General features: G+C 72.1%; 49 protein-coding genes and 1 pseudogene (2 of these 50 cut by a window edge). 19 read left to right on the top strand and 31 right to left on the bottom strand.

What is annotated here, in order from left to right; all coding sequences use genetic code 11:
• From ACTOQ3_RS18165 to ACTOQ3_RS18145, 5 genes are all read left to right on the top strand, one after another.
• A protein-coding gene (locus ACTOQ3_RS18165; RefSeq protein WP_440084563.1) for an alpha/beta hydrolase crosses the window boundary here: on the top strand, positions 1–290 show its 3' portion. The gene continues 436 nt to the left of window position 1, outside the view; only the last 290 of its 726 coding nucleotides appear in the window; the start codon falls outside the window, past its left edge; the stop codon is at positions 288–290.
• 111 nt (positions 291–401) lie between these two features.
• Positions 402–1,046: a TetR/AcrR family transcriptional regulator gene (locus ACTOQ3_RS18160; RefSeq protein ID WP_440084643.1), complete on the top strand. Its 645-nt coding sequence runs from the start codon at positions 402–404 to the stop codon at positions 1,044–1,046.
• A 255-nt stretch (positions 1,047–1,301) separates the two neighbouring features.
• Positions 1,302–1,556: a hypothetical protein gene (locus ACTOQ3_RS18155; protein WP_440084562.1), complete on the top strand. Its 255-nt coding sequence runs from the start codon at positions 1,302–1,304 to the stop codon at positions 1,554–1,556.
• Positions 1,553–3,691: a peptidase domain-containing ABC transporter gene (locus tag ACTOQ3_RS18150; RefSeq protein ID WP_440084561.1), complete on the top strand. Its 2,139-nt coding sequence runs from the start codon at positions 1,553–1,555 to the stop codon at positions 3,689–3,691. The genes ACTOQ3_RS18155 and ACTOQ3_RS18150 overlap by 4 nt, the downstream gene beginning before the upstream one ends.
• A gap of 200 nt (positions 3,692–3,891) precedes the next feature.
• Positions 3,892–5,112, top strand: a complete 1,221-nt coding sequence (locus tag ACTOQ3_RS18145; RefSeq protein ID WP_440084560.1) for a pentapeptide repeat-containing protein — start codon at positions 3,892–3,894, stop codon at positions 5,110–5,112.
• Positions 5,113–5,250: 138 nt separating this feature from the next.
• Here ACTOQ3_RS18145 and gatB read toward each other — a convergent pair whose 3' ends face one another.
• From gatB to gatC, 5 genes are all read right to left on the bottom strand, one after another.
• Positions 5,251–6,756, bottom strand: coding sequence for an Asp-tRNA(Asn)/Glu-tRNA(Gln) amidotransferase subunit GatB (gatB, locus tag ACTOQ3_RS18140; protein WP_440084559.1), 1,506 nt, complete (start codon positions 6,754–6,756; stop codon positions 5,251–5,253).
• Positions 6,757–6,789: 33 nt separating this feature from the next.
• Entirely contained in the window at positions 6,790–7,359 is a 570-nt protein-coding gene (locus ACTOQ3_RS18135) for a hypothetical protein (RefSeq protein ID WP_440084558.1), read from the bottom strand.
• On the bottom strand, positions 7,356–8,444 hold the full coding sequence (locus ACTOQ3_RS18130; protein ID WP_440069142.1) for an AAA family ATPase: 1,089 nt from the start codon (positions 8,442–8,444) through the stop codon (positions 7,356–7,358). The genes ACTOQ3_RS18135 and ACTOQ3_RS18130 overlap by 4 nt, the downstream gene beginning before the upstream one ends.
• Positions 8,445–8,505: 61 nt before the next feature.
• Positions 8,506–9,996 carry an Asp-tRNA(Asn)/Glu-tRNA(Gln) amidotransferase subunit GatA gene (gatA, locus tag ACTOQ3_RS18125; RefSeq protein WP_440084557.1) on the bottom strand — a complete coding sequence of 497 codons (1,491 nt, stop codon included), beginning with the start codon at positions 9,994–9,996 and terminating at the stop codon, positions 8,506–8,508.
• Positions 9,993–10,292 (bottom strand): Asp-tRNA(Asn)/Glu-tRNA(Gln) amidotransferase subunit GatC, encoded by a 300-nt coding sequence (gene gatC / locus ACTOQ3_RS18120; RefSeq protein WP_329085297.1) that lies wholly within the window; start codon positions 10,290–10,292, stop codon positions 9,993–9,995. Before gatC ends, gatA begins: the two co-directional genes overlap by 4 nt.
• 325 nt (positions 10,293–10,617) lie before the next feature.
• Between gatC and ACTOQ3_RS18115 the strand changes: the two genes are divergently transcribed.
• Positions 10,618–12,033: an ATP-binding protein gene (locus ACTOQ3_RS18115; RefSeq protein ID WP_440084556.1), complete on the top strand. Its 1,416-nt coding sequence runs from the start codon at positions 10,618–10,620 to the stop codon at positions 12,031–12,033.
• Between the two features lie 131 nt (positions 12,034–12,164).
• Here ACTOQ3_RS18115 and ACTOQ3_RS18110 read toward each other — a convergent pair whose 3' ends face one another.
• From ACTOQ3_RS18110 to ACTOQ3_RS18100, 3 genes are all read right to left on the bottom strand, one after another.
• Positions 12,165–14,246: a putative bifunctional diguanylate cyclase/phosphodiesterase gene (locus tag ACTOQ3_RS18110; RefSeq protein ID WP_440084555.1), complete on the bottom strand. Its 2,082-nt coding sequence runs from the start codon at positions 14,244–14,246 to the stop codon at positions 12,165–12,167.
• A 139-nt stretch (positions 14,247–14,385) separates the two neighbouring features.
• Positions 14,386–16,566: an NAD-dependent DNA ligase LigA gene (gene ligA, locus ACTOQ3_RS18105; protein WP_440084554.1), complete on the bottom strand. Its 2,181-nt coding sequence runs from the start codon at positions 16,564–16,566 to the stop codon at positions 14,386–14,388.
• 165 nt (positions 16,567–16,731) lie between these two features.
• Positions 16,732–17,736, bottom strand: a complete 1,005-nt coding sequence (locus tag ACTOQ3_RS18100) for a methionine synthase (protein WP_440084553.1) — start codon at positions 17,734–17,736, stop codon at positions 16,732–16,734.
• A gap of 292 nt (positions 17,737–18,028) precedes the next feature.
• Here ACTOQ3_RS18100 and ACTOQ3_RS18095 point away from each other — a divergent pair, with 292 nt between their 5' ends.
• The 3 genes from ACTOQ3_RS18095 (at position 18,029) to ACTOQ3_RS18085 (ending at position 22,122) form a co-directional block, all read left to right on the top strand.
• Positions 18,029–19,282, top strand: a complete 1,254-nt coding sequence (locus ACTOQ3_RS18095) for a S8 family serine peptidase (RefSeq protein ID WP_440084552.1) — start codon at positions 18,029–18,031, stop codon at positions 19,280–19,282.
• Positions 19,283–19,429: 147 nt separating this feature from the next.
• Positions 19,430–21,763, top strand: a complete 2,334-nt coding sequence (locus tag ACTOQ3_RS18090) for a protein kinase domain-containing protein (RefSeq protein WP_440084551.1) — start codon at positions 19,430–19,432, stop codon at positions 21,761–21,763.
• Entirely contained in the window at positions 21,763–22,122 is a 360-nt protein-coding gene (locus ACTOQ3_RS18085; RefSeq protein ID WP_440084550.1) for a YbaB/EbfC family nucleoid-associated protein, read from the top strand. Before ACTOQ3_RS18090 ends, ACTOQ3_RS18085 begins: the two co-directional genes overlap by 1 nt.
• 100 nt (positions 22,123–22,222) lie before the next feature.
• On the opposite strand, the gene ACTOQ3_RS18080 is transcribed toward ACTOQ3_RS18085, so the two are convergent.
• The 3 genes from ACTOQ3_RS18080 to eccCa all read right to left on the bottom strand — a co-directional run bounded on the left by ACTOQ3_RS18080 (position 22,223) and on the right by eccCa (position 27,618).
• On the bottom strand, positions 22,223–23,185 hold the full coding sequence (locus ACTOQ3_RS18080) for a hypothetical protein (protein ID WP_440084549.1): 963 nt from the start codon (positions 23,183–23,185) through the stop codon (positions 22,223–22,225).
• Positions 23,182–23,565: a hypothetical protein gene (locus ACTOQ3_RS18075; protein ID WP_440084548.1), complete on the bottom strand. Its 384-nt coding sequence runs from the start codon at positions 23,563–23,565 to the stop codon at positions 23,182–23,184. Before ACTOQ3_RS18075 ends, ACTOQ3_RS18080 begins: the two co-directional genes overlap by 4 nt.
• A gap of 87 nt (positions 23,566–23,652) precedes the next feature.
• Positions 23,653–27,618 (bottom strand): type VII secretion protein EccCa, encoded by a 3,966-nt coding sequence (eccCa, locus tag ACTOQ3_RS18070; protein WP_440084547.1) that lies wholly within the window; start codon positions 27,616–27,618, stop codon positions 23,653–23,655.
• Between the two features lie 281 nt (positions 27,619–27,899).
• Between eccCa and eccD the strand changes: the two genes are divergently transcribed.
• Positions 27,900–29,285: a type VII secretion integral membrane protein EccD gene (eccD, locus tag ACTOQ3_RS18065; protein WP_440084546.1), complete on the top strand. Its 1,386-nt coding sequence runs from the start codon at positions 27,900–27,902 to the stop codon at positions 29,283–29,285.
• Between the two features lie 55 nt (positions 29,286–29,340).
• Here the strand turns inward: eccD and ACTOQ3_RS18060 are convergent, their stop codons facing one another.
• From ACTOQ3_RS18060 to ACTOQ3_RS18050, 3 genes are read right to left on the bottom strand one after another with little or no spacing between them, the layout of a single operon-like run.
• Entirely contained in the window at positions 29,341–29,751 is a 411-nt protein-coding gene (locus ACTOQ3_RS18060) for a YbaB/EbfC family nucleoid-associated protein (RefSeq protein ID WP_440084545.1), read from the bottom strand.
• The gene (locus ACTOQ3_RS18055; RefSeq protein ID WP_440084544.1) at positions 29,748–30,557 is read right to left on the bottom strand and encodes a hypothetical protein; all 810 of its coding nucleotides are present in this window, start codon (positions 30,555–30,557) and stop codon (positions 29,748–29,750) included. Before ACTOQ3_RS18055 ends, ACTOQ3_RS18060 begins: the two co-directional genes overlap by 4 nt.
• A 46-nt stretch (positions 30,558–30,603) precedes the next feature.
• Complete coding sequence (locus ACTOQ3_RS18050; protein ID WP_440069160.1) at positions 30,604–30,906, bottom strand: hypothetical protein; 303 nt, start codon at positions 30,904–30,906, stop codon at positions 30,604–30,606.
• A gap of 203 nt (positions 30,907–31,109) precedes the next feature.
• Here ACTOQ3_RS18050 and eccB point away from each other — a divergent pair, with 203 nt between their 5' ends.
• From eccB to ACTOQ3_RS18020, 6 genes are all read left to right on the top strand, one after another.
• A complete protein-coding gene (eccB, locus tag ACTOQ3_RS18045) occupies positions 31,110–32,537 on the top strand; it encodes a type VII secretion protein EccB (protein ID WP_440084543.1) in 1,428 nt (475 codons plus the stop codon).
• Positions 32,538–32,645: 108 nt separating this feature from the next.
• Positions 32,646–32,960, top strand: a complete 315-nt coding sequence (locus tag ACTOQ3_RS18040) for a WXG100 family type VII secretion target (protein ID WP_440084542.1) — start codon at positions 32,646–32,648, stop codon at positions 32,958–32,960.
• Positions 32,961–32,982: 22 nt separating this feature from the next.
• The gene (locus ACTOQ3_RS18035; RefSeq protein ID WP_344917995.1) at positions 32,983–33,288 is read left to right on the top strand and encodes a WXG100 family type VII secretion target; all 306 of its coding nucleotides are present in this window, start codon (positions 32,983–32,985) and stop codon (positions 33,286–33,288) included.
• 107 nt (positions 33,289–33,395) lie between these two features.
• Entirely contained in the window at positions 33,396–33,767 is a 372-nt protein-coding gene (locus tag ACTOQ3_RS18030; RefSeq protein WP_440084541.1) for a hypothetical protein, read from the top strand.
• A gap of 6 nt (positions 33,768–33,773) precedes the next feature.
• Positions 33,774–35,189, top strand: coding sequence for a hypothetical protein (locus ACTOQ3_RS18025; RefSeq protein ID WP_440084540.1), 1,416 nt, complete (start codon positions 33,774–33,776; stop codon positions 35,187–35,189).
• Between the two features lie 94 nt (positions 35,190–35,283).
• Complete coding sequence (locus ACTOQ3_RS18020; RefSeq protein ID WP_440084539.1) at positions 35,284–35,928, top strand: MBL fold metallo-hydrolase; 645 nt, start codon at positions 35,284–35,286, stop codon at positions 35,926–35,928.
• Positions 35,929–36,026: 98 nt separating this feature from the next.
• Here the strand turns inward: ACTOQ3_RS18020 and ACTOQ3_RS18015 are convergent, their stop codons facing one another.
• Both ACTOQ3_RS18015 and ACTOQ3_RS18010 read right to left on the bottom strand, forming a co-directional pair.
• Complete coding sequence (locus ACTOQ3_RS18015) at positions 36,027–36,671, bottom strand: response regulator (protein WP_440084538.1); 645 nt, start codon at positions 36,669–36,671, stop codon at positions 36,027–36,029.
• Positions 36,671–37,585, bottom strand: a complete 915-nt coding sequence (locus ACTOQ3_RS18010) for a sensor histidine kinase (RefSeq protein WP_440084537.1) — start codon at positions 37,583–37,585, stop codon at positions 36,671–36,673. Before ACTOQ3_RS18010 ends, ACTOQ3_RS18015 begins: the two co-directional genes overlap by 1 nt.
• 111 nt (positions 37,586–37,696) lie before the next feature.
• On the opposite strand from ACTOQ3_RS18010, the gene ACTOQ3_RS18005 reads away from it, so the two are divergent.
• Entirely contained in the window at positions 37,697–38,116 is a 420-nt protein-coding gene (locus ACTOQ3_RS18005) for a DUF6326 family protein (protein WP_440084536.1), read from the top strand.
• 4 nt (positions 38,117–38,120) lie between these two features.
• Here ACTOQ3_RS18005 and ACTOQ3_RS18000 read toward each other — a convergent pair.
• From ACTOQ3_RS18000 to ACTOQ3_RS17990, 3 genes and pseudogenes are all read right to left on the bottom strand, one after another.
• A pseudogene (locus ACTOQ3_RS18000) lies at positions 38,121–38,168 on the bottom strand (hypothetical protein); the annotation flags it as partial.
• Between the two features lie 79 nt (positions 38,169–38,247).
• A complete protein-coding gene (gene mnmA / locus ACTOQ3_RS17995) occupies positions 38,248–39,318 on the bottom strand; it encodes a tRNA 2-thiouridine(34) synthase MnmA (protein WP_440084535.1) in 1,071 nt (356 codons plus the stop codon).
• A gap of 86 nt (positions 39,319–39,404) precedes the next feature.
• Positions 39,405–40,568: a cysteine desulfurase family protein gene (locus ACTOQ3_RS17990; protein WP_440084534.1), complete on the bottom strand. Its 1,164-nt coding sequence runs from the start codon at positions 40,566–40,568 to the stop codon at positions 39,405–39,407.
• A gap of 112 nt (positions 40,569–40,680) precedes the next feature.
• Between ACTOQ3_RS17990 and ACTOQ3_RS17985 the strand changes: the two genes are divergently transcribed.
• Positions 40,681–41,187 (top strand): TetR/AcrR family transcriptional regulator, encoded by a 507-nt coding sequence (locus ACTOQ3_RS17985; protein ID WP_440069171.1) that lies wholly within the window; start codon positions 40,681–40,683, stop codon positions 41,185–41,187.
• Between the two features lie 184 nt (positions 41,188–41,371).
• Positions 41,372–42,574 carry an MFS transporter gene (locus ACTOQ3_RS17980; RefSeq protein WP_440084533.1) on the top strand — a complete coding sequence of 401 codons (1,203 nt, stop codon included), beginning with the start codon at positions 41,372–41,374 and terminating at the stop codon, positions 42,572–42,574.
• A 60-nt stretch (positions 42,575–42,634) separates the two neighbouring features.
• On the opposite strand, the gene ACTOQ3_RS17975 is transcribed toward ACTOQ3_RS17980, so the two are convergent.
• The 12 genes from ACTOQ3_RS17975 to ACTOQ3_RS17920 form a co-directional block, all read right to left on the bottom strand.
• Positions 42,635–43,588, bottom strand: coding sequence for an electron transfer flavoprotein subunit alpha/FixB family protein (locus tag ACTOQ3_RS17975; RefSeq protein WP_440084532.1), 954 nt, complete (start codon positions 43,586–43,588; stop codon positions 42,635–42,637).
• 18 nt (positions 43,589–43,606) lie between these two features.
• Positions 43,607–44,386: an electron transfer flavoprotein subunit beta/FixA family protein gene (locus ACTOQ3_RS17970; RefSeq protein ID WP_440084531.1), complete on the bottom strand. Its 780-nt coding sequence runs from the start codon at positions 44,384–44,386 to the stop codon at positions 43,607–43,609.
• A gap of 329 nt (positions 44,387–44,715) precedes the next feature.
• Entirely contained in the window at positions 44,716–46,233 is a 1,518-nt protein-coding gene (locus tag ACTOQ3_RS17965) for a protein kinase domain-containing protein (RefSeq protein ID WP_440084530.1), read from the bottom strand.
• 91 nt (positions 46,234–46,324) lie between these two features.
• A complete protein-coding gene (locus ACTOQ3_RS17960; protein ID WP_440084529.1) occupies positions 46,325–48,334 on the bottom strand; it encodes a protein kinase domain-containing protein in 2,010 nt (669 codons plus the stop codon).
• Positions 48,334–50,571: a protein kinase domain-containing protein gene (locus tag ACTOQ3_RS17955; protein WP_440084528.1), complete on the bottom strand. Its 2,238-nt coding sequence runs from the start codon at positions 50,569–50,571 to the stop codon at positions 48,334–48,336. The genes ACTOQ3_RS17960 and ACTOQ3_RS17955 overlap by 1 nt, the downstream gene beginning before the upstream one ends.
• Before the next feature lie 131 nt (positions 50,572–50,702).
• A complete protein-coding gene (locus ACTOQ3_RS17950; RefSeq protein WP_440084527.1) occupies positions 50,703–51,242 on the bottom strand; it encodes a YbaK/EbsC family protein in 540 nt (179 codons plus the stop codon).
• A gap of 73 nt (positions 51,243–51,315) precedes the next feature.
• Positions 51,316–53,022 (bottom strand): flavin monoamine oxidase family protein, encoded by a 1,707-nt coding sequence (locus ACTOQ3_RS17945; RefSeq protein ID WP_440084526.1) that lies wholly within the window; start codon positions 53,020–53,022, stop codon positions 51,316–51,318.
• 197 nt (positions 53,023–53,219) lie between these two features.
• Entirely contained in the window at positions 53,220–54,074 is an 855-nt protein-coding gene (locus ACTOQ3_RS17940) for a M55 family metallopeptidase (protein WP_440084525.1), read from the bottom strand.
• Positions 54,059–55,300, bottom strand: a complete 1,242-nt coding sequence (locus ACTOQ3_RS17935; protein WP_440084524.1) for a DUF6395 domain-containing protein — start codon at positions 55,298–55,300, stop codon at positions 54,059–54,061. The genes ACTOQ3_RS17940 and ACTOQ3_RS17935 overlap by 16 nt, the downstream gene beginning before the upstream one ends.
• Positions 55,297–55,689: a hypothetical protein gene (locus ACTOQ3_RS17930; RefSeq protein WP_440084523.1), complete on the bottom strand. Its 393-nt coding sequence runs from the start codon at positions 55,687–55,689 to the stop codon at positions 55,297–55,299. Before ACTOQ3_RS17930 ends, ACTOQ3_RS17935 begins: the two co-directional genes overlap by 4 nt.
• A gap of 87 nt (positions 55,690–55,776) precedes the next feature.
• Complete coding sequence (locus ACTOQ3_RS17925; protein WP_440084522.1) at positions 55,777–56,547, bottom strand: enoyl-CoA hydratase/isomerase family protein; 771 nt, start codon at positions 56,545–56,547, stop codon at positions 55,777–55,779.
• Between the two features lie 102 nt (positions 56,548–56,649).
• Positions 56,650–57,011, bottom strand: partial view of a glycosyltransferase family 4 protein gene (locus ACTOQ3_RS17920; RefSeq protein ID WP_440084521.1) — the 3' end only. Its footprint extends 730 nt past the window's final position; only the last 362 of its 1,092 coding nucleotides appear in the window; its start codon lies off the right edge, out of view; it ends in the stop codon at positions 56,650–56,652.

Genomic DNA, 57,011 nt, shown 5'->3' with positions numbered 1-57,011 from the left:
ACGGCGATGCGACGAACCCGGAGACCGCCGAGGCGATTTCCCGTCTGGTGCCGCAGACCGTGCGCGCCGACTTCGAGGTGGTGACACGGGCCGGCTGGCGCACGACGCCGAACAGCTATGTCATCCCGGAAAAAGATGTCTCCATCACCGGAGGTGTCGCGGAGCAAATGGCGGCGTGCGCCGAAACCGTCTACCGCTGCCCGGGACATCACGCGCCGTTCTATTCGAACCCCAGGGAATTCGCCGACATCCTTGTGGACGTCGCCACGCGGTCGTCCTCGGCCGGGTAGGCCGTCCACCCGCGACCGGCCGGCACGGGCGCCGAGGCGACGTCGCAGGCCATGGCGCCCGCCGGGACGCGACCCATGCCGGCCCCGGTGGCCCGGCCCTAGTATGTGGTCATGACCTCTGTGACTCGTAGGCGCAAGGACGGTGCCGAGCGACCGGCTCCCGCCGAAGCGCAACTACTGGCCGCGGTCGAGCGGCTCCTCAAAAGGGGAGAGGTCTTCACTGAAATCAGCGTGCGACAGATCATCGAGGAGGCGGGCCTGTCACGCGCCACCTTCTACGCGCATTTTCGGGACAAGTCCCAGCTGCTCATCCGGCTTTCGGACACGCTGAGGGGCAGCCTGGTGGGATTGGCCAGGAAATGGGATCCGAGTGCGGGAGAGGACGGCGCGGCCAGATACGCGAAATTCTTCGAGGAGGTCATCGCGATACACCGGGAGAATTTCGCGACACTGTCCGCGTTGAGAGAACTGGCCACCTACGACCCGACCGTACGTGACTTCTACTCCGCCGATCTCGAGGAATTCGACGAGGCCGTTCACAGAACACTCGTCGACGAACAGGAGTCGGGCTCGACGCCTGCCGACCTGGACGCCGTGGCGGCGAGCCGGGTGATCGTCTGGGGGGGCGCGCAGGCGATCGCCCGGCACATCAGCGTGGACGACGGAAGTGGTGACGCGGCCTTCGCACGCGAGCTCGGCAAGATCTGGTGGCACGGCGCCTATCGCCGCCCCGGCGAACAGCCCGCCGCGAACTGACCGTGCGGGAGGCGGGCGCGCTCCGGTCGCCGGCACGCACCATCCCGCACCACGGCACACTCACCACCGCCGCCTGTCCCACCGGCGGCCCGAGCCTCACCGCCCGCTGCCCCCCGGCGGCCCGAGCCTCACCGCCTGCCTGCCCCCCCGGCGGCCACGACGCCCGATCCCGCGCGTCACAAGCAGGGCACAAGTGGTCCACAAGTGATCATTCCTAGATTCCTCCCTATGACCGGGGATCGAAGGCGGGAACCCGTGGCCGGCTCTCGACACCGAGGCCGAGAGGCCGCGGGAGCCGCGACGACGCGGCCCGCTCCTCCCCCGGCGGGCGGCCAGGGCCGGCTCGTCTACCGGGAGGAGGCGATGCGCCGGCATGTCGAGGCCCGCGCCGCCGCCCGGATGCCGCTGGTGATCGGCGGCCCGTCGTTCCTGCTGCTGTGGATCGTGGCGGCCGCCGTCCTGGCGGCCGGTGCCACGCTCGTCACCCTCGCGCTCGGAGCGGGCGGATGAGGAACCGCGTCCCGGTCCTGCTGCAGAACACCACCACCGAATGCGGCGCGGCGTGCCTGGCCATGGTGCTCTGCCACCACGGTCACCGCACCACGCTGCACCAGGTGTCCGAACGGCTCCAGGTCGGCAGGGACGGGCTGAGCGCCAAGGCCGTCGTGGAGGGCGCCCGCGAGCACGGCCTGAAGGCGCGCGCGTTCTCCCTCGCGCCCGAGGACCTGGCGCGCGTCCCGCTCCCCGCGGTCGCGCACTGGGAGTTCAACCACTTCGTGGTGGTCGAGCGCTGGTCACCCGACCGGGTGGACCTCGTCGACCCCGGCCGGGGCCGCCGCCGCCTGACACCGCAGGAGTTCAGTGCCGGGTTCACCGGCGTGCTGCTGGTCTTCGAACCCGGCGAGGGATTCCGCCGCGGCACGTCCTCGATGGCGAGCGCCTGGCGGCGCGAGTTCGTCCGCACCCTGTTCCGGCGCCGCCGCGGCCTGCTCGCGCAGGTCATCGCGGCCTCGCTGCTGCTGCAACTGCTGGGGCTGGCCCTGCCCCTTTTCTCCCAGCTGCTGATCGACGAGGTCGTCCCGTCGCGGGGAGCGGACCTGCTGCCCCTGCTGGGCGGCGCCGTGCTGCTGGCCGGGGTGGCCCAGTTCGTGATCGGCTACCTGCGGGCGGCGCTGCTGGTGGCCGTACGGGCCCGTGCCGACCAGGAACTCACCGAGGGGGTGATCGGCCACCTGGTGGCGCTGCCCTACCGGTACTTCGCGCAGCGCGGCAAGGGCGACCTGCTCACCCGGGCCGCCGGCGTCTCCACGCTGCGCGACATCCTCACCGGCCAGATCGTGGCGGCGCTGCTGGACGGCCCGCTGGCCGTCGGCTACCTCGTTCTCGTGTACGTCTGGGATCCCGTCTTCGGGCTGGCGCTGACCGGGGTGGTCGTCGCCCAGGGGCTCCTGGTCCTGGCCACCACCCGCCGGATCAACCTGCTCACCCAGCAGGAGCTCACCGCCTTCTCCGCGTCGCAGAGCAGCCTCATCCAGACGATCACCGGCATCGAGACGCTCAAGGCCTCCGGGGCCGAGCACCGGGCGGTGGAGCAGTGGTCGGCCCACTTCACCCGGCAGCTCAACGCCGACGTGCGCAGCGGCCTCACCCAGGGGCTGGTGGAGGCCGCGCTGTCCGCGATCCGGGTGGTCGCCCCGCTCGGCCTGCTGTGGCTCGGCACGTGGCGGGTCCTCGACGGGGAGCTGACCGTGGGCGCGTTGATCGCGCTCAACGCCATCGCGCTCGGCGCCCTGATCCCGCTGGGTTCGCTGATGACCGGCCTGCAGAGCCTGCAGCAGGCGGGCGCGCACTTCGACCGCCTGGCCGACATCCTCGCCTCGGAACCCGAGCCCGGCGACGGCATCGAGGTGCTGCGGCTGCGCGGCGCGGTGGAGCTGCGCGGCGTGAGCTTCCGGCACGACCCCCGTGGCCCGTGGGTGGTGCGGGACGTCTCGGTCTCCATCCGGCCGGGACAGAAGGTCGCCCTGGTGGGCCCCTCGGGGTCGGGCAAGAGCACGCTGGCCAGGCTGCTGCTCACCCTGCACACCCCGGTGGAGGGCGAGATCCGGTACGACGGCGTCCCGGCCTCCGAGCTCAACCTGCGCACGCTGCGCCGCCAGTTCGGGGTGGTCGGCCAGGATCCCTCCCTGTTCAGCGGCTCGATCCGGGAGAACATCGCGCTGAACTCCCCCGACGCGCCCCTGGAGCGGGTGGTCGCCGCGGCCCAGGTGGCGGCGCTGCACGAGGACATCATGGCCATGCCGATGGGGTACGAGACGATGCTGACCGACGGCGGCGGTCTCTCCGGCGGCCAGCGGCAGCGGCTCTCCCTGGCCCGCGCCCTCCTGTCGCGCCCGAAGATCCTGCTGCTCGACGAGGCCACCAGCAGCCTGGACAGCGCCACCGAGGCGACCATCGAGTCCAACCTGTTCTGGCTCACCCAGACCCGGATCGTGATCGCCCACCGGCTGAGCACGATCCGGGACGCCGACCTGATCCTGGTGGTCGACTCCGGACACGTCGTCGAACGCGGCACCCACGACGAGCTGATGGCCGCCGGCGGCAGGTACGCGAACCTCGTCGCCGCCCAGGCCGCCCCCGCCTGACGCCGTCTCTCCCCGAGGCGGCATCGGTCTGGAAGACGGCAATCACTCCTCCGCGATCCAGGCGGCCCTCAACGACTCACGGCAGATCGCGAAGACCATGCCACCGGGGACCCAGGCCTCCACACGCTCACCGGCCGTACCGGCTCAGGCACACGCTCATTCCGCTGACCGTGCGATCCTCCGATCCCTACCGTTGAATCATGGCCACCCCCCGCCCAGCCCACCGAGTCACCCGCACGTTCACCCACTTGTCCCGCCGCTCCACTCGCCCCGCCAAGGACGACCCCGTCACCGCACCGACCACCGCAGAGCGCCGGCCGAAGGCCGTGTCGCTGGTCAGCCGCTTCCTTCGCCGCCACCCGCCCGTCGACCGGCCCGACCGGGCCGAACTCGAAACCCTTTCCGCCAAAGAACGTCAGGAACTGTGGGACGCCTACCGGCAACGCCCCTTCCAGGCGATCACCGCCGTGATCACCTCATCCGCCGTCATCCTCGGCATCCTCTTCACCGCCCGCACTCTCGACTACACCGCAGGCACCCTGGACTACACCGCCCGTGCCCTCGGAGCCAACCAGGAAGCACAGATCACCGACCGCTACACCAAAGCCGTCGAACAACTCGCCTCACCCGCCGTAGACGTCCGGCTCGGAGCCATCTACGCCCTCCAGCGCCTCGCCGCCGACTCTCCCCGCGACCGCCCCACCGTCAGAAACGTGCTCGCCGCGTTCGTACGCAACCACGACCTGTGCGTTTCCAAACCTCCACCCAAACCCTGCGACCCCGAGTGGAAGGAAACCGTTGTCGTCGAACCCGTACGACCACCGGCCGACGTCCTTGCCGCCCTCACCATCGCCCCGGCCCTCACCACCCCATCACCCCTGAGCGCCACGTCGGCCGGCCACGACCGCGCCGATTTCTCCAAAGCCCGATTCCCGCACGCAGATCTCATGGACAGGTTCCTCGGCGGCTCCGATCTGAGCGGCGGGAATCTGCGCGGCGCGTTCCTGAGCGGCGCGAACCTCACCGGCACGAACCTGAGCCGCGCGATCCTGAGCGGCGCGAACCTCAGCGGCACGGACCTGCGCAACGCGGATCTGAACCGCACGGACATGTTCCGTGCGATCCTGATCGGCACGAAACTGAACGGTTCAAGCCTGACCAACGCTCATCTGGAGCGTGCGAACTTGAGTGGCGCGGACCTGCGCGGCGCGGACCTGCGCGGCGCGGACCTGATCAACGCGGAACTGCGCGGCGCGAACCTGACCGGCGCGAACCTGAGAGGCACGGAACTGACCGATGCGAACCTGACCGGCGCGAACCTGATGGGTGCGGACCTGAGAGGCGCGTTCGGCAAAACACCGGCCGAGATCCGGGCGGAGGCGCTCACCGACGCACGTACTCGGTTCGGAGAAAGCTCCTGATCACACTGTCTGGTCCCGACAGACCCTTCGCGCGAGCTTCCGGGGGACCCTTCACACGGACGCGCGGGAAGCCCTTCGCGCGAGGCGCGAGCTCCCGGGAGACCCTTCGCTCGGGCTCCCGGGAAACCTCGGGCCGAACTAGCCGGAGACGCCGAGGCGCTCCAGGATGAGTTCGCGGGCGCGGCCCGCGTCGGCCTTGCCCCTGCTGGCCTTCATGACGCCGCCGACCAGGGCGCCGACGGCGGCGACCTTGCCGTTGCGGACCTTGTCGGCCGCGTCGGCGTTGCCCGCCAGGACCTGGTCGATGATCTCCATCAGCTCGCCCTCGTCGTTCACGATCTGGAGGCCGCGGGCGGCCACCACCTCGTCGGGGGAGCCCTCGCCGTTCAGCACGCCCTCCAGCACCTGGCGGGCCAGCTTGTCGTTCAGCGCTCCCCCGGCGACCATCGCGCACACCCTGGCGATCTGGTCGGGGGTGATGCTCAGCGCGCTCAGCGGGAGACCGGCCTCGTTGGCGCGGCGGGCCAGCTCGCCCATCCACCACTTGCGGGCGTCCGCGGGCGGGGCGCCCGCGGCGACCGTCGCCTCGACCAGGGAGATGGCGTCGGCGTTGTGCATGGCCGCCATGTCCAGGTCGGACACGCCCCACTCCTGCTGGAGCCGCTTGCGCCGCGCGCCCGGCAGCTCGGGGAGGGAGGCCTTGAGCTCGGCGACCCACGCCGGGTCGGGGGCGATCGGCACCAGGTCGGGCTCGGGGAAGTAGCGGTAGTCCTGCGCCTCCTCCTTGGACCGTCCCGAGGTGGTGGTGCCGGTGTTCTCGTGGAAGTGGCGGGTCTCCTGGATGATCCGGCCGCCGCCGGCCAGGATCGCGGCCTGGCGCTCGATCTCACCCCGCACCGAGCGCTCGACGCTGCGCAGCGAGTTGACGTTCTTGGTCTCGGTGCGGGTGCCCCACTCCGAGGAGCCGCGCGGCATGAGGGAGACGTTCACGTCGAAGCGCATGGAGCCCTCCTCCATGCGGACGTCCGAGACGCCGAGGCCGCGCACCAGCTCGCGCAGCTCGATGCCGTACGCGCGGGCGACCTCGGGGGCGAGCCTGTCGGTCCCCGGGACAGGCTTGGTGACGATCTCCACCAGCGGGATGCCCGCCCGGTTGTAGTCGACGATCGAGTAGTCGGCGCCGTGGATGCGGCCGGTCGCGCCGCCCACGTGGGTGGACTTGCCGGTGTCCTCCTCCAGGTGGACGCGCTCGATCTCGATCCTGACGGTCTTGCCGTCGACCTCGACGTCGAGGTAGCCGTCGAAGCAGAGCGGCTCGTCGTACTGGCTGATCTGGTAGTTCTTCGGCATGTCCGGATAGAAGTAGTTCTTCCGGGCGAAGCGGCACCACTCGGCGATGGAGCAGTTGAGCGCCAGGCCGATGCGGATGGTCGCCTCGATCGCCGCGGCGTTCGCCGTCGGCAGCGAGCCGGGCAGCGCCAGGCAGACCGGGCAGACGTGCGTGTTCGGCGGGGCGCCGAACGTGGTCGGGCAGCCGCAGAACATCTTCGACGCCGTGCCCAGCTCGACGTGCGTCTCCAGGCCCAGCACCGGCTCGAAGCGCTCCAGCGCCTCGTCGTACGGCATCAACGTCTCAGCGCTCACTGTCGTTCACCACTTCCTGCTCCATAGAAAACCTCATAGATAACCAAGTCCCTTCAACGCGTTCCTCGTCTCGGCCACCCAGTTCGCGTAGGCGGGCACCTGGGCCAGAACGGCGAGATCGATGTTGCGTCCTATGTACTCGAAGTAGTCGCGGGCCGGCTTGCCGCGCCGGGGGACGGTCGTGGCCAGCACCCCGGCGGGGTCGGAGATCCTGTCGACGTCGCGGGGCCGCGCCGGAAGCCTGCTGAGGTCGCTGCCCTCCAGTTTCGCCCACGCGGCGGGGTCGGCGAGCAGCCAGCCCTCCGTCTCCCCCAGCCCGATCACCGGCACCAGGTAGTGCGAGTGGTAGCGGACGCCGTCCCTGCGGCGGCGCTCCCGCTCGTCGTCGTGCGTGAAGAGCAGGTGGCAGTCGGCCGCGAGCTCCTCCAGCGCGGTGACCATGTGCTCCCGGTCGCAGGAGACGACCTCCGTCGCCTCGACGTCGACGGCGTACGGCGACATCCAGGTGAGCTCGCGCAGCTGCCTGGAGATCACGATGCCGAGGAAGCCCTCGTCGGCCTCCCCCTCCGCGATGAGTCCAGGAACCAGCGGGCGGCTGCTCATGCCGCCGCGCCCAGGTACTTGCGGACCTGCCGGGGCGAGACGAACGTGCCCGGCTCGCCGTCCGGCTGGATCGGCTTCGCCACGGTCACCCGCGACACCCGGTCGTTGTCGGGATCGACGCGGACCGCGGTGTCGAGGAACGTCAGCGCGTCCGGCTCGGTCCGGTAGACCTCCGCGACGACGATCGGGGACTGGCTGGTGAGGATCAGCTGCCGCAGCGGCTCGGGACCTCCCGGCGCGGTGATCCGGCGGCGCACCCGCCGGAGCAGCTCGCCGAGACGGGCCGGATGGACGCCGTTCTCGATCTCCTCCACCAGCAGCGTGCCCGGATGGTCGGGGTCGTGCAGGGCGGCGAGCAGGCCGAGGATGCGCAGGGTGCCGTCGGACAGCAGCGCCGCCGGAACCACCCCCTGGCCGTCGACGATCAGTTCGAAGGAGCACTCCCCGCGCTCGACGCGCGGCACCAGCCCGACGACGTCGGGGACCACCCCCGCGAGGTCGGCCGCGAGGTCGGCCAGCGCCTCCGTACCAGCCATCCGCCCGAGCACCGCCGCCAGGTTCGAACCGTCGGCCACGAGCGGCCCCCGGTTCGCCGAGGGACAGCGGCGGCGCATCGCCGCCGGCGACGGCGAGTATCGGCGCCACGACTGGACCGTACGGCGAGGAGTGCCCTCCGGGTCGGGATCCTCGACCATGAGCTCCAGCAGCTCCTCGGGGATCCGCTGGGCGACATGGCTGACGACGGCACCGCTGGATCTGGGGATCTTCAGCACCATCTCCGCGCCCACGTCGAACCTGATCGGCACCACGGAGCCGGGCTCCGGGGTGACGAGCGCCTCCACCGAGACGACGAACCCCGGCACCGCCGAGCCGTGGGCGACCCGGTGGAACTGCTCGCCCGGCAGCCCGCGGGCCGCCCCGAGCAGCCCGCCGGAACCCTCGATCTCGGCCGCCACGAACCCCACGGCGTCGAAGAGGTTCGACTTGCCGCTCGCGTTGGGGCCGACCAGCGCGAGGAAGGGCGGCACATCGAGATCGAAGCTCAAGAAGGACTTGAACCCGTCGATCTCGATCCGAGTGATCATGCCGCCTTACTCCCTGTCACCTGTCGCCCCCTCGCCCTCGTCCCACGATCCCGGAAAAGCCCTACAGCTCCGGGGCTCTGGACAGCAGGCCGCCGCCCCACCGGCTCTCGAGGGCCTTCTCGACCGCGGCGCCGACCCGGTAGCAGCGGTCGTCGCCGAGCACCGGGGCCATGATCTGCAGACCGACCGGCAGGCCGTCCTCGTCGGCCAGCCCGCACGGCACGGAGATGGCCGCGTTGCCCGCCAGGTTGCTCGGGATGGTGCACAGGTCGGCCAGGTACATCGCCATGGGGTCGTCGGCGCGCTCGCCGATCGGGAACGCCGTGGTGGGCGTCGTCGGCGAGATGAGCACGTCCACCTGCTGGAAGGCGGCCTCGAAGTCGCGCGCGATGAGCGTGCGGACCTTCTGCGCCTGCCCGTAGTAGGCGTCGTAGTAACCGCTGGACAGCGCGTACGTGCCCAGGATGATGCGGCGCTTGACCTCGGGGCCGAAGCCCTGGGCCCGGGTCAGGGCCATGACCTCCTCGGCGCTGCGGGTGCCGTCGTCGCCGACGCGCAGGCCGTAGCGCATGGCGTCGAAGCGGGCCAGGTTGGAGGAGCACTCCGAGGGGGCGATGAGGTAGTACGCCGGGAGGGCCGTGGTGAACGACGGGCAGGAGACCTCGAAGACCTTCGCGCCCAGCGACTCCAGCAGCTCCACGGTCTCGTGGAAGCGCGCGAGCACGCCCGCCTGGTAGCCGTCGCCGCCGAACTCCTTGACCACGCCGATGCGCAGCCCCGCCACGTCGCCGTTGCGGGCCGCCTCGACGACCGAGGGCACCGGGGCGTCGACGGAGGTGGAGTCCATGACGTCGTGCCCGGAGAACGCCTCGTGCAGCAGCGCCGCGTCGAGCACGTTGCGGGCGAAGGGGCCCGGGGTGTCGAGCGAGCTGGCGAAGGCGATCAGGCCGTAGCGGGACGAGCCGCCGTAGGTCGGCTTCATGCCCACGATGCCGGTGACCGCGGCGGGCTGGCGGATCGAGCCACCGGTGTCGGTGCCGGTGGACAGCGGGGCCTCGTACGCGGCGACCGCGGCGGAGGAGCCGCCGGAGGAGCCGCCGGGGATGCGCGACAGGTCCCACGGGTTGTGGGTGGGGCCGTACGCCGAGTTCTCGGTGGAGGAGCCCATCGCGAACTCGTCGAGGTTGGTCTTGCCGAGGATCACCAGCCCGGACTCGCGCAGGCGGCGGGTCACGGTCGCGTCGTACGGCGGCTTCCAACCTTCGAGGATCTTCGATCCGGCCGTGGTCGGCATGTCCCTGGTGGTGAAGACGTCCTTGTGCGCGATCGGCACCCCGGCCAGCGGGCCGAGCTCCTCGCCGGCGGCCCTGCGGGCGTCGACGGCGCGCGCCTGCTCCAGGGTCGTCTCGGCGTCGACGTGCAGGAAGGCGTTCACCTTCGGCTCGACGGCGGCCATCCGGTCGAGGTGGGCCTGGGCGACCTCGACGGCGGAGACCTCGCCGCTCGCGATCAGCGCGCCCAGGTCCGCGGCGGACTTGCGGATGAGGCTCATGCTTCCTCCCCGAGGATGCGCGGGACGCGGAAGCGGCCGTCCTCGACCGCAGGGGCGCCGGACAGCGCCTCTTCCGGCGTCAGACTGGGTCGTACCTCGTCGGGGCGGTAGACGTTGGTGAGCGGGAGCGCGTGCGAGGACGGCGGGATGTCGTCGGCCGCCACCTCGGCGACGCGGGCGACCGCACCGATGATCACATCGAGCTGGGCGGCGAAGTGGTCGAGCTCCTCGTCGGCCAGCGCCAGCCGGGACAGCCGGGCGAGGTGAGCGACCTCGTCGCGGGTTATGGCGGACATGAGTCGTTGAACCCGTTTCGTGGAATGGCAATTGGACACTGTCATCCTATGGCTCGCGACCTGAGGGTCCCGACTCATTAACACTGCCGCAACCAAGCGAAGATCTCTCACTCCCGGCGGTCAGGCCGCCCACCCCTCCGGACCCGGAGGAAACGGCTCCGGATCCTCCCGGCCCTGGAGCCTGAAGGAGATCGCGGACTTCACTGCGACCGCCGAAGCACATAGGAGCGTACTTCTTAGAAGTACGCTCCTATGTTCACTGGAGATACTATCGCTGGCGATAGTATCTCCAGCAGTAGTATCGCCAACGGAAGTATTGGAGCGCATGGGCGAGTTCATCGGCAGGGAGCACGAGCTGACGGTTCTCGGATCCCTGCTCGACCGCGTCCGGGCGGAGGCGACGACCGGACGTCCCGGGCAGTGCGTGCTGATCCGGGGACGCAGGCGGATCGGCAAATCGGCCCTGGCCGAGGAGTTCATCGGCCGCAGCGGCCTGCCGTCGCTCTTCTACACCTCGGCGCGGGCGGACGCCCAGAGCGAGCTCCACCAGTTCACGGCCGATGTCACGACGTCGGACCTGCCGGGCCGGGACGCGTTCTCCGAGGCGGCGCCCGGCACCTGGAACGGAGCGCTGCAGCTGCTGGCGGACACGCTTCCCGATGACACCCCGTCCATCGTCGTGATCGACGAGGTCCCCTATCTCATGGACCGCGTGGACGCCTTCGAGGGACTGCTCCAGCGCGCCTGGGACCGGTTCCTCAGCCGCAAGCCCGTTCTGCTGATCCTCATCGGATCCGACCTGTCCATGATGGAGGCGCTGAACAGTTATGAGCGCCCCTTCCACCAGCGTGGCACCGAAATGATCGTCGGGCCGCTCAACCCCCGTGAGATCCAGCAGATGCTCCGTCTCACGGCCGCCGACGCGTTCGACGCGGCCCTCGTCACCGGCGGGCTCCCGCTCGTCTGCGGGGAGTGGCCTCGCGGGGCGTCACTCTGGGAATACCTGCACGCCGCGCTGACGAACCCGGTCTCGGCCCTCCTGGTGTCCGCCGAACGCTCCCTCTCGGCCGAGTTCCCCTCCGGCGCCCAGGCGAGCGAGGTGCTGCGGGCCATCGGCAGCGGCGAGCGCACGTTCACCAACATCGCCAGAAGCGCGGGCGGGATCTCGCACAGCACCCTCTCCAGGGCGGCCGAGCTTCTGACCTCCAAAGGGCTCGTGGCCGGTGAGCTGCCGCTGTCCACCCGCCCCTCCAAGGATCGCCGATACCGCGTGACCGACGCCTACCTGCGTTTCTGGCTCCACTTCATCCGGCCGCACATGCCCGAGATCGAGCGCCGCAGGGGTGACCTGACCATGCGGCGGGTCGCCGCGCAGTGGAGCACCTGGCGGGGCCGGGCCGTGGAACCCCTCGTCCGCGAATCGCTGGCCCGGCTGCTCCCCGACGACAGGTTGCCGGCGGCACCCGCGATCGGCTCCTACTGGACCAGGAGCAACGACGTGGAGATCGACATCGTGGGCGCGGACAGGGGGCCGATCGCCCGGCGGCTGTGCTTCCTGGGGTCGATCAAGTGGCTGGAGAACGCCTCGTTCGACGACCGCGACCTCGCCGCGCTGGCCAGACACAGGGCGGCCCTGACGGACGAGCTGGTTCCGCTCGTCGCGGTATCGCGCGGCGGGGTCTCCTGCTCCGGCCTCACCGCCGCGTACGGCCCCGACGATCTCATCCGGGCGTGGAACTAGCCGGCGCCGGGATCTACGCCGCCGACGAGGACCGCGACGGTCGCGGGCGGATCAATCCCTCGGCGACCCGCGCGGGGCCGTCCGAGGGCGTGGACGTCTCCGACGCCAGGCGGCCGGAACCCGGGGCAGGGCTAAGCCCGCTGGGGGTCGAGGATCTCGGTGCGGCGCAGGAAGCTCAGGTCGTGCGTGGCGAGGGCCCGGTGTTTGCGCAACCATACGGTCGCGTCGGCGGCGGACATGGGCTCGGCGAACAGCCAGCCCTGGCCGAGGTCGCAGCCCATGTCGGCCAGGCGTTTGGCCACCTCCGCCGACTCGACGCCCTCGGCGACCGAGCGCAGGCCGAGGGAACGGACCAGGTCGACGATGGAGCGGACGATCCGCTCGTCGTCCTTGGACTCGCCCATGCGGCGGACGAACGAGGAGTCGATCTTGACCTCGGCGACCGGAAGGCGCTGCAGGCGGACCAGCGAGGAGTAGCCGGTGCCGAAGTCGTCCAGCGCGAGCGGCACCCCCAGCGCGGTCAGGGCCCGGACGGCGCCGTCGGTGTAGGCCTGGTCGGTCATCAGGATGCGCTCGGTGACCTCCAGCTGGATCGCCTTGGGCGGCAGCCGGTAGCGCGCCAGCCCCTCTCCCAGCTGGTCGGAGAGGGCGCAGTCGAGAAGATCGCGGGCCGAGACGTTGACGGAGATCTGCTCGTGCAGGCCGGTGTGCCACCAGTGGGCGGCCTGCTCCAGCGCGGCGTCGATGACGTATCCGGTGAGGTGGCGCATCAGGTACGACTGCTCGGCCATCGGCACGAACTCGCCGGGGGAGATCATTCCCCGCTCCGGGTGGCGCCACCGCAGCAGCGCCTCCACCCCCCGCACCTGCCCTCCGGCCAGGTCGAGCTTGGGCTGGTAGTGCAACCTCAGCTCGGAGCGGTCGATGGCCCTGCGCAGGTCGCCGAGGAGGTTGATCCGCTCGGGACTGTTCCGGTCCTTGTCGGCGGCGTAGATCTCGACCCCGGTCCTGCCCTCCTTCGCGAGATACATCGCCACGTCCGAGCGCTGCAGCAGCATCTCGAAGTCGGGCGCGTGGTCGGGGTAGATCGCGATGCCGAACGAGGCGTCCAGGTCGAAGCTCATGCCCTCCAGCCGGACCGGCTCGGTGATCGCCACCCGCAGGCGCGCCGCCACCTCCCTGGCCGCCGCGGCGTCCCTGACCGAGGGCAGCAGGACGGCGAACTCGTCGCCGCCGAGCCTGGCCACCACGTCGCCGGGACGGACGCTGTGGGTGAGCCGGTGCGCGACCAGTTGCAGGAGCCGGTCGCCGACCGGGTGCCCGAGGGTGTCGTTGATCTCCTTGAACCGGTCGAGGTCGAGCAGGAACAGGCCGACCCGCTCGCCGTCCCGCGCCTCGGCGAGCGCCTCCTCCGTGCTGAGCACGAGCATCTTGCGGTTGGGCAGCCCGGTCAGCACGTCGTGCATCGCCTGGTGGTCGCGGCGGACCGACATGGTGGCGGTGAAGTAGACGGCCAGCATCGGCGCCAGGAACAGCGGCACCAGGGCCGGCGAGTGGTTCATCACCACCACGACGAGCGGGGCCAGGCCGAGCAGCCCGGCGTAGACGAGGCTCTGGTGCCCGATCGTGGTCTTGATCACCCGGCGGATCGACCTGCGCTCGTGCAGCGCCACCGCGCCGGAGACCAGCAGGGCCCGGACCACGAAGTAGGTGAGCCCGGCCAGCCCGATCGCCAGCAGGTCCGAGCCGTCCGGCACCCAGGAGGCCACCGCGACGGACCGGTCGCCGAACAGCCCGAGCGCCAGCCCGGCCGCGGTGCAGGCCAGCGTCACCTGCGCGATGTTGAACATGACCCGATGGCTCGCCTTGCGGGTGACGGCCCCGTTGACGACCATGGCGACCGCCTGCAGCAGCACGGCGACCGGCAGGCCGTAGTGGAGCAGCGCGGCGAAGGTGAACATGGTCGACGGGTAGGTGCCGCCCACCGTCATCGACGACGACAGGACCACCGGCCGTAGCTCGCCCAGCACGACCAGGGCCGCGAGCATCCAGAACAGCGGGCTGCGGACGAGCTCCGCGGCCTCGGCCACATCTATGCGCAGCAGGGACACGACGAGAGCGGTGAGCCCGATCGTGATGACGGCGGCGAGGTAGGCCCACAGGGGCGTTCCCGGTCGCGGTCCGGTGTCGCGGGTGTCGGTTGGGTCGGCCATGAGTAACAAAACCCCCATTAGTTCATTATGGGAGAGTACGGCCTGCGGGCCACTTCGCGGAACCGATTGCGCACGTTCCGTCACGAGGAATTCGCACGTTTTCAAGACACAGCACTTCGAGACACCGGCGGGACGACCCCTACTCCTCGGGTCTCACCGTCATCTCCGACGCCGCCTCGGGCCCCTCGGCCAGCAGAACCCGCAGGCCGGCCTCGTCGAGGATCGGCACACCGAGCTTGACCGCCTTGTCGAACTTGGAACCGGCGTTCTCCCCCACCACCACGAAGGAGGTCTTCTTCGACACCGACGCCGAGACCTTGCCGCCCCGGCCGGCGAGGGCCTCGCCCGCCTCGTCGCGGGTGAAGCCGGCGAGCGTGCCGGTCACCACGAAGGTCAGGCCGGCCAGGGTCTGCGGGAGCTGGTCGGCCGGGGGATCGTCGACCATCCGGACCCCGGCGGCCGCCCACCGCTCGACGATCTCCCGGTGCCAGTCGACCGTGAACCAGTCGTGGATCGCCGCGGCCACGCGCGGTCCGACGCCCTCGACGGCGGCGAGCTCCTCCTCGGAGGCCTTCGCGATCGCGGGGATCGAGCGGAACTCGTCGGCGATCGCCTGGGCCGTCGGCGGGCCGACGTGCCGGATGGAGAGCGCGACGAGCACCCGCCAGACCGGCTGGTCCTTGGCCTTCTCCAGCTGCTCCAGCATCTTCTCGGCGTTCTTGCTCGGCTCGCCGCTCTGGTTGGCGAAGAAGGTGACGACCTTCTGCTCGCCGCTCTCCGGATCGGTCTTCGGCAGGCCGGTGTCGGGGTCGCGGACCACCGACCTGATCGGCAGCAGCTGCTCCATCGTCAGGTCGAACAGGTCCGCCTCGGTGCGGACCGGCGGCTCCTGCGGCGGCAGCGGCTGGGTCAGCGCGGTGGCCGCCACATAGCCCAGCCCCTCGATGTCGAACGCCCTGCGTCCGGCCGCGAAGAAGATGCGCTCGCGGAGCTGGGCGGGGCACGCCCGGGTGTTGGGGCAGCGCAGGTCGGCGTCGCCCTCCTTCTCGTACGCCAGCTCGGTGTCGCACTCCGGGCAGCGCTCCGGCATCACGAACTCGCGCTCGGTGCCGTCGCGCAGGTCGGCGACCGGGCCGACGATCTCGGGAATGACGTCGCCCGCCTTGCGCAGCACCACGGTGTCGCCGATCAGCACGCCCTTGCGCGCCACCTCGGAGGCGTTGTGCAGGGTGGCCCGCTCGACCGTCGAGCCCGCCACGACGATCGGCTCCATCACGCCGTACGGCGTGACCCGGCCGGTGCGGCCCACCGCGACCTGGATGTCGTGGAGCTTGGTGTTGACCTCCTCCGGCGGGTATTTGTAGGCGATCGCCCAGCGCGGGGCCCGGCTGGTGGAGCCCAGGTTGTTCTGCAGCTCGATGCGGTCGACCTTGACCACGACGCCGTCGATCTCGTAGGCCGGGTCGTGGCGGTGCTCGCGGTAGAACTCGATGAAGGCGTTGATGCCGTCGAGGTCGTCGACGACCTTGTAGAGGTCGCTGACCGGCAGGCCGAACCCCTTCAGCCGCTCGTAGACCTCCGACTGGGCGCGGGGCGCGGTGGCGCCCTCCCACCTGCCGACCCCGTGAACGATCATGTACAGCGGCCGCTGCGCGGTGACGCGCGGGTCCTTCTGCCGCAGGGAGCCCGCGGCGGAGTTGCGCGGGTTGGCGAACGGCGCCTTGCCCGCCTCGACCAGCTGCTCGTTGAGCTTCTCGAACTCCTCGACGGGAATGTAGACCTCGCCCCTGACCTCCACCACGTCGGGCACGTCGTCGCCGGTCAGGCGGTGCGGGACGTTGGCGATCGTGCGGACGTTGGCCGTCACGTCGTCGCCGACGCGGCCGTCGCCCCTGGTCGCGCCCCTGGTCAGGCGGCCCTTCTCGTAGAGCAGCGCGATCGCCAGGCCGTCGATCTTCAGCTCGCACAGGTAGGGCGCGGGGTCGCGCTCGGCCAGCCGCTCGGCCCTCGCCTGCCAGGAGGCGAGGTCGTCGGCGTTGAAGGCGTTGTCGAGGCTCTCCATCCGCTGCAGGTGCTTGACGGGGGTGAACTCGCTGGAGATCGGCGCGCCGATCTTCTGGGTGGGCGAGTCGGGCGTGCGGAGGGTCGGACTCTCCTCCTCCAGCTCGCGCAGCTCGCGCATCCACCCGTCGTACTGGGCGTCGCTCACGGTGGGCGAGTCGAGCACGTGGTAACGCCAGTTGGCCTCCTCGACCAGCTCGGTCAGCTCCGCGTGCCGCTCCAGCGCCGACACCGGCACACCCTCGACCTCAGCGCCCATCGCCCGTCTCTCCCCTCGTCGTGGCCCAGGACAAACGTATCTTCGAGCACCGACAATGTGATCCCGCCATTGCTCCGAGTTGGACAAGCCCTCGCCGCTCCCGTACGACACCGGCCGGGCGCGGTCGCGAGCGGCGCGCGGGGAATCGTACGGGAGCCGTACGGATCACTCGCCGGGGTCGTCCTGCAGCACGCGGGCGGCCTTGCGGCAGGCGGCCAGGGCCGCCCTGGCGTAGGCGGGCGAGGCCCCGGCCAGGCCGCAGGCGGGGGTGAGCACGACCTGCGAGGCCAGGGTCGAGGCGGGGAAGCCGAGGCGGCGCCAGAGCCCGACGGCGGGCTCGGCGACCACGTCGACGTCCGGGAGCCTGGTGTCCGCTCCCGGCACGACACCGAGGAACAGGGCGGTACCGGCCTCGACGGTCTCGCCGATCGCGTCCTCGTCGCGCCTCCTCATGAGGTGGGCGTCCAGCGAGACGCCTCCCACTCCCGCCGTGCGCAGCACCCCGAAGGGCACGCCGGGGGCGCAGCAGTGCACGACCGTGAACGTTCCCTCGGGGAGCACCGCCCCGAGCCGGTCGGCGACGATCTGGCGGTCGACGGCGGCGAGCCGCCCGAAGCCCGAGGCGGTCGGCACCGTGCCCATGAGGACGCCGGGCAGCCCCGGCTCGTCGATCTGGACCACGATCCGCGAGGCGCCGGGCACCCTGCGGCGCACGTCGGCGACGTGCGCGGCGAGCCCCTCGGTCAGGGAGTCCACCAGGTCGCGCACCGCGCCCGGATCGGCGAGCGTCTTGTCGCCGTACCGGAGCTCGATCGCCCCCGCCAGCGTCCACGGCCCGCACACCTGGATCTTGAAGGGCCCCTCGTACCCCTGGGCCACCTCCTCCAGCCCGTCGAGGTCGCGTACGAGATGGTCACGGGCGCGCTTGAAGTCGCGGCCCGGCCTGTCGGCGAACCGCCAGCCCGACGGCTGCACCTCGACGGGCAGCTCCAGCAGGAGTGACGCGGTGCGCCCGATCATGTCGGCGCCGACACCGCGGGCGGGCAGCTCGGGCAGGTACGGCAGCGCGGGCGACTCGCCGAAGGCGACCCTGACCGCCTCCGCGTGGTCCTCCCCCGGATGCGACCCGATGCCGGTCGCGGTCGCCTCGCCCCATGGGTACTGGCTCAAGCCTGCTCCTGGTCTCACATCGGTTCGCGTCGGTTCGCGTCGGGACGTGGGCGGGACCCGCCGGCGCCTGTCCGGCTCGCCCGCCCACGCCAGCTTATGACCGCCGGGTCGCGCCTCCGTCCGGGAGAATCCCGCCGCGCCGTGACGGCACGCGATCAAGCTGAGTAGGGTGCTGCCCGGTATTCACCCGTTTCTGGGGTCTTCTCGCTCTGGAGGCGTCTCGGCGTGGGGGCCGTTTCGCTCGGGGACCGTTTGTTCCGGGTCGTTCTGGGGGCGTTTCGTGATCGGTCGGATGCTCGTCACAGTGCTGGTGCTCGCGGCGATCGCGGCACCGCCGGCCGTGGCCGAGGTGGAGGCGCGAGCAGAGACGGGGCCGGGGACCTCGGGAACCGTCTCGACGGTGAAGGCGGGAAGCGCGGGAAGCGCGGGAAGCGCCTCGACGGTGAAGGCGGGCACAGCGGGGACGGGCGCCGCGCCGGTCAGGTGCAATCCCGGGCGCGGTACGACCAGCATCGGGGAGTCCTGGGCCCAGCGGCGGCTCAGCCTCCCCGAGGTGTGGGAGCTGACCAAGGGCGCCGGGGTGACCGTCGCGGTCGTCGACAGCGGGGTGGACACCAGGCACCCCCAGCTGAGAAGGACCCGGTCGATCGACCTGACCGCCACCGGGGCCCGCGACTGCCTCGGCCACGGTACGGCGGTGGCGGGCATCATCGCGGCGGCCGAGATGAAGGGGGTGCCCTTCACCGGGGTGGCGCCGCAGGCGAGGTTGATCTCCATCAAGCAGACCTCGGACGGCACCGGCGACGTGGGCCGGCTGGCCCTGGCCATCGTGCGGGCCGCCGAGCTGGGCGCCGACGTGATCAACGTGTCGGTCGAGGCGCGCGACCACGCCGACCTGCGCAACGCGGTCACCTACGCCCTCGCCATGGACGCGGTCGTGGTGGCCGCGGCCGGCAACGTGCAGAAGGAGGACGGCACCCCCGGGCCCGCCTACCCGGCCGCCTACGAGGGGGTCCTCTCGGTCGGGGCCGCCGGACCCGACGGGGCGAGGGCCGACTCGTCCAACGCCGTCACCCCCGTCTCCGTCCTGGCCCCCGGCAAGGGCGTCACGAGCACCTGGGCCGGGCGGGCCTACCGGGATAACCTGGAGGGCACCAGCTTCGCCGCCCCGTACGTGGCCGGGGTGGTCGCGCTGGTCCGCGCCCGCCACCCGGGGCTGGACAACGTGCGGGTACGGCGGCGCGTCGAGCTGACCGCCAACGGCGGCGCGGGGGCGGGCACCGGGGCGGGAATGGTCAACCCGCTGCTGGCGGTCTCGGCGATCCTGCCGTCCGAGCAGGTGGCGCTCGCGCCGCGCCAGGCGGCCCCGCTGCCGGGGGACGCGGTGCGGCCGGCGCCTCCCGAGGACTCCCGGGCCATCTCGATCTCGCTCTGGGTCGCGCTGGGAGCGCTCGCCGTGGGCGTCCTGGTCACCGTGGCGGGCATCGCCGTCCCGATGGGGCGCCGGAGGGGCTGGCGGCCCGGCTCCGCCGAGAACCAAACATGACAAACGTATTAAAAACACGATCTAGTGCGTCAAATTTGGTTGGATGGTGCCCGATTAGCTTAAAGCGGCTTTATTGACAGCTGTGCTGGAAGGAATGCAATGGGGTATTTGCACCCATTACTGCCTGAAGATCCTAAGCGCATCGGTGTGTACATCCTGGCCGGCCGGCTCGACCCGGATCCAGGACACGCCGTCTACCTGGGACATCTTCCCGACGACGACACCATCCGCGTCATCCGCCTCCTGTCCGCCGAGCCGGAGGCCCCCGACCCCCGGGTGCGGGAGCGGATCACGAACGAGCTGCACGCCGCCAAGCGCGCCTCCGGGGCGCACACCGCCAGGCTGCTGGAGGTCGGCTGGTTCGACGACCGCCCGTACGTGGTCCGCGAGCACATCGAGGGACCCACGCTGCGGCAGGCGGTGGCCGGGGACGGGCCGCTCACCGGGGACGCGCTGGAGCGGTTCGCCGTCGGCACGCTCACCGCGCTGACCGCCCTCCACCTGTCCGGCCTCGCCCACGGGTCGCTCACCCCGGACACCGTGCTGCTCGGCCCGGACGGTCCCCGCGTCTTCGACATCGGGCTCGACCCCGTCACGGGCGAGCGGGAGCCGGACTACCGCGCTCCCGAGCACATCCGCGAGGAGGCCGCCGCCACTCCCTCGGCGCCGGAGGCGAGCAGGCCCGCGGACCTCTTCGCCTGGGCGGCCACGGTCGTCTACGCCGCGACCGGGCGACCGCCCTTCGGCGGCCGGCCGGAGAGGGTCCTGGAAGGCCCCGCCGACCTGGCCGGCCTGCCCGCGGAGCTCCGGCCCGTCCTCGTCTCCTGCCTGGACAAGCGGTCGCAGGAGCGCCCGGACGCCAAGGCCGCCATGCTGCGCCTGCTCGGTGAGCCCGAGGCGCCGGACGCGTCGGCTTCCCTCCCCGGCGCCGCCGCCGATCCCGCGCTCCTCCCTCTCCCCGGCCTCGTCTCCGGCACCGTCTCGGGTACCGGAACGGACATCGGAGCGGGTGGCGGCGTGGAGGCGCGGCCGGGTACGGACGTCACGGGGGCCACGCGCGGGGACGACTCCCCGCCGGACGGGAACACCCCCGGCGCGGCCGTACCGCGACAGACGGAGCCCGCGACGTCGGTCTGGGGAGCTCCGCAGCTTCCCCGAGGCGCGTCCCCCGCTCCCGAAACCCCGGCCCCGGCGCCCGCGAAGGCCGCCGGGAACCGTCCGAGGACGGGCAACTTCTCGATGGCGCTGGCCGCCTGCGTCGGCGTGATCGTCCTGCTCTCCGGACTGGGACTGTGGGCCGCCGGGCGGTACACCGCCCTGAGCGAGCTGGAGCGGGCCTCCGCCGACGGCGCGATGCCCGAGGTGTCACTCGGGCTGGCGGACCAGTCACGGGACGAGCCGCAGGGGCAGGACCCGGTGCAGAACACCGGTGACGACCCCGCGGGCAAGGTGACCGTGCCCTGGGGGACGACGCCCGACCCCCAGGTCGCGGAGGTGGGGCCGCTGCAGCTGCCCAGCGACGCCCCCACCGGCCTGCCCCAGGTCCCGACCATCGGCGCGTACACCAATCCTCCGGTGCCGGTGCCGACCGCGCCGCTCACCACGGTTCCGACCGCGCCCGCGGTGCCGACGCCCACGGCCGGGGTGCCCTCCGCCGCGGCGTCGTCCACGTCGGCGGTCCAGCCGACACCGACGCCGACCCCGTCCCTGACCGTCGAGCCTGAGCAGCCTCCGACCGGGACGCCGACCCCGGTCCCGAGCCCCACCCCCACCCCGGCCCCGGCGGGCACTCCGGGGCCGGATCCCACCCCGACGCCGACCCTGCCCCAGGGGACTCCCGGCCTGACTCCCACCCCGACCCCGACTCCGGCCAGACCGTCCGTCAAGCCCACGCAGACGGCGAGACCCACCCAGACGGTGAGACCCACGCAGACAGTGAGACCCACCCAAACAGTGAGGCCCACCCAGACGGTGAGGCCCACGCAGACGGTGAGACCCACCCAAACGGTGAGGCCCACCCAAACGGTGAGGCCCACGCAGACAGTGAGGCCCACGCAGACAGTGAGGCCCACGCAGACGAGCAAACCGACGGTGCGGCCCACCACGCCCACGCCCACGTTCGCGCGACCCTCGTCGTCCCCGCCGCCGGCGCAGCGCATCAACCCCTACACCCCGGAGAAGGTCTGCGGGCTGAACTACTCGGTGCAGCGACAGGTCCCGTTCAAGGGCGGGATCGTCTACCAGCTCTTCAACGGCGTCACGAAGAACACCTGCGTGGTCACCATGAAGAGCGCGAACGTGGGCGTCGCGTCCCCGCTCTGGGCCACCCTCGAGGTGCAGGGTGGTCTGTCCAAGAGCGACCGCGGCAACTACGAGTACTACGCGGGCCCGGTCGTCCTGTCCGCCCAGGGCAAGTGCGTGCGCTTCAACGGTGGCAGCCCCGCCGGTTCCTCCGCTGTCGACTGGGGGAGTTGCAAGTAATGCGCGGCGAGCGGGAGAGCGTGCCGGGCATGTCCGGCGGGCCGTACTCACCGACCGGTGATCCGGAGACGGACCGGCTTCTCGCGGTGATCGAGGAGCAGACGACCCGGATGGAGGAGGTCGGCCAGAACCTGGCCGAGGCCAGGGGGCGCGGCGAGTCGGCCGGCGGCCACGTGTCGGTGGAGGTACTGGCCAGCGGCGCGCTGGCGGCCCTCCGCATCGACCCGCGCGCCCTCCGCCTGGGCTCCGAGGCCCTCGCGGAGGCGATCCTGGAGGCCTCGGGCGAGGCGACCAGGGACGCGGCCGAGCAGACCGGCGCGTTGCTGAACTCACTCCTGGAGGACCCCTTCAGGGGCTGACCCGCCGGCCGGTTCACCGGCCGGCCCCGACGACGGGGTCCGGCCCCGGGCAAAGGCCCGGGGCCGGACTTCCGGAGGTACGGGAAGTGCGCCGCCCCGGTCAGGCGGGCGGCTTGGCCGTGCGGGAGCCGTGCACGATGATCTTGGAGATCCACTGCTCCCAGGTGGGGAGGGCGGGATCTCCCTGGAGGGTGTTGTCCGCCACGGTGTACATCCCCGAGCCGACCAGCCGGGACATCAGGTTGCCCGCCGCATCACCGGGAAACGCCTTGCCCCAGGGGCCGATCTTGGTCAGGTCGTAGGCGCCGTTGAAGGCCATGTTGCTGGCGAAGCCCCGGCCGAACTGCTTGAAGTTCTCGCCCGCGCCGGTGACGTCGTTGCCGGTGAGGTCCTTCTTGACCCCGGCGAGCTCGAAGATGCTCCACTGGAGCGCCTGCTGGCCGCCCGCGTAGGCCAGGCTGTCGCCAAGGTAGTAGAACGAGTTGTAGATGATCTTCTCGACGCTGATCTTGAAGATCTTCATCTGCAGGATCGCGCGGCCCTTGAGGAACCTGTCCATGATCTGCTTCTGCACGGCCGCCCCGATGCCCGCGGTGGCCCAGGCCCAGGCCACCGTGTAGACCATGTTCACCCAGGCCTGGATGGCGAGCACGATCAGCACGTACTGGGTGATCTCCACGGACTGGGCGTAGTCGCGGCAGGCCTTGGCGATCGCCCTGCAGAATTTGGCGACCTCGTCGGGGTAGGGACGGATCTTTCCCGTCCACAGCTTTTCGAACTCCTGCACGGCCGCGCCGCCGTTGTTCTTCCAGACCTGCTCGGCGACACCGTTCGCGTCGGCGCCGGCGCGCTCGATGGTCTCGGCCAGGCCCTCCCAGATGTCCGCCGCGCTGCGCAGCTTGTCCGGGTCGCCCTCCGGCCAGGCCACGCCGAGCATGGACGTGACGAACGCGGCGCCGCCGATGGAGCCGGCCCCCATCGCGGTCTTGACCGGGTTGGCCTTGGCGAACGCCCCCACCGCCCCCAGGGGTCCCGGGGCCCCCAGCGGTCCCAGGCCGCTCATTCGAGCTCGGCCTTGCTGGTGGGAACGCTGATCTTGGGGCCGACGACCGCTTTGACCATCTCCTCGACCGTGGCCCAGTTGGCCCCGGTGACGTTGTCGCCGACCAGGCCCAGGTTGTCGCCGATCTTGCGATAGCCGTCCCTGATGCCCTCGACGTGGGACTTGGCCTCGTCCCTCGCGGCGAGGTAGCCCGTGCCGCCCGAGGCGCCCGCGAACTTCTGGCCGACCTCGTCGTTGCCCCAGAAGGCCCCCAGCGCCTCGAGGTCGTTCATGGCCTTGGCGAAGGCCGTGCCGAGCTCGTCGCTCTCGGTGTGGAAGTCTTCCTTGCGTTTTTTCAGGTCGGCCGGACTGATGTCCGTCGGTTCCGGAGAGTATGCCAAGAGGTCCCCCTGAACGTGACACACGTTTAGGGAGTGATGCTAGTCATCCTTTGTTGCGAAAAAATACCCTTTATCGTCGATTCCTGTTCACTTCTCGGGCTCGGGCTGGGCGACGAACGCGGTCTGGATGAGACGCACGCCGTTCCTCCGGTCGGAGAGATAGGCGCGTCCCGGCGGCAGCGCGTGCGGGCGCACCCCGAACAGCACGCCCTCGTCCTTGTGGCCCGACATCATGACGGCCGGGGTGGCCATGTCCTTGAGCCGCTGGAGCACCGGGTCGAACATGGCCCGTCCCGCGCCGCCCATCGCGCGGGCCAGCACCAGGTGCAGGCCGATGTCGCGAGCCTGGGGCAGCAGGTCGAGCAGCGCGCCGAGCGGGTTGGCTCCCGAGGCCACCACGTCGTAGTCGTCGACCACGATGTAGATGTCCGCCCCCTTCCACCAGCCGCGCGACCGCAGTTCCTCGGGCGAGAGGTTCCCCGGGGGGAGCCGCTTGATCAGTGACTCCCTGATCTCGGCGATGAACTCGGTGGCGGCGGTCGAGGAGGCCGCGTACCCGATGCGGTGCTCGGTGTAGGCGGCGTCCAGCAGCGAGCGGCGGTAGTCGATGACGACGAGGCGGGCCTGCGCGGGCTCGTGGCGGGCCACGACGCCCTCGGCCACCAGGCGCAGCAGGTTGGACTTGCCGCTCTCGTTGTCGCCGATGACGACCAGGTGGGGATCGGCGTCGAAGTCGGCGAGCACCGGCGAGAGGGTGCTCTCGTCGATGCCCAGCGGGATGCGCGCGCCGGTCTCCTCGGGGCCCGGCAGGCTCTCCGGCGCGAGGACGGCGGGCAGCAGCCGCACCCTGGGGGCGGGCGGGCCCTGCCAGGCGGTGGCGACGGACTCGACCATCGCCCGGGTGGCGACGGGCAGGTCGTCGCTCCGGTCGCCGCCGTCGACGCGGGGCAGCGCGCTCAGGAAGTGCAGGCCGTCGCGGGTCAGGCCGCGCCCCGGCACGCCCTCGGGAACCGCCATCGCGGTCCTGCGGTTCACCTCGGACTCGTAGGCGTCACCCAGCCTCAGCTCCACCCGGGAGCCGAACAGGTCGCGGATGGACGGCCGGAACTCCGACCACTTGTTGGTCGCCGCGACCACGTGGATGCCGTAGCTGAGGCCGCGGGCGGCCAGCTCGGTGATCGTGGGCTCCAGAGACTCGAACTCCTGGCGAACCGTGAGCCAGCCGTCGACCACGAGGAAGACGTCCCCGAAGCCGCCGGGGTCCACGGTCCCCGCGGCGATCTGGCGCCGGTAGGCGGTGATCGAGTCGATGCCCCGCTCGGCGAACTCGCGCTCTCGCCGCGCGAGCAGCGTGGTGACCTCGGCGACGGTACGGCGGACCCGGTCGGCGTCCAGCCGGTTGGCCACCCCGCCGACGTGCGGCAGGCCCTCCAGCGAGGCGAGGGCGCCGCCGCCGAAGTCCAGGCAGTAGAACTGCACCTCGGCGGGGGTGTGGGTGAGGGCGAGACCGGCGATCAGCGTGCGCAGCACGGTGCTCTTGCCGCTCTGCGGGCCGCCGGCCACGGCCAGGTGCCCGGCGGAGCCCGACAGATCGAGCCAGTACGGGTCGCGCCGCTGCTCGAAGGGACGGTCCACGACGCCGAGCAGCGCGTGCAACCCCCCGCGTCCCTGCCAGTGCGCGGTCGTCAGGCCGTGCTGCGGGGTGACGGACAGGGGCGGCAGGAGCTGGTCCAGCGAGGGCGGCTCGGCCAGCGGCGGCAGCCAGATCCGGTGCGCGGGCGGGCCCTGCCCGCCCAGCCTGCGGACCACGACGTCGAGCAGCGTGTCGCGCCCCGCGCTGACGGTCTCCGGTTCCTCCTCGGGCTCGGGCTGGACGGGAGGCGCGATGTAGGCGGGACCGTACGGGACGATCTGCCGCCCCTCGGCCCGCTCGCGCCGCACGACCCGCCGCTCGGGGGTGTAGGGCCCGGAGACGTACGCGGCCTTGAAGCGGACCATGCCGGTGGTGTCGAACTTCAGGAAGGCGTTGCCCGGCGCCGAGGGCAGCTCGTAGGCGTCGGTCACGCCGAGCACCACCCGGCTCTCCATCGCCGAGAAGGTCCGCAGGCCGATCCGGTACGACAGGTGGGTGTCCAGGCCGCGCAGCCTGCCCTCCTCCAGCCGCTGCGAGGCCAGTAGCAGGTGCACCCCCAGGGACCTGCCGAGACGGCCGATCATCACGAAGAGCTCGATGAACTCGGGCTTGGCCGACAGCAGCTCGCTGAACTCGTCCAGCACCACGAAGAGGGTGGGCATCGGGCGCAGGTCGGCCCCCTGCTCCCTGGCCTGCTCGTAGTCGCGCAGCGAGGCGTAGTTCCCGGCGGCGCGGAGCAGCTCCTGGCGCCGCACCATCTCGCCGTGCAGGGCGGCGTGCATGCGGTCGACCAGCGGCAGCTCGTCGGCGAGGTTGGTGATGACGGCCGAGACGTGCGGCAGGGAGTCCATGCCCAGGAAGGTCGCGCCGCCCTTGAAGTCGACGAGCACGAAGTTCAGGACCTCCGACGAGTGCGCGACGGCGAGCCCGAGCACCAGCGTGCGCAGCAGCTCGCTCTTGCCGGAGCCGGTGGCGCCGATGACCAGGCCGTGCGGGCCCATGCCGCCCTGCGCCGACTCCTTGATGTCCAGTTCGACCGGGCGCCCGTCGGTCCCGACGCCGATCGGCACCCGCAGCCGGTTGCGCGGCGCCCTGGGACGCCAGAGCAGCGCCGGGTCCAGCCCCGCGGCGTCGCCGAGCCCCAGCAGCTCGGCCAGCGTGGTGTCGGCGGCGAGCGCGTCACCGCCCCCGGCTCCGGCCGGGGAGCCGCGCAGCGGGGCCAGCCGCCTGGCGAGCCCGTCGGCCTGCAGGTACGAGAACCGGTCGGGCCTGCCGAGCGGCGTGACGACCTCCTTGCCCGCCTGGTCGGTGGTGACCCGGCTGAACAGGTCCTCGGTGACGCGCAGCCTGAGCATCGTCTTCTCGCCCGCCGGGGTGGTGGTCCCGTCGAGGTCGATGAGGGTGACCCCCTCGATCGCGTCGGCGCCCAGCGGGGAGTCCTGCGGGACGTGCCCGCCGTCGATGATCACGACGTGGTACGGGAGCGCCTCGGCGGAGACGCCCGGCTTGAACCGGGCCCGGTTCTTGAAGTCGGCGCCCAGCAGCCGGTCGAGCTCGCCCAGGTCGTCGGTCATGAGGCGGACGGGCCCCGCGGCGTCGGCCTCGTGCGGGTGCAGGGCGTGCGGGAGCCACTTGATCCACTCCCAGTGGGCCATCCACTCCTTGGACGCGCACACCGCGATCCTGAGCTCGTCCGGCGAGTGGAAGACGGCCAGCTGGCCGACGAGCGCCCTCACCATGTCGCGGACGGCCGCCTCCGGGCCGGTGGGCCTGACCCTGGCGAAGGAGTGCAGGGAGATGGCGATGGGCAGGTCCGCCACCGTCGAATGGGCGCGGACGAAGCGGCGCAACGCCCCGGCGGACATGGCGTCCAGGTCCTCGACCGGCTTGGACTCCGGCGGTATGAGCTGGACGGCCAGGCGCTGGGAGCCGGTGCCCACCCGGACGGCGCCGAAGTCGGCGTCCGAGGGCCGCCGCTCCCACAGGCGGGCGCTCAGCGCGATCGTCCAGAGGGCGTCGGGGTCGGGGCCGTTCCAGTTGAGCGCCTCGCGCTGCCTGGCCGCCGCGCGCCTGACCTTGGCGCGGGTCTGGGACAGGTAGCGGAAGTAGTCGCGGCGCAGGCCGTTGAGCCGCTGCTTGCGCTCCCCGCCCGCCCGGCCCATCTGGCCGATGGTCATGCCGACCATGGAGAGCGCGAACATGCCGCTGGCCACGTACATGATCGGGTTCCCGCCGCCGCCGCCGGCGAACATCAGCCCCATCGCGGCGCCGCCGGCCACCATCGGCAGGTACATGAGCACCTGCGTGAACCCCGCCGAGGTGGTCTCCGGGATCTCGGGCGGCGACTCCAGGAGGATCTCGCCGCGCGGCGCCGCCGGAGGTGGACGCCGCTCGGGACGCCGGACGACCACGATGCCCACTTCGCCCCCGATGTGAGTTAAGCAAATATTGTCCAGTCCGGAGTACCGTAGCGAAACCGTCCCCCGGGTTCGACGGAATCTTCGAGAACGCCTCGGGACCGATACCGGGTGATCGCGGAGGTGGATCCCCGCGCCCCGCGGACCGGATGAGCGCCGGGTGGTCACGGGGTGAACACCGTGCACGCGGACCGGATGAGCGCCGGGTGATCGCGGGGTGAACACCGTGCACCTCGCCCCCCGACGGGTGCCGGGTGATCGCGGAGGTGACTACCATGCGCCCTGTGAACCAGGTGACCGCAATCCCCCAGTGCCGCATCACCGTCGTCACCCCGCGCCGCCGGGTCGACCTGGCGGTGCCCGCGGACCTCCCCCTCTCCCACCTGCTGCCCGATCTGCTCGCCGCCACCGGCGAGAGCGCCGAGCAGATCGCTCCCGCCGGCGGCTGGGGGCTCCAGCGGATCGGCGCGGCCCCCATGCCCTCGGGCGCGGGCCTGTCCGAACTGGGCATCAGGGACGGCGAGGTCCTCTACCTGCTCCCCCGCTCGTCCCAGCTGCCCGAGGCGATCTTCGACGACGTCGCCGACACCGTGGCGACCGGCGTCAAGGAGCGGACCGGCCGCTGGCGGGCCGCGCACACCAGGGGCGCGGGGCTGGGCACCGCGGCGCTGTCGATGGTCGCCGCGTTCGCGGTGCTCGTGGCGAGCGGACCGCCCTGGGGGCCGGTCGTCGCCTTCGCCGGGGCGTGCGCGATCCTCGCCGTCGTGGCGAGCGCCGCGCTCTCCAGGGCCGTGGGCGACGGCCGGGCCGGTGCGACCATCGGCTACACCGCGCTGCCGCACGCCTTCCTGGCCGGGGCCTGCGTACCGGCTCCCCCCGCCGGTCCCGCCGTGTTCGGGGCGCCCAACCTGCTGGCCGGGTTCGCGGTGACCGCGCTGGTCGCCACCGTGACCGGCTGGGTCGTCGCCGAGGGACTGCCCAACTTCTTCGGCGTCGGGCTGGCCGCGGTGATCGGGACGATCTGCTCGGCGATCGTCATGTTCACCGAGGCGCCCGCCGCCGGGGTGGCCGCGCTGTCCGCCGCGATAACCCTGGCCTGCGCTCCCCTCATCCCGACGACGTCCTTCCGGCTGGCGCGGCTCCCGCTGCCCACGCTGCCCGCCAACGCCGAGGAACTGCGCGGCGACACCGACGACATCGACGGCGCGGACATCCGGCGGCGCGCGACGGAGGCCGAGCGGTTCGCGACCGGCCTGACCGCGGGCGTCGCCCTGGTGGCGCTGGGCACGCTGCCGGTCCTGCTCACCGCGAGCGGGTGGACCGCCCCCGCGACCCTGGTCACGCTCTCGCTGGCGCTGCTGATGCGCGCCCGCGTCTTCCAGGGGACCGGTCAGCGCCTCTGGCTGCTCGGCTCGGGACTGACCGGGCTGCTGGCGCTGACCCTGGGCCTGGCGTTCACCGCGCCGGACTCGGCCTTCGCGGTGACGATCGGCCTGGTGTGCGCGGCGGCGCTGGCGGGCGGGATGGCACTGTTCCTCCCGCAGCGGCGCCCCTCCCCCTTCTGGGGACGCGCGGGGGACATCGTGGAGTTCTGCCTGATCCTGGCCCTGCTCCCGCTCGCGCTCGGGGTGATGGACGTGTACGCGGCCGTCAGGGGCCTGTCGGGCTGACCGGGGTCCCCCGGTCGGAAGCCCGTGCCGTCCGGGTCCCGCCCGGACGGCACGGTCAGTCTCGTCCCAGGTCGTCCAGGGTGCGGGCCAGATCCTGGCCGATGTCCTCGAAACGGCGCCGGGCGTCGGCCATGTCCAGCGGGAGCGGGTCGCCACCGGTGGCGGCGCGGAGCAGTTCCTCGTTCGCGCGCCCGGCGGCCTCCTGGGCGGCGCGGACCGCCTCGGTCACCGCCTCGGCGACGGCCTGGCTGTCCAGGCGCATGATGCGCGGCTCAAGGGTGATCTCCTTGATCCGCCCGGCGCCGTCCACCAGGGCACGGGCCAGGCCGTCGGCGCCGGACCCCTCGCCGGTGACGGTCTCCAGCTCGCCGAAGACCCCGCCGAGCCGCCGCAGGGTCTCCTCGCTCTGCCGTACGACGGCGTCCAGGTCCTCCAGGCGCAGGTTCTCGGGGATGAGGTCGCTCACTTGTACGGCTCCGGCATCTCTTTCTTGGGGGACAGCCACTCGAACGTCCCGCCCTTGGGCAACTGCGGCGCCTGGCCGGGGGCGACGGCGGGCGCCTGCCGGTACGGCAGGAGCGAGGGGTCGATCCTCGCCTTCGTGAAGTCGACCTTGGCCGAGCCGGTGGGCTCCAGGTTGAACGACTGGACCCACGCCTTGCCGGAGAAGTAGACCGACATGCTTCCGGCCACCGAGGCGACGAGCTTGCCCAGCGCCCCGGTAGAGACGGCGATGACCTGGCTGGCCAGGGTGCCCAGCATCTTCAGGTTGACCATGGCGTTAGCCGCGTACGGGGTCGCCAGCATGGCCGCCGCGATCGTGGCGAGGGCCAGCAGGGTGGCCGCGATCTTGGCGATGGCGAGCCAGTACGCGCGGTAGGCGTCCCCCAGCTCGTCCACGATCCCGGCGACGTTCTTGACGTAGGCGCGCAGGCTCTCCAGCGCCTCCTGCATCCGCTGGACGGCGTCGTCGAACGCCTCCCTGTCGTCGGCGATCCAGCCGTCCTTCTCCTTGGTGAGCAGGATGGCGACGTAGCTCTTCACCGCGGTGTCCAGGCGCGAGTGAACGGACTCCCAGTTGTTGTAGGCGTCGGCCATGCCCGGCACGTTCGCCACGGCGGTGCTCGCGATCGCCACGCCCGCCCAGGCCGTGGGCGCCAGCCTGGCACCGCCCTTGAGGGTGGACAGGACCTTGGTGGAGTTCGTGATCACCCCCTTGGCGCTCTTGCCCGCCGTCAGCGGGCTCGGCCTCCCACCCGGTCTCGCGGTCATCTCGGCTCCCCCTGGTTCACTGACGACCGGTCCACTGGTAACCGGCTCACTGGTACACGACGGTGCTGTCGTCCTCCGCGGTCCGCCAGTTGACGCGGGCGGTGGTCAGCGCGACCGTCCACGACTCCAGCACCTCCACCGCGTCGTCGAACTTCTCCCCGACGTCCCGCTGGACCTCCCGGTAGCGCATCCCGACCGCGAGCTCGCCGACCGCTCCCCAGCCGGGAAATCCGACCGTCGTGTCGCCCAGCATCGCGCGCAGCTCCCTGATCCTCGGGATGACGTCCTCCTCGATCTCCTTGCGAATGCTCTCGATCGCCTTGGAGGTGACGTACTTCTCCTGGGTCATCCGGCCTCCGTGATCACGTGTTCCCGGACATCTCCTACCATCCCGATCCGGTCCTCCCCTCCCCCTCGAAAGCCTGTTCACGGGGTCGCCGACGGCCGGAAACGTTCGGTATCACCGCCGTTCACCATCGGCGTCCCGTGCACCGCCCGGCGATCACGCTTCTATGCTGTCGGCGACCGAGCATCCGGCGAGGCGGAGGTGGGATGCAGACCCGTCGTGATCTCTATCAGGCGCATCGGCTGATGACCCAGCGCCTGGGCATGGCCCTGCTCCAGGGCGAGCCCGACGTGCCCGAGTTGCCGATGCGCAGGCACAACGTCGCGACGTTCTGCGGCGTGCTGGTCGCGGTGCTGGTGGCGGTGGCGTTCGGCATCTACGGCCTGCTGAAGCCCGGCGGCGCCACCGCGCTCACCGCGCCGGGAACGGTGATCGTCGAGGAGGAATCGGGCGCGACCTTCGTCTACAGCGCGACGCGGGGCCAGATGATCCCGGTCGCCAACGTCACCTCGGCCCGGCTGCTGCTCGGCGGCGGGCAGGGCGTGGCGGTCCGCACGGTCTCCACGGCGTCGCTCACGCGCTTCCCGCGCGGGCTCCTGGTCGGCATCCCCGGCGCCCCCGAGTCCCTGCCGCCCCGCGGGCGGCTGGTCCGCGCCCCCTGGTCGGCCTGCGTGGTCGAGGGCGTGGACGCCGCCGGGACGCGCACCCCGCACACCTCGCTGATCGGCGGCTTCGCGGTCGGCGGCACCCCGATCGGGCGGGACACCGCGATGGTCGTGGAGGAGGGCTCGCAGACCTGGCTGCTCTGGTCGGACCGGCGGATGCGGGTGCCGCAGGAGAGCCTGCGGGCGCTGACCGAGGAACAGCCCCGGCAGGTTCCCGCGGCCTGGCTCAACGCGCTGCCCATCGGCCCCGACTTCCGCGCCCCGGCGCTCGCCGCCCGCGGCAGGGTGGTGCGCGGCCCCGACGGCAGGCGTTCCGTCGCGGGCCGGATCTACACCGTGCGCGCGATGTCGGGCGGCGCGGCCAAGTGGTACGTCCTGCTCCCCGACGGCCTGGCCGCGCTCACGACCGCCCAGGCCGAGCTCCTGCTCCAGGACCCGGCCAGCAAGAAGGCGTACGGCAGGGCGCCGGTGCGCGCCGTGGAGATCGACGCGGCGACCGCGAACGGGATGCGGCGCTCGGCCACCCGCTTCGATCCGGCGGGGCTTCCCGCGGCCATGCCGCGGGTCATCGCCCCCGACCCCGCCTCGCCGGTGTGCGCGGTCTACGCCGACACCGAGCGCGGATCGACCCGGGCGCGGCTGACCGTGGGCAGCACCATGCGCATTCCCGCGCCGCCGGCGGGCCGGTTCGACCAGGACTCGGTGGACCAGGTCGTGCTCCCGCCGGGCACCGCGTCGCTGGTGGGCGTGCTGCCGGGGAACGGCAGGCTGGACGCGGTCACCTCGGTCTTCCTGATCAGCGACCAGGGGCGGCGGCACGCGATCACCGCGATGGAGTCGCTGGCGAGCCTCGGCTACACCGCCGCGGACGTCGCGCCGCTGCCGGCGCACATCGTGCATCTGATCCCGCAGGGCCCCGCGCTCAGCCGGACGGCGGCGGGAATGCCGGTGCCCGTGGGACAACCGTGATCCCCGTTACCAACGGTATATCCGTTCGTTATTGGTGAGAGACGCGACAGCTGTCCACTTTGTAATGATCGAAACTCCTATGCCAGTCGAGCACCATGGAGGTGTCACGTGGTCCAGAGGACCTCCGCGTACCATTCGCGGCTTGGCGAGGCGTCACAGAAGACCGACGACGCCAAGACCACGATCAACCAGATCAAGACCCAGCTCGAAGGCCACCGGGGCGAGCTGCGCTCCGGCTGGGACGGCCAGTCCGCGGTCTCCTTCGACGGCGTGTTCAACGCCTGGAGCACCGAGATGACCAACATCCTGCGCGAGCTCGAGGGTTTGTCGATCAAGCTCAAGCAGATCCAGAAGAACTACGAGACCGCCCAGGAGAACCAGACCGCCGAGTCCAGGCGGCTCGGGGCCGACATCAACAGCTGACGGATTCGGAACGGGGATCACCATGGCTAGCGACTTCGACCGCACTCTTGTCGACTTCGGCCAGATGGACCGCTCTGCCGGCGACTTCGCCCGGCAGTGGCAGATGCTGGAAGGCACCCTCCAGAACCTGGAAGGGGACCTCGACCGGTTGCTCGGTGACTGGGAGGGCGACGCGCGCACGGCCTACTACGGCGCCCGCGCCCAGTGGGACGCGGCGTCCGGCCGGATGGCCGCGCTGCTCCAGCGCCTCGGTGGCGTCATCGAGATCGGCAGGGAGAACTTCGCGATGACCGAGAAGGTCAACGTCACGATGTTCGACGGACGCTGATCCCAGGAACCGGGTGGGCCACGGCGGCGCCGCGGCCCTCTTCGTAACGGGGAGAACCGATCGGGTCGCGGCGGTGCCGCGGCCCCTCAGCAACGGGGAGAAGAGGCATGCCACCTCCCGAGGACAACGTCGCGCCCCCCTGGCCCGGCCTCGACAAGGACCGCCCGGCCGTCGAGATCAAGCGCGACCGGATCAAAAAACTGCTCCAGGCCCTCGAGGAGGACCTGGAGCGCCTGGAGGGCTCGAACGAGGGATCGCTGTCGGACATGCGGTCCCTGACCAATCTGACCGAAGCCCAGTTCGGCACTTGGGACACCGCCAAGGCCGTCGCCGCCACCACGCAGAAGGCGCACCAGAAAATCGGCCTGGTCTACCAGGACACGGTCACCAAGTACCGGGCGGCGCTCAACCTGCTGCGGGTCGTCGCCTACAACTACGAGGACGCCGAGCAGTCCAGCACCACGAACAGGGGAGGGTGAGACGCGATGGGCAACGATCAGGCGCGTCACACCATCAAGGCCGACTGCATGGTCCCGGAAACAGGCAGCCGAGACCACTACAGCGACTACAGCGCGACCGAGATCAGGGCGTTGTTCGAGGCCACCGACCCGCGGGCCATCAAGGAGGCGGGCTACGCCTACAACTCCGCGGCGACCTCTCTGAGCAACAGTCAAACCCTGATCAGGGACGTCGCCGGGGAACTGGCGCAGGTGTGGAGCGGTGACGCCTCGATCGAGGCGCAGAAGGCGCTCAACCTCGTCCACAAGACGATCACCGAGCTGGCCACCCGCTGCGACCAGCTCGGACCCCCGCTGATCCACTACGGCGGGGAGGTCCTTCCCTCCTACATCGGCAAGAAGGCCAAGAGCGGCTGGTTCGAGTTCGACGACGGGCTGGACATCATCCCGGGCGACAACTTCAACGCGGGGACGTTCGCCGGGATCATCTTCACCGACAAGTCGGAGAACGACCTCGCCCGCGAGGACCTGATCGCGCTCAACAAGGAGCTGGTCACGCTCTACGTCCAGATCCCCGCGACCGTGGACAAGGACCTGCCCCGGCTGAGCGACCCGACGACGCCCCCGCTCACCAACCAGAACTACCCCGGCGGCACCGGGGGTTACCCGGGCGGCGGGGCCGGATACCCCGGCGGTGTCGGCTACCCCGGCGGAGGCGGCTACCCCGGTGGGGGTGGTTACCCCGGCGGCGGTGCCGGCTACCCCGGCACCGGAAACCTGCCCGGCTTCCCGGGCGGCGGCTACCCGGGAGGCCCGGGAACGGGCGGCCCGGGTACGGGCGGCGGCTACCCGGACATCTCCAACCCCGCCTATCCGGGCGGTCCCGGCACGGGTGGCCCCGGCACGGGCGGCCCGCCGGGGAACGGCACCATCCCGCCCGGCTTCACCGACCCGACGGGCCTGAACCCGAACGACCCGAACTCGGGCCTCAACCCGAACAACCCGAACGCGGGCCTGGACCCGAACGATCCGCGCAACACCAAACTGGCCGGTTTCGAGCCCACCGTGCAGGGCGGTCCCGGTACGGGGCCCGGCACCGGTCTCGGCCCCGGCACGGGACCCGGCCCCGGGACCGGCCTGCCCACCTACTCCGGGGGCGGTGGAGGGGGCGCGGGCCCCACCACGTTCGGCCAGAACGGCCCCGCCGGGCCGACTTCCTGGGTCGGCACCGGTGGCACCACCGGGACCGGCGGCGGCTTCGGGGCCGCCGGTGGCCCGCGGGTCGACGGCCGCGGCGGCATGGGCATGGGCGGCATGCCGTTCATGCCGATGGGCGGTGCGGCGGGCGAGGGGAACCAGGACCGCGAACGCTCCACCTGGCTCACCGAGGACGAGGACGTATGGGGTGGTGACGGCGGCACCGCACCGCCTGTGATCACCTGACCGGACCGCGCGGGGGGCGACGCCTTCCCGGCAGCCTCCCGCGCGTGTCCCGCCCCCGCGGCACCATGATCCGCCCCGCCCATAAAGTGAAGAGATGAGACTCACGAAATTCGGGCACGCGTGTGTCCGCCTGGAGAAGGACGACTCCGTCCTCGTGATCGATCCGGGCTCCTTCAGCGAGGAGTCCGCGCTCGACGGGGCACGGGCGGTGCTCATCACCCACGAACACTTCGACCACGTGGACGCCGACCGGCTGCGCCGGGCCGCCGAGGCCGACCCGTCCCTGCAGATCTGGACCAACGAGGGCGTGGCCGCCACGCTCACCGACGTCCCCGCCAAGATCCAGGTCGTACGGCACGGCGACACCTTCGACACGGCCGGTTTCGGGGTGAGGGTCGTCGGCGAGTGGCACGCCCCCAACCACCCGGACCTGCCGATCGTGCGCAACGTCGGCTTCCTGGTGGACGAGGAGGTCTTCTACCCGGGTGACGCGTTCACCCCGCCGGGTGTCGAGGTGCCCACGCTCATGGTGCCGACCAACGCGCCGTGGATGAAGGCGTCGGAGATGGTCGAGTATCTCCGTCAGGTCCGCCCCGCCCGCGCCTTCTCCACCCACGACGGCCTGCTCAACGACATCGGGCTCCGCCTGGTCGACATGTGGCTGGAGATGGAGTCCGACAGGCAGAAGGCCGAGATGCGCCGCCTCACGTCAGGCGAGTCGGTCACCCTGCCCCAGTAGTACTTCGTTGGCCAAGGCGGGAGGAGCGGCCGGCTGGGACGGGGTGCTGCCCTACCGGCCCGGACTGCCGGCACTCCAGCACCGAGTGCGGCTGACGCTCATCGACCCGTTCCCGCCACCACGAACCCTGTCTCGTAAGCGGCGATCACCGCCTGGGTCCGGTCCCGTACGCCCAGCTTGAGCAGGACCGACGCCACGTGCGACTTCACCGTCTGCACCGACAGGAACAGCTCGCCGGCGATCTCCGCGTTGGACCGCCCGCGCGCCAGCGACCGGAGGACCTCCCGTTCGCGTTCCGACAGCTCCGGCAGCGGTCTCCCGGTTCGTACGGCGAAGCGTTCGATGACGCCGCGAGTCGAGGCGGGGAAGACCAGTGACTCGCCCGAGGCGACGACGCGGACGGCTTCGATCAGTTCCTTCGGCGGCACCCTTTTCAGTACGAAACCGCTCGCACCCACTCGAAGTGCGTCGAAGACGTAGGCGTCGACCTCGAACGTGGTCAGCACCAGGACGCGGGGAGCGTCCTCTGCGACGGTGATGCGGCGGGTGGCCTCCAGGCCGTCCATGCCGGGCATCCGGATGTCCATCAGGACGACGTCGGGGGGCAGGGGGCCGCCGGTGAGGGCGAGCGCGGCCCGGCCGTCGCCGGCTTCGGCGCTCACCTCCCAGTCGGGCTCGCTGGACAGGATGGCGCGCAGGCCGATCCGCACCAAGGGGTCGTCGTCGACGATCGCGATCCGCATCAGGACTCCAGCGGCAGGACGGCCCGCACGGTGAACTCGCCGGCCGCGGGGCCGATGGTGGCCGTGCCGCCCAGCAGGCTCACCCGGTCGCGGATCGAGGCCAGGCCGTGCCCGTGCCCCGGGGGGGCGGGGCCGTCGAAGGCGTTCACCACGCGGATCGTCACCGCGCCGGAGCCGGTGCCGACCTCCACGGTGACCGGGCGGCCGGGGGCGTGCTTGGCCGCGTTGGTCAGCGCCTCCTGGACGATCCGGTGCACCCCGCGCCCGATCGCGGGCGGCAGGCCGGTCGCCTCGATCGACGCGGTCACCGCCATCCCGGCCTCGCGCGCACCGTCGATCAGCGCGGTCAGGGCGGCCGGGTCGTCGCCGCCGGGCAGGGGCGCGTGGCCCTGGATGCCGGAGATGATCCGGTCCAGCTCGCCGAGGGCGGCCCGGCCACGCTGCTCGATCGTGGCGAGCGCCTGGCGGGCGAAGCCGGGGTCGTGGTCGAAGACGTGCGCGCCGGCGCCGGCCTGAACGACGATCATCGACAGCATGTGGCCGATACTGTCGTGCAGCTCCTGGTCGATCCGGAGCTGCTCCTGGGCGCGGGCCAGCGCCAGCTCGCCCGGCCCGGGCCCCAGCAGGCGGGCGGCCAGCCGCAGGTGCCAGGCGGCGAGCGAGGCCAGGACGCGGCGCAGCGGCAGCAGCATCAGCCCCAGGACGGCGACGCAGACAAGCCCTTCCAGCCAGGAGACCTCGACGTCCTGGTCGCCGAACGTCCCGGGGAACAGCATGACGAGCAGCAGGACCAGCACGACGAACGGGCGCAGCGCCCTGACCGCGATCAGGACGAGCGCGACCGGCGCGGTGGCCACTCGGATGAGCGCCCACAGCAGCACCCGGACGGCGCGTACGTCCAGCAGGGAGGTCACCTGCCCATCGTCGCGCCCGATCGCCCCCTTTGTCCTCGCCCACAGGAGTGAATCGCGATCGGCTCCCGGGAGGGAAGCGCCGCCCGGCAGCCCGCGACTAGCTTCGGCGCCGTGAAGAACACACTGTCCGCTTTATGGATCTTCGTCATGTTCAACTACCTCTACTGCGACATCCTCGGCCTCCTGGATCCCGCCGACGTCAACCCGATGGAGGTCACCCCCGGCTTCCTGCTGTCGGCGGCGGCCCTGATGGAGATCCCGATCGCCGCGACCCTCGTCTCCTTCCTGGCCCCGTACGGCCCGAACCGCTGGACCAACGTCGGAGCGGGAACCGTGATGACCTTGGTGCAGATCTGGTCGCTGACCGTGGGACCACCTACGGGCTACTACATCGCCTACAGCGTCGTCGAGATGTCCGCCACAGCACTCATCGCCGTCCTGGCCTGGCGCTGGGCCGGCGCGGCACCCGCACCTCCCGAGGCGTCAACGGACCCTCACCGGGCACGTCGACCGGGGCGGACGTCCGGTTGACGAGGAACCGGAAGTCGTCCGTTCCGTCGGTGCGGATCGCCAACTCGACCACGCCACGCGCCTCCACCGGCAGCTCGGACCGGACGCCGCTGACGGCCGGCGGACTTCCAGGACGCGCTCGGCGGGCGGGCTCAGGAGGCCGAGGCGATGGTGGCCGAGCCGATCACGGTGTCGCCGAGGTAGAGCACGGCCGCCTGACCCGCCGCGACCCCGGTGGCCGGGCCGTCCAGCGTGATGTGGACCTCCCCGCCGGAGAGCTGGGCGCGGCAGCCGTACACCTCGCCGTGGGCGCGGAGCTGGACCGTGCAGGCCAGCGGCTCGCGCGGCTCCTCCACCGGGCCGTTCCAGACCGGCCGCTCCGCGACGATGGTCGTGACCTCGAGGGACGAGCGCGGGCCGACGGTGACCGTGTTGGAGACCGGCTCGATGGACAGCACGTAACGCGGGCGGCCGTCGGGGGCCGGACGGTCGATGCGCAGGCCCTTGCGCTGGCCGACGGTGAAGCCGTAGGCGCCCTCGTGGCCGCCCACCACCTCGCCGGACTCGTCGACGATCGGACCCCGCTCCGCGCCGAGGCGGTCGGCGAGGAAGCCCCGGGTGTCGCCGTCGGCGATGAAGCAGATGTCATGGCTGTCGGGCTTGTCGGCCACCATGAGGCCGCGCCGCGCGGCCTCCTCGCGCACCTGGGCCTTGGTGGAGTCGCCCAGCGGGAAGATCGCGTGACCGAGTTGCTCCCTGGTGAGCACGCCCAGGACGTACGACTGGTCCTTGCCCTGGTCGGGGCTGCGGCTCAGGACGCCGTCCGCGACGCGCGCGTGGTGCCCGGTGGCCACCGCGTCGAAGCCCAGCGCGAGGGCCCGGTCGAGCACCGCCTCGAACTTGATCTTCTCGTTGCAGCGCAGGCACGGGTTGGGCGTGCGCCCGGCGGCGTACTCGCTGACGAAGTCCTCGACCACGTCACGGTGGAAGCGCTCGGCCATGTCCCAGATGTAGAAGGGGATGCCGATCACGTCGGCGGCCCTGCGGGCGTCTCGCGAGTCCTCGACCGTACAGCACCCGCGGGCGCCGGTCCGGTAGGACTGGGGGTTGGCGGAGAGGGCGAGGTGGACACCGGTGACGTCATGGCCCGCCTCGGCGATGCGGGCGGCCGCCACGGCGGAGTCGACGCCACCGGACATGGCGGCAAGCACACGAAGACTCATAACCCCCTGAGCGTACCCGCGCCGGCGCCCACCTCGTCGGGCCGGGAGGTCCCGAGGCCATGCGACGGGCACCCGTACGGCACCGATCAGCTCAGGCCCGCGCGGCGGGCGCGTTCGACGACCAGGCCGATGACGTCGGCCAGCCGGTCCACGTCCGTCTCGGTCGAGGTGTGACCGAGGGAGAAGCGCAGCGAGCCACGCGCCCGGAACCCGTCGGCGCCCATCGCGAGCAGCACGTGGGAGGGCTGCGCCACCCCCGCCGAGCAGGCCGAGCCCGTCGAGCACTCCACGCCCTTGGCGTCCAGGAGCATGAGCAGGGCGTCGCCCTCGCAGCCGGGGAAGGAGAAGTGGGCGTTGCCGGGAAGGCGGTTCACCGGATCGCCGTTGAGGATCACGTCGGGAACCGCCTGGCGGACCCGGCGGATGAGGTCGTCGCGGAGCCCGGTCAGCCGGGCCGAGTTCTCGGCCTGCCGGGCCACCGCGGCCCGCACCGCCGTGGCGAAGCCCGCGACGGAGGGGGCGTCGAGCGTGCCGGAGCGGACGTCGCGTTCCTGGCCGCCGCCGTGCAGCACCGGCACCGGGTCGACACCCCGGGCGAGCAGCAGGGCACCGACGCCCATCGGGCCGCCGACCTTGTGCCCGGAGAGCGTCAGCGCGTCCACCCCCGAGCCGGCGAAGACCACGGGGAGCTGGCCGACGGCCTGGACCGCGTCGGTGTGGAAGGGGATGCCGTACTCCCCGGCGATCGCGGCGAGCTCGTGGACCGGCTGGACGGTGCCGACCTCGTTGTTGGCCCACATGACGCTGACCAGGGCGACACTCCCCGGGTCGCGCTCGATGGCGTCGCGGAGGGTCTGTGGGTGCACCCGGCCGAACTCGTCGACGCCGAGCGGCTCGACGGTCGCGCCCTGGTGGGCGCTCAGCCAGTGCGCGGGGTCCAGGGCGGCGTGGTGCTCCACCGCGCTGATCAGGATCCTGTCGGCCCCCCCGGTACGGCGGGCCCAGTACAGGCCCTTGACGGCGAGGTTGTCGGCCTCGGTGCCGCCCGCGGTGAAGACGACCTCGCTGGGCCTGGCGCCGAGCGCGGCGGCGATGGTCTCCCGCGCCTCCTCCACGACCCGGCGGGTGCGACGGCCGGCGGCGTGCAGGGAGGACGCGTTGCCGACCTGGCCGAGTTGGGCTGTCATCGCCTCGATCGCCTCGGGAAGCATCGGCGTGGTCGCCGCGTGATCGAGATAGGCGGACTTCACGGCCGCATTCCCCTCCCCAACTCGCTGTCAACCTTCCAAGCGTATCCGCGCCCGCAGAGGGCCTGATCCGCGGAGTTGACCACTGAACCGTCCAGACGGTACAGTAACTGCCATGAGACGGGAAGAGCTGTTGGACGCGGCAGAGGATCTGCTCTGCGACCAGGGCTCCCAGGCTCTCACCCTGGCGACCGTCGCGGAGCGCGCCGGATGCAGCAAGGGCGGTCTGCTCTACCACTTCGGCACGAAGGAAGCCCTGATCAAGGGCATGGTCGAGCGGCTGATCGAGGAGTTCGACGAACTCGTCGCGACCCAGGGTCACGACACCTACACCAAGAACTACCTGGCGGCCACGTTCGCCGCCGTGCAGAGCGGCAGACTGCGACGCTGGGCCGTGGTGACCGGGGCCTCCGGCAACCTCTACCTTCTGGCCCCGCTTCGGGTGGCGATGGCCCGCTGGCACCGCGAGGGGCTCGACAGCGAGCCCGACCCGGAGGCGGCGCAGATCGTGCGCCTGGCCTGCGAGGGGCTGTGGGACGTGGCGAGCCACGACCCCGACCTCTACGACGCCGAGCACATCGAGATCCTGAAACGACGTCTGCTGGCCCTGCTGCCCGCCTGATGGCCCTGCCCGCCTGATCACCCCGGCACCACGACGCGCCGGTCGGCGGGCACCCGTCTGATCATTCACCTGACCAGGGGAAACACTCACAAAGATTGGTGGTCGCTTTCGCACGCGCGAAAGCGACCGACTTTGGTGTGCCCGCTCCCCGGTTTGTCAAAACATTTATTGAAGGGATTGAGTCATGACCCGCGACCTGAGAGCGGCTCGAACCGGAGCGGTTCTCACATTCGTGCTCGCAGGCCTGCTGTGCGGATCGATGACCGTGCGCATTCCGGCGCTCTCCGACAAACTCGGGCTGTCCGAGGCATCGGTGGGCGCCACCCTCCTCGTGTGGGGGCTGGGAGCGCTCATCACCATGCAGTCGATGCGCGGGGTGATGACACGCTTCGGCAGCCGGAGCATCCTGCGGGTCGCGGCTCCCCTGACCGCGATCACCCTGGCGCTGCTCGCGGTGGCGCCGTCGTTCCCCCTCGCCCTGGCCGCGAGCGGCCTGTTCGGCATGGCGTTCGGCGCGGTGGACGTCGCGATGAACGCGCAGGGCTCGGTGGTCGAACGCGCCTACGGACGCCCGCTGATGAACGGCCTGCACGCCGGCTGGTGCGTGGGAGCGATCGCCGCGGGCCTGCTGGGCACCGCGGCGATCGCGGCGGGACTCTCGATCACGGTCCACCTGATCCTGGTCGCCCTGCTCGCGCTCCCCGCGGCGGCGCTCCTCAGCCGTTCCTACCTGCCCGAGCCGGTGAGGGCTTCCCGCCGCCCGGCCGAGGGCCGGAGCACGGCACGGCGCCGGATGCCCCCGGTGGTCTACCTTCTCGGCGTGATCGCCTTCTGCGCGTTCATGGTGGAGGGTACGGTCGCCGACTGGAACGGCCTGTACCTGCGGAACGTGCTGGGCGCGCCGGAGGCGCTCGCCGCCCTGGGCTACCCGATCTTCGAGGCGGGCATGCTGGCCGGTCGCCTCACCGGTGACCGCGTCCGGGCCCGCTTCGGCGCCCGCGGCATGATGGTCGCCTCGGGCCTGGCCACCGCCGCGACCTTCGCCGTGGTCCTCACGGCCCCCACGGCGCCGATCGCCGTCTCGGCCATGCTGTTCGTGGGGGTGGCCGTGGCGACGGTCTCGCCGATGGCCATGTCCCTGGCGGGCGGCGCGACCGGCGATCCCGGACCGGCCATCGCCCAGACGGGCGCGATGGGCTACGCGGGACTGCTGCTCGGCCCCGTGATCATCGGTTTCCTCTCCGACCTGGTCACGCTCAGGGTGGGCCTCGGCATCGCGGTGGTGCTCGGCGTCCTGATCGCCGTGGTCGCGTGGTTCCTGCCCCGCTTCCGCGCGGTCACCGTCCCGCCGGAGACCGCCAGGCACGAGCTCTCCATGGCGGCCTGACACCGGCGGGGGTACGGGCACACGGTGCCCGTACCCCCGGGTACGGCGTGACCCTGCCGGTCACTTGCGCTTGGTGATCTCCTGGGTCAGCTGCGGGACGATCTGGTGCAGGTCGCCCACGACGCCGTAGTCGGCGAGCTCGAAGATCGGCGCCTCGGGGTCCTTGTTGATCGCGACGATCGTCTTGGCGGTCTGCATACCGGCCCGGTGCTGGATGGCCCCGGAGATGCCCGCCGCGATGTACAGCTGCGGCGAGACGGTCTTGCCGGTCTGGCCGACCTGGAACTGGTGCGGGTACCAGCCGGCGTCGGTGGCGGCGCGGGAGGCGCCGACGGCCGCGCCGAGCGAGTCGGCCAGGTCCTCGATGATCGAGAACTTCTCGGCCGAGCCGACGCCCCGGCCACCGGAGACCACGATCGCGGCCTCGGTGAGCTCCGGGCGCGCGCCCTTCTCCTCCTTGACCCGCTCCACGATCCTGGCGCCCTTGGCGGCGTCGGAGACGGTGAAGGTGACGCGCTCCTCGGTGCCCGCGCCCGCGGCGGCCTCGACCGGAGTGGCGTTGGGGCGTACCGCGACGATCGGGGTGCCCTTGGTCACGCGCGACCGGACGTTGATGCCGCCGCCGAAGATGGACTGGTCTGCGACCAGGCCGTCCTCGACTCCCACGACGTCGGTGAGCACACCGGAGTCGATCTTGATGGCGAGACGGCCGGCGATCTCCTTGGCCTCGGCCGTCGCGGCGACGAGTACCGCGGCCGGCGCCTTCTCGCCCACCAGGTGGGCGAGCAGCTCCGCCTTGGGCGCCACGACGTAGTCGCTGACCTCGGCGGAGTCGGCCAGGTAGATCTTCTCCGCGCCGTACTCGGCCAGCCTGGCCTGGGCCTCGGGAGAGTAGCCCGCGCCCGTCCAGACCGCGGACGGGGTGCCCAGCTTCCTGGCGAGCGTCAGCAGCTCAAGGGTGACCTTCTTGACCTGGCCCTCGACGTGCTCGACCAGAACGAGAATCTCGGACATTCCAGCTAACCCCCGCTCTCAGACGAACTTCTTCGACGCGAGGAAGTCGGCGGCCTTCACGCCGCCGTCGCCCTCGTCCTTGACGACCGTGCCGGCCGCGCGCGGCGGGGCGACCTCGAAGTCCGCGACCTCGCTCCAGGAGTTGGCCAGGCCCACCTGGGAGACGTCGATCTCGGCGTCGGCGACGCCGAGCTTCTCGACCGGCTTCTTCTTGGCGGCCATGATGCCCTTGAAGGACGGGTAGCGCGGCTCGTTGATCTTCTCCACGACGGAGACGACGGCGGGCAGCGAGGCCTCGACCCTGTCGTAGCCGTAGTCGGTGACGCGCTGGATGGAGATGGCACCCCCGTCGACCTGAACCTGGTTGGCGAAGGTGAGCTGCGGCACGCCGAGGCGCTCGGCCAGCATGGCGGCGAGGACCCCGGTACGGGCGTCCGTCGACTCCGAGCCGAGCACGACCAGATCGAAACCGATCTTCTTGAGGGTCTGTGCCAGGGCGTGGGAGGTGCCCAGGGCGTCCGAGCCGTGCAGCGCGTCGTCCACCAGGTGGACGGCCTTGTCGGCACCCATGGCCAGGGCCTTGCGAATGGTGTCGCTCGCCTTGGCGGGACCCATGGTGAGGACGGTCACCTCACCGCCGTGCGCCTCCTTCAGGCGCAGCGCCTCCTCGACCGCGTATTCGCACAGCTCGTTGATGACGCCGTCGGCGGCATCGCGGTCGAGCGTATTGTCATCGGACTTCAGCTTGCGCTCGGTCGCCGTGTCGGGGACCTGCTTCACGCAGACGACGATGTTCATGGCCGGTGGCCGACCTCCCGTGTTCGCCTGCGCCACCGCGTCGCTGCGGTTGACGCCGGATGCGGTACGTGCACGCGGGGTACGTGCACGCGCTGCCAAGACTGCCAGGTGCCCTGGGGCGGTGTGGCAGCGGGTGGCCCGGTCGGTACGTGCCCGTCCCGGCCCCCCGTCATTATGTTACCCATCAGTAGCTTAGGTGCAAACCGCCAGGTTGCGCGGCCCGCGCCGAGCGGCCGTAACCTTCCCCGAGAACCGCCACCCCTACCATACCGAACTATATTCCGGTATTCGCGTGCGGGTTCCGCGCCACGCCTGCGCCCCCGGCCCGATCAGCCGGCCGCCAGGATCGCGACCAGGACGAAGACGACGGTGCCCAGCACCAGCGCCAGGGTGAGCGTGCTGAAGAACGTGCTGAGGACCGCTCCCAGCGCGACGGCCCCGGCCCCGGCCGCCAGGTCGAGGATCATCCGCCCGCGGTCCCGGCGGGCGAACAGGGCGATGCCCGCGTCGACGAGCATCACCGAGCCGTACCCGGTCAGGAGCAGCAGCGCCACCTCGGGCAGCGGCTCCCTCGCGGTCGCGGCCGTCAGGGAGACGAGCAGGCCGGTGCCGACGACCCAGCGGCGGTGCAGGACGACCCTGCGGCGCGCGCGGGCCTCCTCCGGCGAGGGCCTGCCCGTCGCCGGGCGCGGCTGCCCCGGTCGCCACTCCCGGGTGCCGAGATCCTGCATCCCGGTGTCCGCCGTGCCCGCTGTGTCCATGGCGTCCCTGGCGTTCCTGGCGTCCCTGGGCTGCCTGGCCTTCGGCACCGGGATGTCCGGGGGCCGGGGTTCCGGGAACGACGCGGGATCAGGAGACGCCGCGGGATCCGGGAACGCGGGGGAGCCCGGGGAGCCCGCTCTCGTGAACGGCGGGGGGTCGTGGAACGCGGCCGGCCGGTGCCGTGCGCCCTCGGTCCGGGCCTGGGCGACCTTCCGGGCGTCGGCGGTGTCGCGGCGGTACCCGGCCGGCCCGACGGCGGGGGCGGCGGGGGCCGCGGGGGCGGCGGGGGCGGCGGGGGCACCGCCCAGCCACGCCGGCAGCGCGTCCGCGCGCGGCCGGGCGGCGGGATCGCGCAGCAGGCACTTGCCGAGCGTCGGCTCCAGCCATCCGGGAACGCCGTCGAGGTCGGGAGGGTGATGGACCACGCGGTAGCCGACCGCCGACGCCGGGCCGGTGCCGTAGGGATGCCGCCCGGTGGACGCGTACGCCAGCGTCGCCCCGAAGGCGAAGACGTCGGCCTCGGAACCGGCCTCGGCGCCCTCCAGCACCTCGGGCGCCAGATAGCCGGGCGTGCCGAGCACGGCCCCCGAGGCGGTGACCGAGGGCGAGTCGAGCGCGGAGGCGATGCCGAAGTCGATGACGACCGGCTCCCCGTCGGTCAGGATCACGTTGGCGGGCTTGAGGTCGCGGTGCACCACCCCGGCGGCGTGCACGATGGCCACGGCCTCGGCCAGGCCGTGCGCCAGCCGTACGAGATCGTCGCCGGCGACCGGCCCGTCGGCCGCGACCACCGCGCCGAGCGGGCGGCCCTGCACGTAACGGGTGACCAGATAAGGGCGGGCCCCCTCCAGGGAGGCGTCCAGGATCTCGGCGACCCGCGGGCCCTGGACCAGCCGCATGGTCTCGACCTCGCGGGCCAGCCTGGTCAGGGCCGTCTCGTCGGCCGCGACGTGGGGATGCAGGATCTTGACCGCCACCGTGCGCCCCTCGGGGTCCAGCGCCAGGTGGACCTCGCCGAAACCTCCGGCGCCCAGTCTCGACAGCAGGCGGTAGGGGCCAAGCCGTTCACCGTCCGGCGCAACCATGCGACTCCTTCCGGCGGGTCCCCTCCATCGTGCCGCAGAGAGGGCGATCGCGCACCGGTCGGCGACCGGTAAAGACCCGCCGGCGGGACCGTTACCTCCAGAACGTCAGGAATCCGAGGCCGAGGCTCTTCATCAGGTCGTCGAAGAGACCGCCGACGAGGTCGAGCGCGCCCATCGCGCCCTCGTTCGCCGACTGCCGCCACTGCGCCGTGAGGTCGTCGACGACCTCGGTCGGAGGCTGCCACGGGGAGAAGGACGGGGCCACGCTGAACGCCGTCATCACCGCGAAGAACGCCAGCGTGCCCAGCACGATCGTGGTCACCATGCCCGCGCCGGGGCTGCGGATGACCCCGCTCAGCGCGCGGGCGACGGCCTTGCGGGGCTTGCCGCCGCCGGGCAGCACGAACAGCCCGGCCACGAAGGCACCCGCGGCGTAGGCGGCCGCGAAGTTCTTGTTCATGTCTCCGGCGTAGACGAGGAACCCCCACACGCACATGCCGAACATGGCGGACAGCGCCCCGGTGACCAGCGTCCCGAACGCGGACCTGATCAGCGCCCACGGCGTGCCGAGCACCGCGAGCAGGGGGTCGCTGGCGCTGCTGCCCCGGATGGAGCGCCGCTGGGCGAGGTCCCCGAAGAGGTATTCGCCCACCCGCAGGCAGAGCGCGGCGGCCAGCGCGAACACGCTCACCACCACGGGCAGCATGCAGGCCAGCGCCACCAGGATGATCAGCAGCAGCACCGAGGCCAGCGGGTGGGCGGCGCGGTAGCGCTCCTGCGGAGGGGTGCGGGGCGCGGGCGCGGGCCGGTCCTGGGTCGGGGCCTCACGCCGCGCCTGGACCGGCGGCGGGTAGGGGCGCGCCTGGCCGGTGGGCGGCGGCGCCGGATATCCGGCCACCCGCTGGTCGGCGAAGGGCGGCGGGGCCGCGGCCCTGACCTGCGCCGAGGGCGGCGCGGGGACGTAGGGCGGCGGCTTGGAGGCCGGGACGTACGGGGGCGGGGCCGTCGCGGCGGACCCCTGGCCCTGCTCCTGCCTGGGCCTGCGCTCACGCCGCTCCGGCTTGGCGTACTCGACCGGCGGGAGCAGGTCGGCGTAACCGCCGTCCTGCGGCAGCGCGCGGGTGCCGTTCCGCGGCGGCGCGGGCGGCGGGGCCTGCGAGGACCGGGACGGCGACGGGGACGACGAGGACGACGAGGACGGGGCCTGGCCGTCCAGCACCCTGGTGCCGTCGGTGTCGAGGACCTTCGTCCCGCTCTCCAGGACGGAGGTGGGCGGCGTCTCCTGGAATGCCGTCACCCTCGGGTCGAGGGCGCGGGCCATCCGGTGCAGCTCCGTCGCGGACGGCCGGGCGACGGGGTCGACGGCCAGGGCCCGGCGCAGCCAGCCCCGCAGCCACGCGGGGGCCAGGTCGATGTTGGCCCGGCCCTCCATGATGTTGAAGCAGACGACCTCGAAGCTGCCCGTGCCGAACGGCGGCTTGCCGGTCGCGCCGAAGAAGACCGTCGAGGCCAGCGCGTGCACGTCGGCCGCCTGGGTGATCTCGGAATCGCGGATGATCTCCGGGGCGAGGTAGCCGGGGGTGCCGACGAACATGCCGGTCTGGGTCAGCCGGGTCGCGTTGACCAGGTGGGCGATGCCGAAGTCGATGACCAGCGGGTCACCGTTGACGATCATCACGTTGGACGGCTTGAAGTCGCGGTGGATGACGTCGGCGGCGTGGATGGCCACCAGCGCCGCGCACATGCCCTGCGCCAGCCGGATGATCTGGTCGGCGGAGAGCGGGCCGTCCTCCAGGACGGTCTCCTCCAGCGTGCGCCCCGGGGCGAACCGGGTCACGATGTAGGGCTGCTTGGCGGTCAGCTCGGCGTCGAGCACCTCGGCGACGTGCTGGCTGCGCACCCGCCGCATGGTCTCCACCTCGCGGGTGAGCCGGTCGCGTGCCTTGAGGTCTGCGGCCACGTGCGGGTGCAGGACCTTGACGGCCACCTCGCGCCCGTCCTCGTCGAGCCCGAGGTGGACGACGCCCATGCCGCCCTCGCCGATCTTCCTGAGCAGGCGGTACGGACCCAGCCTCTCGGGCGCCCGCGTGTCCCCGGTCATCACGCCGCCTTCTTTCGTAGGTCCTTCAGTTCCTGCACCACCGTTCCGACGTCGACCGGCGTCCACACCGCCCGTCGTGCTGTGTCTCCCACGGTGCCGATCGCCAGGAGGACCATCAGCGCCGCCGCCACCGCCAGCCCCGCGGCGACGACCATGGCCGCGCCGCGCGACGGCAGCAGTGATGCCAGCGTACGTCGCATCTGGCGGCTGGGGCCCTCCACGCCGGGTCCGGCGCAGACGGTCCAGAGCGCGACGGCCGTCCCCCAGCTCAGCGCGTTGGTCTCCGGCATGCTCCCGACCAGCACCGCGAGCAGGAGCGTCACCGGCAGGCCGAGGATCAGCGCGTACGGCACGAGGGCGATGGTGATGCCGATCGACTTCAGCAGCGCGGCCGGCTGGCCGAGCACCCGGAAGACGTCGGCCGCCGCCTCGCCCGCGCCCCTTCTGGCGTTGAAGGCCGGCTGGGCGATGTCGGCGGCGCGCAGCAGGATCGCCACCGGGATCACCAGCGCGGCGACGATCACCGGGGCGACGACCGCCGCGACCGTCATGACGACCAGCATCAGCACGCTCGTCACCCCGTACGCCTTGGAACGCTGCAACGCGTTCCCGGGACGCTGGCCGGGATGGAGCGCGGCCGGCACGGGCTGCTGGGGCTGCTGGGCGTGCTGCTGCGGCTGGGGATGCGGGTAGGGGTAGGGGGGCGGCGTGGGGGTGCGGACCTGCGGGGTCCGCTGCTGGTCGAACGGGGCCTGCCGCTGCGGGTAGGGCGGCGGGGGCTGGCCGCCGGACTGCGGCGACCGGCCCTGCCGACCCGGCGGGGCCGGTTGACCGGGCAGGCCCGGCCGGCCCTGCTGGCCCTGCTGGTCGGTGTACTGGCGGATGTATTCCTGCAGGTCCTGAGGGCGGACCCGTTGGGTGGGGATGTCTCCGTCGGAGACCGGCGCCGTGGCGCCGTCGTCGCCGGCCCGCGCCCCCTGCCGGTCGTGGGCGGGGGTGGACGGACCGGGCACCGGGCCGGGAACGGCGCCCGGGGCGCGGGTGGGGACGTCCTCGGGGGCGAGCATGCCGGTGGGCAGGTCGTGCGCGGCCTGCTGGGCCGCCGCGGCCTGACGCAGCTCCTCGGACGTCACCCGGCGGGTGGGCCACGGGTCGGGCTGCTCCTCGCCGAGCAGCGAGACGTATTCCTGGGGCTGGGCCACGGGGGCGGGAGGCCAGGAGGTGGGCTGCTGGACCGCGGGGCGTGACGCCACCGGGGTCGGCACGTCGCCCGGCCCGTCGACCGCGGCGCCCTGGCGCCCGGGGACGCGCAGGTTCGGGGCGGCGGGACCACCGGGGCCGCCGAAGGCGCCCGGGGCCCCGGCACCGAGGGAGCCGGGGGCGGGGTCGTCGAACTCCGCGACCGTGGTGATCTCGTCGGGCACCCGCGGCCTGCCGGTGCCGGGACGGGGCAGCAGGCGAGCCACCTGCGCCGCCAGCTCGGCGGCGGCGGGCCGCCTGGCCGGGTCGCGCTGGAGCGCGGCCCGCAGGATCGGCTGGAGCGCCTGGGGGACGGCGTCGACGTTCGCCTTGCCCGCGGTGATGTTGTAGAAGATCATCTCCAGCGTGCCCTTGCCGAAGGGCGGCAGGCCGGTGGCGGCGAAGACCAGGGTGCCCGCCCAGGCGTGCACGTCGACCTCGGGCCCGGCCTCGTGCCCCTCGATGATCTCGGGGGCGAGGTAGCCGGGGGTGCCGATGAACATGCCGGTCTGGGTGAGCCGGGTGGCGTCGACGGCCTGTGCGATGCCGAAGTCGATGAGGACCGGCTCGCCGTCCAGGATGAGGACGTTGCCGGGCTTGAGGTCGCGGTGGATCACCCCGACCGAGTGGACGGCGGCCAGCGCCGAGGCCACCCCGTGCGCGACCCGCAGCAGCGCGGGCAACTCCATCGGGCCGTCCTGCTTGACGACCTCGTCCAGCGGCCTGCCCGCGACGTAGCGCGTCACGATGTAGGGGCGGTGGCCGGTCACGTCGGCGTCGAGGACCTCCGCGATGTACTCGCTGCGCACCCGCCGCATCGTCTCGACCTCGCGCGAAAGACGGCGACGCGCGACGTCGTCGCCCGCCACCTCGGCGCGGAGGACCTTCACCGCCACCTGCCGGCCCTGCGGGTCGACGGCTAGATGAACCACGCCCATACCGCCCTCGCCGAGCCGCCGCAGCAGCCGGTAAGGGCCCAATCGGTCGTCCTGATTCATGGCATGAAGCACCATATCGGCTTAGACCTCGCCCACGAGATGAACCATCGGGCCACATTTTCCGACTGAATAACGTTCACAGAACCCCGACGGTTTCCCGATTCCCGCTCTCACTTAATCTCATTTCCGCTTCAGTTCGCCAGGTGGAGAACCTGCGCCGTCTTCAGTCCGGCCAGCAGGGAGCCGGACACGGCCAGCTTGGAGCGGCGGACGCCGCTGCCGATCACGACCTCCGGATGGGCCGCCACCGCCTCGTCGACGAGCACCGGCCAGTCCTCGGGCAGCCCGAGCGGGGTGATCCCGCCGTACTCCATGCCGGTCAGCGCGACCGCGTCGTCCATCGGCGCGAACGAGATCTTCCGCGCGTCCAGATGGCGCCGGATCACCCCGTTGACGTCGGCCCTCGTGGTGGCGAGCACCATGCACGCCGCGTAGCGGGTCTCCCCCGCGCGCCGGGCCGCCACGATCACGCAGTTGGCCGACTCGCCCATGCCCACGCCGTAGCGCTCGCAGAAGGCCGCCGTGTCGGCCAGCTCCGGGTCGATCTCGGCGACAGTGATTCCGCCGAGCCCGCCGAGTTCCCCGAGCCCGCCGATCGCCCGCGCCACCGGCTCGGCCAGCAGGTCGGGCCGCTCCGCGGCGCTCGTCCAGTCCAACGTCCCGATCGCCATCGCCGTCTCGCCTCCCTAGGAATTCCTTTGGAGATTCTCTCGCACCGAAGACTTTACGGCGGCGGGGTGACACTCAGGAGGTCGTCTGGAGCACCCGGCGGTGCAGATCGGTGACCGCCCTCCTCGCGGATTCCATGGCACCGGCCTGCCAGGCGGTCAGGTGCGTGAGCCAGTCGCCGGCGAAGTAGACCCGGCCCGCCGGGCGCTGCAGCAGGGCGAAGCCCCCCTCGTAGGAGGGCCAGCTCGCCCAGCCGCCCTCGATGTACGGCTGGCGCCCCCAGGCGATCGAGACGCTGGAGCGCAGCTCGGCACGGTACTTCTCCCCGTGGATCTTCTTGCCCTGGGTGAGCGCGCGGTTCCGTCGTTCTCGGTGGGAGAGGCCGGTGTACACGTCGGCGTTCTCCTCGGTGTTGTAGTAACCGACCACCAGGCCGCCGCGCGAGTGGTAGCCGTAGGAGGGGTACCAGATGTGGGTGATGTCCAGGTCCGTCTCGGTGGCGCCGCCGTAGATGCGGTCGTCGATCTCCCACCAGCGCCTCCCGTACTCCAGCCCGATCTTGCCGGCGGAGACGGGTACGGGCGTGCGGAGCGCGGCGGTGACCGGGGTGCCGAGGTTGTGCGGCAGGCGCGCGAACAGATGGGGCGGCAGGGTCGCGACGCAGTAGTCGGCGCGGACGACGCCGGTCCCCGCGCCGTCCCGGTGCGTGACCTCCACGCCGTCGGGCAGGTTCCTGACCCCGGTGACCGGCGTGCCCGTCCTGATCCGGTCGCGGCCGACCGCGTCTGCGAGCGCGTCGGTGATCGTGTCCATGCCGCCCACCGGCTGGAACATGGGCATGACCTGGTCGTAGCCGAAGTCCATGGTGACGTACCTGCCGGTGCCCGCGGCGAGCACGTCGCGCAGCGAGGAGGCCGTGCCCACGGAGACGCCCTCGCCCACCCCGGGGTAGGTCTCGAACCCCCGCCGCCGGGAGTCCCGCCGGTAGGCGAGGTCGGGGCCGAGGTCGCCGAAACGCCGCAGGAACTCCTCCAGCCGCTCGCGGTCGTCCGCGGTGAGACGGCGGTCCAGCGCGCCCGCGTTGCTCGCCTTGGCCAGCAGCTCCCCGACGTAGCCGTACAGGTCCGCGCGGGCCGTGCGCGCCCGGGCCGGGGCGGTCATGCCGCGCGTGTAGACGTACGCCGAGGCGTTGTTGTTGACGAAGATCTCGACGGGGACGCCCAGCTCGCGGCAGTAGTCCATGGTGACCATCCAGGCCGCGATCCGCGCGGCCCCCGCGTTGAAGTAGACGCCCTCCTCGAACCCCGCGGTCTGCGTCTCGCCGCCCAGCTCGTCCAGCCGGTCACCCGCGCGCAGCGTGAGGTTCCTGCCGCCCACCCGGCCGGACGCCTCCAGGACCGTGCAGTCGTACCCGGCCTTGCCCAGCTCGTAGGCGCAGGTCAGCCCGGCGACGCCCGCGCCGAGGACGACCACCTTGGCCGCCCCCCTGCCGGTGAGGGAGAAGTCGGAGCGCTGCGGAGGGGTGAAGTCCCTGTCCTGGGACTCCGGGGCGAGTCCGAGGGCGCCCATCGCCGCGAACATGGCCCCGGCTCCCCCGGCCGCGCCCACGCCGACCAGCAGCGCCCTGCGCGTCAGGCCCGCTCCCGTGGCGGGCGCGGCCTTGGCGGGCGCGGCCTTGGCGGCGGGGGTCACCGCGGCAGGGGTCTCGGCGGGGCTCTCTGCGGCGGGTGGCGCCGCGGCGGCGGGGGCGTCGGGCCGCGCGGGACCCGTCTCGTCACTCATGGGGGTCGTCAGGGGACATCGGGCACCGTCGGGTCGAGGGGAATCGCGGGATCAAGGGGATCGCCGGGATCGAGAGGGATCACCGGGTTGCGGGGAGTCGTCGGAGGGAGGGGGATCGCGCGTCGCAGGCTATCCGGATCGAGGGAAGCCTCGGGCGAAGGGGGGTCGAAAAAGGACATCGGGGGGTGTCAGAAGGGTCAGCCGTACGCGCCGCTGCCGCAGGCGACGTGGCCGCCGATCATGGCGAAGATCCCCAGCAGGGACATGATCTGCGAGAAGTCGTCGGTGGTGAACTCCGTGTGGCGCGGGCCCGCCGCCGTCACCCCGGGGATGATCGCGCATCCGGCGGCGATGGCGGTGGAGTTCCACTCGACCCCGAGGGTGAAGGGCGGCTCGGGGGCGTGGAGGCGGAAGTCGGCCACCCGGTCGAGCGCGCGGGCCGCGGCCTCGCGGATGCGGGCGTGGGCGACGGCGGGCGGCAGAAGCTCGGCGGCGAACCTGTCGACGCCCTTCTTGACCGCGACGGTCTCCACGTCGCCGAGCAGCTCCCTGGCCTCCTCGCAGACGGCCTCGTCCCCGGTCACCAGGATCACCGGCACGCCGAGCGTCCCGGCGAAGGAGGCGACGAGACGGGTCTCCCCGCAGACCTCGCCGTTGAGGTAGATGTTGTGGATCTCCTTGCCCATCCAGGTGTGGTTGAGCACGCCGTGCTGGACACCGGCCCGCGCGTGGTAGCCGACGAAGCAGGCCGCCCGGTGGCTCGCGTCCAGTCCCTGCCCCATCCGCAGCGGCTTGCCGGGGCCCCGCAGCAGGGTCGCCCGCTCGTCGAGCAGGTCGATCCTGAGGTTCTTGGTCGAGCCGTGGGCGTCGTTGACGCGCACGGCGGTGGCCCCGGCGTCGAACACCCCCTCGACGACCGCGTTGGCGTCGCCGGTCATCAGCTCGCAGCCGCGCTCGTAGCCCCGGCCCCCGGCGTGCATCTCCTCGGGGTCGGTCAGCCCGGTGACACCTTCCATGTCGACCGAGAGGTAGACCTTCACGTCATCCCCCATGTCTCGACGCGTCGCGCCTCTTCCTCGCTCATGAAACCGATCTCCCCGTCCACGAAGTCGTGAACCTGCTTGCGCCACGGTTCGGGAATCTCCGCGACCGCGGGCGGGTAGCAGCGGTCCAGCCAGGCGGTGGACGACTCGGTCGCGCGGAGGTACCGGGCCGCCGCGGCGAAGACCGTGTCCTCGATGCCGGGCACCCGGGCGCAGCCGTACTCGATCATCTCCTGACCCCCGTACGGGGGCGGTTCCTGCCACTTGCGGGCGACCGGGCGGCCCGCGGTGATCGTGGTGCGGAGCGGGCGGCGCTCGACGGCGGCCTGGATGAGCTCCTTGTACAGGCACTTGCCGCAGGTCCCGCAGGGGCCGCCCACCCCGCGCAGGCACCAGCGGAGCTGCCCGCGCAGCTCGGAGTTCAGGGCGAGCCGCATCGTGACGGCCTCGCTCACCCCGCCCACCGGGAGCACGATGTGCAGCCCGGCGGCGGCGAACGCCCGCCCCCAGGCGCCGTGCGGGGCCCACATCAGGTTGTCGGGCGTGTAGCGGTGGATGTAGCGGGCGCCCCCCAGCCAGCGCGACCCCAGCTCGTAGCCGAAGGCCAGGCCGCCCAGGTCGAGCTCGTCGGCCATCAGCAGCGCGCCCGCGGCGACCGCGTGGTGCTCGGGGTAGCCGGGACGGGGCTCGGCGAGGGTGAACTCCAGGTCGGAGCGGACGACGGTCAGCTCGCGGCCGGTCTTCTCGGCCAGCGAGGCCAGGACGTCCGAGCGGTAGTGGGTCCACCGGTTGGGCACGCGCGGGTGGGAGACCCGCTGGAAGTGCACGAACGGCGCGTCGGGCAGCATCGCGGCCACCGCGACCGAGTCGGCCCCGCCGCTGTAGGAGATCGCCAGCCTGCCGCCGGACCGCGGCTGTGTCCCGGTGGGACCGGCAGGACCGGCAGGACCCGCATGGACCCCCCAGCCGTCGCCGATCGCCTCGGCGAACTCCGGCGAGATCGGCCGGTCGAAGGTGACGCGGCGCCGGGTCCACGGCGCGATCACGGTCCACGCGGCGAGGGCGAGCAGGTCCGGGTGGATGTCACGGGGCGCCCGCGGCAGCTCGACCCTGAAGGTGTTCGTGGCCAGCTTCAGCGGCGCGCCGTCGGCGCAGTGGCCGGTGACGCCGTCCTCGGGGTCCAGCCGGAACTCCAGGTGCCAGGTGCCGCCGTCGGCCGTCCAGGCCACTCTCACGCGCCGCTCCCCCTGCCCGCCGTGCCCCCGATGCCCGCCGTGTCCGCCGTGCCCCCGGCGTCCGCCGTTCCTCCGGTGGCGCGGTCCACGGCCTGCCAGAGCAGCACCTCGTTCCGGAGCACCCCGTCCAGCGCGACGGCGGTCTCCTGGGCCAGCCGGTGGGCGTCGTCCCAGCGCCCGGCCCGCGCCGGGTCGAGTTTGACCCCGGCCACCTGCGCGCGCAGCTCGACGACCTCCGCGCGCAGCGAGGTGACCTCCCTGGCCAGCGTCTGGACCTCCCAGAGCGCGTCCTTGACGTCCTGCCGGTGGTCGGCCCTGGAGATGTACCGGGAGTCGAACCAGCCGAGAACCGCCCGCCGCAGCGGGGCGGGCACCAGCGCACGCTTCACCAACCGCACCATAACTCGGCACGATACCGGCAATTCCTGATCAGCCAGGACCAATCCCTACAAGCTCCATCCGGCCCGGCGGGCCGGTCAGCGGCCGGTGAACTCGGCCTTCGACCTCTCGGAGAAGGCTCGCATGCCGATCCCCGCGTCGTCGGTGGCGAACAGCCCGGAGAACTGCAGGCGCTCGATCTCCAGGCCGGTGTCGAGGTCGGTCTCCAGGCCACGGTCCACGGCCTTCTTGGCGGCGCGCAGCGCCAGGGCGGGACCTCCCGCGAACCGGGCGGCGTACGCGAGGGCCTCGGTGTACGCGTCGTCGTCGGGGACGACCCGGTCCACCAGGCCGATGCTCAGCGCCTCGGCGGCGGACACGTGGCGCCCGGTGAAGATGAGGTCCTTGGCCCTGGCCGGGCCGACCAGCCGGGGCAGCCTCTGGGTGCCGCCCGCCCCGGGGATGATGCCCAGCAGGATCTCGGGCTGGCCCAGCTTGGCCGACTCCCCGGCGATCCTGACGTCGGCGCACAGCGCCAGCTCGCAGCCGCCGCCGAGCGCGTAGCCGGTCACGGCCGCGACGACCGGCTTGCCGATCCTCGCGACGGCGGTGAAGCAGTCCTGCAGGACCTGCGAGTGGACCGCCATGTCGGCGTACGACATGCCGGCCATCTCCTTGATGTCGGCCCCGGCCGCGAAGACCTTCCCCCCGTAGAGGACCACGGCGTACACGTCGTCGTCGGTGTCCACCTGCCGGGCGCACTCGGCGATCTCCAGCTGGACCTGCCGGTTGAGCGCGTTCATCTTCGGCCGGTCGAGCCTGATCGTCGCGACCCCGTCGGCCGCCTCCACCCGCACGAACTCACCCATGGACGTCCTCCCGCCTTCCGCCGGGACCCGCGGGCCGCGCCGGGGTCCGCCGCGCCGCGATCCCCGTCGATCACGGCGCCGCGAACCACCTTAGGGCGCGTCTCAGTTGACGGGCATGGCCAGGTCCCTGCTCTCCCCGGCGTTCCTGTCCGAGTCCTCCCTCGCCCGCCTCGGCAGCCCGGCGATCGTCCTGCGGTAGATCGCCTCGTACGCGCGGGCCATCACCTCCACGCCGAAGAAGCGCTCCACGCGGGAACGGCAGGCACGCGGGTCGAGCGTGCCCGCCGCCTCGATCGCGGCGGGGAGCTCCGAGGGGTCGCTCCGGATGAATCCGGTGACCCCGTCCACGACCACCTCGGGCACGGCGCCCCGGCAGAGGGCGACCACGGGCGTGCCGCAGGCCATGGCCTCGATCATGACCATGCCGAACGGCTCCTCCCAGACGATCGGGAAGATCAGGCACC

The sequence above is a fragment of the Streptosporangium sp. LJ11 genome (assembly GCF_051918945.1).
In the GTDB taxonomy this organism is placed as follows: Bacteria; Actinomycetota; Actinomycetes; order Streptosporangiales; family Streptosporangiaceae; genus Streptosporangium.
The sequence above is the reverse complement of the archived record's forward strand: the minus strand, read 5'-3'. Positions and strand labels throughout refer to the sequence as shown.

Bases quoted from the DNA above. Each gene is read 5' to 3' on its own strand.
- ACTOQ3_RS18160 (WP_440084643.1), top strand. From the start codon at position 402: ATGACCTCTGTGACTCGTAGGCGCAAGGACGGTGCCGAGCGACCGGCT.
- ACTOQ3_RS18150 (WP_440084561.1), top strand. From the start codon at position 1,553: ATGAGGAACCGCGTCCCGGTCCTGCTGCAGAACACCACCACCGAATGC.
- ACTOQ3_RS18145 (WP_440084560.1), top strand. From the start codon at position 3,892: ATGGCCACCCCCCGCCCAGCCCACCGAGTCACCCGCACGTTCACCCAC.
- ACTOQ3_RS18135 (WP_440084558.1), bottom strand. From the start codon at position 7,359: ATGAGCAGCCGCCCGCTGGTTCCTGGACTCATCGCGGAGGGGGAGGCC.
- ACTOQ3_RS18130 (WP_440069142.1), bottom strand. From the start codon at position 8,444: ATGATCACTCGGATCGAGATCGACGGGTTCAAGTCCTTCTTGAGCTTC.
- gatA (WP_440084557.1), bottom strand. From the start codon at position 9,996: ATGAGCCTCATCCGCAAGTCCGCCGCGGACCTGGGCGCGCTGATCGCG.
- gatC (WP_329085297.1), bottom strand. From the start codon at position 10,292: ATGTCCGCCATAACCCGCGACGAGGTCGCTCACCTCGCCCGGCTGTCC.
- ACTOQ3_RS18115 (WP_440084556.1), top strand. From the start codon at position 10,618: ATGGGCGAGTTCATCGGCAGGGAGCACGAGCTGACGGTTCTCGGATCC.
- ACTOQ3_RS18110 (WP_440084555.1), bottom strand. From the start codon at position 14,246: ATGGCCGACCCAACCGACACCCGCGACACCGGACCGCGACCGGGAACG.
- ligA (WP_440084554.1), bottom strand. From the start codon at position 16,566: ATGGGCGCTGAGGTCGAGGGTGTGCCGGTGTCGGCGCTGGAGCGGCAC.
- ACTOQ3_RS18095 (WP_440084552.1), top strand. From the start codon at position 18,029: ATGCTCGTCACAGTGCTGGTGCTCGCGGCGATCGCGGCACCGCCGGCC.
- ACTOQ3_RS18085 (WP_440084550.1), top strand. From the start codon at position 21,763: ATGCGCGGCGAGCGGGAGAGCGTGCCGGGCATGTCCGGCGGGCCGTAC.
- ACTOQ3_RS18080 (WP_440084549.1), bottom strand. From the start codon at position 23,185: ATGAGCGGCCTGGGACCGCTGGGGGCCCCGGGACCCCTGGGGGCGGTG.
- ACTOQ3_RS18055 (WP_440084544.1), bottom strand. From the start codon at position 30,557: ATGACCGCGAGACCGGGTGGGAGGCCGAGCCCGCTGACGGCGGGCAAG.
- ACTOQ3_RS18050 (WP_440069160.1), bottom strand. From the start codon at position 30,906: ATGACCCAGGAGAAGTACGTCACCTCCAAGGCGATCGAGAGCATTCGC.
- eccB (WP_440084543.1), top strand. From the start codon at position 31,110: ATGCAGACCCGTCGTGATCTCTATCAGGCGCATCGGCTGATGACCCAG.
- ACTOQ3_RS18035 (WP_344917995.1), top strand. From the start codon at position 32,983: ATGGCTAGCGACTTCGACCGCACTCTTGTCGACTTCGGCCAGATGGAC.
- ACTOQ3_RS18030 (WP_440084541.1), top strand. From the start codon at position 33,396: ATGCCACCTCCCGAGGACAACGTCGCGCCCCCCTGGCCCGGCCTCGAC.
- ACTOQ3_RS18025 (WP_440084540.1), top strand. From the start codon at position 33,774: ATGGGCAACGATCAGGCGCGTCACACCATCAAGGCCGACTGCATGGTC.
- ACTOQ3_RS18020 (WP_440084539.1), top strand. From the start codon at position 35,284: ATGAGACTCACGAAATTCGGGCACGCGTGTGTCCGCCTGGAGAAGGAC.
- ACTOQ3_RS18015 (WP_440084538.1), bottom strand. From the start codon at position 36,671: ATGCGGATCGCGATCGTCGACGACGACCCCTTGGTGCGGATCGGCCTG.
- mnmA (WP_440084535.1), bottom strand. From the start codon at position 39,318: ATGAGTCTTCGTGTGCTTGCCGCCATGTCCGGTGGCGTCGACTCCGCC.
- ACTOQ3_RS17985 (WP_440069171.1), top strand. From the start codon at position 40,681: ATGAGACGGGAAGAGCTGTTGGACGCGGCAGAGGATCTGCTCTGCGAC.
- ACTOQ3_RS17980 (WP_440084533.1), top strand. From the start codon at position 41,372: ATGACCCGCGACCTGAGAGCGGCTCGAACCGGAGCGGTTCTCACATTC.
- ACTOQ3_RS17975 (WP_440084532.1), bottom strand. From the start codon at position 43,588: ATGTCCGAGATTCTCGTTCTGGTCGAGCACGTCGAGGGCCAGGTCAAG.
- ACTOQ3_RS17970 (WP_440084531.1), bottom strand. From the start codon at position 44,386: ATGAACATCGTCGTCTGCGTGAAGCAGGTCCCCGACACGGCGACCGAG.
- ACTOQ3_RS17965 (WP_440084530.1), bottom strand. From the start codon at position 46,233: ATGGTTGCGCCGGACGGTGAACGGCTTGGCCCCTACCGCCTGCTGTCG.
- ACTOQ3_RS17960 (WP_440084529.1), bottom strand. From the start codon at position 48,334: ATGACCGGGGACACGCGGGCGCCCGAGAGGCTGGGTCCGTACCGCCTG.
- ACTOQ3_RS17955 (WP_440084528.1), bottom strand. From the start codon at position 50,571: ATGAATCAGGACGACCGATTGGGCCCTTACCGGCTGCTGCGGCGGCTC.
- ACTOQ3_RS17950 (WP_440084527.1), bottom strand. From the start codon at position 51,242: ATGGCGATCGGGACGTTGGACTGGACGAGCGCCGCGGAGCGGCCCGAC.
- ACTOQ3_RS17945 (WP_440084526.1), bottom strand. From the start codon at position 53,022: ATGAGTGACGAGACGGGTCCCGCGCGGCCCGACGCCCCCGCCGCCGCG.
- ACTOQ3_RS17940 (WP_440084525.1), bottom strand. From the start codon at position 54,074: ATGGGGGATGACGTGAAGGTCTACCTCTCGGTCGACATGGAAGGTGTC.
- ACTOQ3_RS17925 (WP_440084522.1), bottom strand. From the start codon at position 56,547: ATGGGTGAGTTCGTGCGGGTGGAGGCGGCCGACGGGGTCGCGACGATC.